We start from the raw sequence: 57671 nt of genomic DNA, 5'->3' as shown, positions 1-57671 counted from the left end.
GCTATGCAACATAAAGCGCCTAAACAAAAAACTCGCGTCATTCTAATACATGGGCTACACCAAACCCCATGGATCATGCGACCATTAGCCAAGCGCCTGCAATCAGCAGGATTTGATACCCATCAGTATGGCTACCGTAGTATGCGTGATGGTATCAAAACCAATAGCGCCCGCCTAAATAGCTGGCTAGAAACAAACCATCACCCAGATCATCCTATAGATTTGGTCGGGCATAGTTTAGGTGGCTTAATCATTCGTGATTTTGTTGCTCAGTACCCAAAATGGAAAATTGGACGTTGCGTGACTCTAGGAACACCGCATATAGGCAGTGTGTGTGCAGATTATATCTGGCGACTGACTCCTGTTGTCGTAGGTCGCTCGTATGTCGACGCACTGGACGGCACAGTCGCGCCATTGCCCAAACATGTGACGCTAGGCGTCATCGCTGGCAACCGTCCTTATGGTCTAGGTCAGCTATTTTTGCAATATCATAATCGCAAACTGCGCAAATCTGACAAGCCACTTCTTAACGAGCAGCTTGCACATGACGGGACAGTCTATATAGAGGAGACGAGGATAGAGGCTGCAGCTGATCATATTGTCATGTCAGTCTCACATACTGGCATGCTAGTGAACCCAGAGGTCGCCGAGCAGACTCAATACTTTTTAGAGCATGGACGATTTAAACGCTAAGAGCTGTATGAATAAGAGCTGTATGAATAAGAGCTGTATGAATACTTGAGTGTCAGTTTTCAGTCTTATCGAACGATTTCTTGTTAAACGGTGCCTTATCGAACGCTGCTTTATCGAACGATTCCTTATTGAACACGAATACCCATGCCCTGCTGCAGTTCGGTTTTATGCTTTTTGATGACTGGAATTAAGGTTTTAACAACCCAATCGCTACGCCAACCTTTTAGCCCTTGCGGCAGTTCGCTCACGTCCTTATCAAGAGCAACCACTTCATAAAGTTGTCCTAGCCATTTTTTACGCATCAATACGCTAGCAGGTATACCGATTTCGCGCGCATGCTCATCAATCGCTTGCTGCACTGCTTTCGATAATACTTTATTTTTTGAGCGATATGGTGGCACTAGACAGTCTGGATGCTCTGTAGGCGGTAGACTCTTGGCATCTCTGATTACTTTCAGCAGCTCTTCACCATATAGTCGCAGCATACTACGGTGCATGGTTGTTTTGTGTGCCAGCTCGCGCATGCTGTTTGGCTTTTCAGTGACAATTTCACGTACTGCTTGTTTCTTTATCACAAAGGTACGCGGTTGATTGGTCGCACGTGCCAGCTCTTCTCTCCACGTAGCCACTCCTTTGAGTATCGCCATTTGCTGCGAGTTATAGCGGTAATCTGCCATCGTGAGATACATCGCTTCATCTTCGACGTGCTGCGTGTCATACAAATCACTGGCATAAAGCTGACAGTCAGCCCAAACATAATCGTATAAGCCTTGAGCCTTAAGCGCATACTCGATACTGAGATACAGCGCTGGCAAATAACGTACATCATCGATGGCATATTGCTCTTGCTCATCTGTCAACGGACGCTGGAGCCAATCAGACTGACTATGTTCTTTATCGATATGCATATCTAGCTGATCAGCCAGTGCTTGCTGATAGCCCATTTGCAATTGGCCCGTTAGATAAGACAACGCAATTTGCGTATCGAAGATATTGGTCAACGGTGGGCAGCCAGACAACAGATAAAAAATGCCCAAATCTTCGCCGCAAGCATGCCAGATAGCCACATCTACTTTGCGTAGCGCTTTCCACAGTTCAGCCAGTTGTAGCTGCGGTGCATCCAGTAGATAAACATGATTACCAGTATTTAATTGCACCAGTGCCAAGCGCGGATAATAAGTGTCACGCTTGATAAACTCAGTATCTAAGGCTACGCGTCCGCAAGTTGCCAAGGCATTGATCGCCTCAGCCAATTGGTGCTGCTCACGCACCCAAGTGACATCGACGGCATCAGCGATATCCAACAGTGCATCGATATCAATTGCATCAACATCCAGTGCAACGTCATTTGATTCCGAAGGTGTCACCACTGATTTCATCTCAGTATTAGCTGCTTTTTGTGATGAGTTATCAGTAATCTCAGAAGGGTTTGATTTGACTGAAGCGTTTGAAACGTTGTTGGACACGGGCAGATACCTGCATAAATAGGAGAAAATAAAACGCGATACTGCGTCTTAATAAAATGAAAAAGGAGAACAATAATAAAGCAATTATAACAATTTCACGAAATGAAATGGGTAAGACTTTGATGTAAGCAAAACCTTATAAAAAAGAGCGGTTTTGCATGGCTTGACCCAGCGTCATACTATCTAGATACTCAAGCTCGCCGCCCATCGGTACCCCTTGTGCCAAACGTGTGACTTTATTGACATGACGACTGACCGCCTCGCTAATAAAATGTGCGGTGGTCTGGCCTTCAACCGTCGTACCTGTTGCAAGTATAATCTCTTCAACAGGCTCTTGTTTGACTCGCCATACCAGCTGATCAATATTTAAGTCATCTGCACTGATTCCATCAATCGGGGATAAATGTCCGCCAAGCACAAAATAGCGACCACGATATCCTGCCGTTTGCTCGATAGCCATCACATCTGCCGCTGTCTCGACCACACACAGCAGCCCATCATCACGTCTAGGGTCTTGGCATAGTGGACACACCGCTTCATCACTAAAGCTATGACAGCGCTGACATTCAACAATATCGCGCATGGCTTCATCTAGTGCTTGGGCAAGCGCCATGCCCTGCGGACGTTTTTTACTAAGCAAATGTAATGCCATTCGTTGGGCACTTTTTTGACCCACGCCTGGCAAAATACGCAGCTGTTTTACCAGCTGATCAAATTTGGCTGTAAGCAAAGTGGCTTTCCTTTAGTTGACTTTATTTAACTGAATTTAACTTAATTTAAAAAACCGTAGCTATAAAAATGGGGTCGTATCGTGCCGATAACAACCCCATTTTTGTGTTCAGTCTAAAGTATTTAATGCTTAGAACATGCCTTGCATGCCTGGTGGCAGACCCATGCCTGAAGTCGCGCCAGCCATCGTTTCTTCATACAGTGCATCTGCTTGACGAACCGCATCATTGATAGCAGCAGCGATAAGATCTTCAATCATATCTGGCTCATCTTCTAACAGACTTGGATCAATAGTCAAACGCTTAACCACATGACGACCAGTCATCGTTACTTTAACTAGGCCACTGCCCGCTTCTGCTTGCACTTCTTTATTAGCAAGTTCTTTCTTAGCGTTTTCAACGTTCGCTTCTACTTTCTTTTGCATCGTTTGTGCTTGTTGCATCAATGCTTGAATGTTCATAGTTGCCTCTTTGTCTTATAATAATAGATGGGATAATTTAAAGTTTAAAATAAAATACTGACCGCATTATACCGCTATCTTTACAAACTGTCTAAACCACGCGCCAAATCTTTAATAATATCTTCGACATCTTCCAAACCGACTGATAGACGAATCAGACCGTCTTTAACGCCTGCTTCGGCACGAGCCTCAGGGGTGAGACGGAAATGCGTGGTGGTTGCAGGATGAGTAACCGTGGTTTTGGCATCGCCCAAATTATTGGTGATAGAGACCATTTGTGTTGAATCAATCACATGCCACGCCGCTTCTTTGGTATCACGGCTATCAGATGCCTTGACTTCGAAGCCCATGATAGCACCGTAACCATCCTTCATATGATGCTGACGTGTAGCAAGCTCGTGCGCAGAATGGTCACTCAAGCCTGAGAAATGTACGGTACTGACATTAGGATGATTGACCAAAAATTCTGCCACTTTATTGGCATTTTGGCAATGAGCTTGCATACGCAATTTGAGCGTCTCAAGCCCCTTGGTAAATACCCAAGCATTAAATGGACTCATGCTGATACCGCCTGAGCGCACCACGGTAAACGCTTCTTGCATCAGCTCATCACTACCGACCAACGCACCGCCTAATACACGACCCTGACCATCCAAATATTTGGTCGCAGAGTGAATCACCACATCCGCACCCAAATCTAATGGGCGCTGCAATGCTGGTGTCGCAAAGCAGTTGTCAACGACGAGTAATATGTCATTGGCCTTACATAGCTGACTCAGATAACCGATATCGCAAATCTGTGCCAATGGATTACTTGGGCTTTCGCAATAAATCACCTTGGTATTTGGTTGAACCGCATTGGCCCATGCCTCATTGTCGAAGCAATCCACGTAGCTGACTTCAACACCAAACTTGGCCATATAGTTGTTGAATAGACCGATAGATGAGCCAAATAACTGGTTGGCCGCTAGCAGATGGTCACCCGCTTTTAGGTATGCCAAGCACATCGTCAAAATAGCGCCCATACCAGAGGCCGTCGCAACCGCGCGTTCACCGTTTTCTAAGGCGGCTAAACGACGCTCAAAAGTACGTACGCTTGGATTGGTATGGCGAGAGTAGACATTGCCTGTTTTTGTACCGTCAAAATGAGCAGCAGCATCAGCGGCTGAACGATAAACGTAAGAGCTGGTGGTAAAAATAGGCTCTGAATGCTCGCCTTCGTCAGTACGGTGTTGACCTGCCCGCACTGCGATGGTCTGCATGCCATAATCAAGCCCTAAATCTAAGGCATCGTTGCGCCAGTTTGGATCTAACTTGTTCAAACTGCTCTCATCATGGTTTTGCGACTGACTCATAAACGTTCCGTTACTTTGGTTGGTGTTTTATTGATTGGTCTTTTAATTGAAATAAAATGACTGCTTATTCTTCTGATTATCGACCGAATTTATCAGCGTTATCATATCATGTCGACTTATTCCGCACAGCTGGTTTCAAATGGCCACTAAATATTATTTTCGAATACCAAAAATGCATCAATTCTACTGCTTAAAATCTGCCACATATATAATTAAACACTACTTAAAAAACAATGATTTCGTGCGCTAAATCTAACAAAAATAACGTATTTATAATAGGCAGATATCATAACAGCTGCTAAGCTTAGCGACGATTTAGATTTTGCCACGCGTAATACAACAACAGTCTGGTAATACATCTAAAAAGAGTATTTTAAACACTCAGAATCATTATTTATCAGTACATTTAGGCTCATTAAGGTAAATTCGTTATGTCGATGTTCAGTATAGAACCAAGCAGCTTATCGTTGAGTCTAACACTAGGACTGACTTTAGGTCTTAGCGCTTGCCAGAGTTTGCCCAAGCAGCCACATTTACCGGAAAGCCAAGCACTATCAGCACGCGTAGAGGCGCTATATTCAGACGAGCAAACGACGCAAGGTGAGACGATTAAGACCAGCAGCACTGACTTGGTCTCTGCCATTAGTGCGCAGAATGAAATTCATCCTGATTTGTCAGGCTATCATCCGATCGTCACTGGGGCAAATGCGTTTGCCGCCCGTAGTATGTTAACAGGTATGGCCACGCGCAATATCGATGCGCAGTATTATATTTGGCATAATGATCAGGCTGGCCAACTGCTATTAAAAGACTTGTGGGAAGCGGCTGAGCGCGGTGTGATCGTGCGTTTGTTGTTGGATGATTTTAATAACAGTGCAAAGTTTGATCAGCACCTATTACGTTTTGCGAGCCACCCTAATATCGCGGTGCGTATCATCAACCCATTAATGCACCGTAAGTTTTCAACATTGAACTACGTCACAGGTTTGCCGCGTATCAATCGCCGTATGCACAATAAAAGCATGACGTTTGATAAACAGATTACCATTATCGGCGGACGTAATATCGGTAATGAGTACCTGAGTAACGATCAAAGCAGCCAATTTGCAGATTTGGATGTCTTACTGATCGGTAAAGTCGTTGCAGATATTGATAACAGCTTTTATGACTATTGGTCATCGCCTTTATCATTTGATATCGAGACCTTAGCGAAATTTGATAATGACGTTACGCCTGATTTTTTAAAGGCTTTAGATAAGCTCGGTCTAGATGAAGAAAACAACGAAGGCAGCAGCTTGACGGTTTATAAGGCTGCGATCAAAGACTCGACGATTGATAGTGACTTGATTAATAAGCGTGTGCCTTTCCGTTGGACCGACATGCAATTCTTGAGTGATAATGTGGGCAAACTAAGCAAAACAGTTCCTGCCGATACCAAATTGGTTCATCAGCTGCGTAACTTGCTTGGTAGTCCAACCAAGAAATTGACGATTATTTCTTCTTATTTTGTACCGACCAAAGATGGCGTCGATACGTTGGTTAAGTTGGCTGAAGCTGGTGTCGATATTAAGATATTAACCAACTCATTTGATGCGACCGATGTGACTGCCGTGCATTCTGGTTATAGCCAGTGGCGACCTCGCCTGCTTCGTTCAGGCGTCAAAATATATGAGCTTAAATCGACCGCTGCTGAAGAAAAACGTGACAACAAACTGTGGCGGGCCCGTAGTCAATCTTCAACCAGTTTGCACGCAAAAACGTTTGCAGTAGATGATTATCAAGTCTTTATCGGTTCATACAACGTTGACCCACGCTCTGCCAATATCAATACCGAAATGGGCGTAATCATTAATGATGATGAACTAGCAAGGCAGCTGCATGGCGCTTTGAGCGACGATCTATTAAATCAAGCGTATGAAGTCAAGCTACTAGAAAATGGCAACCTGCAATGGCACACCATGGAGAAAGGCGAAAAGGTAGTCTATGACTCAGAGCCACGAGTGGACATGGCTGACCATGTTTGGTTAACCATTATGTCTTGGTTGCCCATTGACTGGCTATTATAAGAAATATCAGTTAGTTAGGCTTTGGCGTCTTGTAAATCTGTTTGAGCTAACTTGTAAACCATCCATTACTCAAAAACCAACTTATTATTTCGGCAAATCGTCATTTATATATCGATTTGCCAGTTTTTATCATGGTCGATCATTAAAATAATGATTGTCTTAATGACCATTTTACTCCGTGGATATGTGATTTATTATGCCATCTCGTTCCCAACATGCCTTGATGTCTACTAAAGACAAAAATGTAGTGCTGTTCATTAGCTTCATCAGCGCTGTGATATTTTTTGATTTTTTGATTTACTTGTATATCTCAGATATTGTTTCAGCGGCGATTTTTCCTGCTAATGCTGACCCTAGAGTTGCTAAACTGCAAGGTATGGGGCTTTTTGTTATCGGTTATTTAGCACGTCCAATCGGAGGTGTTCTCATCGGTCGTTATGGTGATATAAAAGGTAGAAAGCCCGTTTTATTGCTAAGTATCATAGTCACCGCATGCAGTCTCTTAGCAATGGCATTTTTGCCAACTTATGCACAATGGGGGGCTGCTGCGCCTGCCTTATTTATATTGTTAAGAATCATACAGGGTATGGCGTTTGGTCTTTATGTACCGCTATCTTGGGTATTTGTAGCAGAGCATGTGCCCAGACAGTATCTGTCAGTTGCCTGTAGCTACGCGACTGCTAGCTTCTTTGTAGGTGTGCTGTTTTCAAATGCCTTTTTTATGTGGTTATCTAGCTTTATGACGACGACTGAGCTAACTGATTATGGTTGGCGTTTACCATTTTTAGTAGCGGCGGCTCTTAGTTTCTTACCGCTCTTATTTTGGCGATTCATCGGAGAAACACCCTTTTTTCTGGCACTTACAAAATTAAATACCGGCAAAAACTCAGGCAAGCCGCTTACCATACTCTTTAAACACTGCAAACACTCTGTGTTTGTCGGCATGGTGCTGACGTTAGTGATTTCTAGCATTACTTCTGTGGTTGTTCTACTATTGCCAGACTTGATAGAGATAAACTTTACGTTAGACAGCGATTTGTTTGGATTCTCCCATAGCTTGGGCATCGTATTTATGATTTTTGGCTGTATATTCTATGGGATAATTTCTAATCATGAGAATTTTGGTAAGGTTCTAGTAATTGGTTCGATACTCCTCATTGCTCAAATACTAGCCTTCTTTTATCATCTACAAGCAGGTGGCGATTACATTTTAATTATGTACGCGCTTTTGGGATTCTGTGCTGGTATTGTCGGTATGGTTCCTGCTATCTTGGTGCAATTGTTTCCAACCAACGTGCGTCTCACAGGTATCTCTTTTTGTTATAATGTGACCTACGGTATCGTTGGTGTACTGATACCTTTTGGTCTTGGTTATGCCACAACTTTAGTAAGCTTTTCACCAGCACTATACATTGCCTTTATTGGCTTTATCGGTATTATCATGGGGCTGTATTTTTATAATTTGCCTGAATTTAAAAAAATTGACCATGTTATTTTATAAGTAATTGGTCAATCACTGTTTCGCATGACGCTTGAAGCTCTGGAAACGCTTGAAACTAAGGTGCAATGGGTTGTCTCATCCATTGCACCTTATCCATTTATTTAAGACACAAATATTAAGGCTTGATGACCATGGTTGATATGACCAACAAACGCCTCTCAGTTGCGCCAATGATCGACTGGACTACGACAGATTATCGTTATTTTGCACGACTATTTAATCCACATACCTATCTATATACCGAGATGATCAGTACTGGCGCATTGATACATGGCAATCGAGCACGCCACTTGCGCTTCGATACGCTTGAGCACCCTCTTGTATTGCAACTCGGCGGTGCAGACATCGATGAGATGACGCAATGCGCAGAGTTTGCTCAGCAATATGGCTATGACGAGGTCAATATCAATGTTGGCTGCCCCTCAGATCGCGTACAGCACAATAAGATAGGTGCCTGTCTGATGGCAGAACCTCAGACCGTCGCTGATTTGGTCAAGCATATGCAAGCTGCAGTCGATATACCTGTGACGGTCAAACATCGTATTGGCATCGATGACTTTGATAGCTATGAGTTTATGGTGGACTTTGTGCAGACAGTGGCAGCGGCAGGTTGTACCCGCTTTATCGTACATGCACGTACGGCATGGTTGCAGGGGCTCAGCCCTAAGCAAAACCGCGAGATACCACCACTGCGTTACGATGATGTGTACCGTCTAAAGCAGGACTTTCCTGAGCTAGATATCGAAATCAATGGCGGCATCGATACAATTGAGGACATCCGAACGCACCTACAGCATATCGATGGCGTGATGATTGGTCGGGCGTTTTATCACAACCCGTATCTATTAGCAGAGGCCAATAGCTTATGGAATGAGGAAACTCCTGAGACAATACCTAAGCGCTCAGAGATTTTAGCGCAGCTTTATCCCTATCTCGAAGAACAACTCGCAAAAGGCGAAGCGTTGCCAACGATGACACGGCATTATTTAGGACTCTTCCAAGGTCTGATGGGCGCGCGTAAGTGGCGTCAAGCATTGAGCGGCAAACCTCAGCTAACGCTCGATGACATTAAACGAGCAGCCGATGAAGTATTATTGTTAAATCCTGACGCATAGCTAAATGCTGATATAACTGGCTTGATAGAATTCACATGCCAGCCATCGTTGTGGTCAGCTTTTTATCTATGCCGCTTGCACAATATACTGCCACATCGCTGCACCATTATTGACAATGTGCAGTACGATTGGCAGTAGTAGCGAGCCTGACTTAATCCGTGCATAGCAAAATATCAATGCCAACACTACGATGGTACTGATTTCATAGATACCATACTGCACATGGATCACAGCGAATATCAAACTTGTCACAATACTGGCGACAATCGCCCCATGATTCGCTGAATAGGATGGTGCCGTGAACTGTTCTGCGATGGCTGACCACAATATACCGCGAAAGATAACTTCTTCATAAATTGGTGCGACGACCACCATGGCAAACACCAACAGCCAAACCGAACTTACAGACTGATAGAGTGGATCAACAAAAACCAGCGGCGCCATATCGAGTACATACGTCAGTGCCTGACTGGCAATCATAAATATCAGTAGCAGCCCAAGCATGCCTATACCCATCGACAGTGAGAACGGCTTTAAGGCTAGATATTGACGCAGGCTGCCACCTTTTAAACGAATGATAAGCATGCTAATTGCCACTAGCAATACACAGCCGATAAGTATAGACAGGCTCACAACCGTTCCGTCATTACTACCAAAAAAGAATATACGCCCTATCGATGTCCTTTCATCGGCAGGTAATACCATCTTGCCAGCGACATAAACACCTACCAACTGACTGATAAAAAATGCAAGCACCATTCCTACTGTTAGCACGAATGTATCCACGCGCGAAAATAGCGGCAGAGACTTAGGTGAGACAGTCGTACTAGATGGCGCAATTAGGTTCTTCGGCATAAAGGTATCACTTAAAAATACTCTGGCAGCTCATATCCATTACAAGCATGACTGATAATATGTTGCGTTTATTTTGACAGTTGCTGCTTGATCAATCCTAACACTAGCTTTGAGACAGACTCTGGATGCTCAAGTGGGAACATATGCCCTCCTTCGTGAGTCTCATAAGGAATACCCAAGCGCGATTTTATCTGCTGCGGAAAGCGACGTTTCAAAAAGATACTTTCTTGACCAATGATTAAAGTTACAGGCACTTTGGGGCCACGGTTTGGTGCAAGCCAATACCAAGAGGGATTGGTACGGAACACAGCAACTTCGCTGGCTTTAGGGATAGCCAATGTCACTTTGCCATCCGCGCGCTCATGTAAGCCGTGATCGATATATCCTTGAAAGCTACGCTCATCAAAATTTTTAAAAAACCCTTTATGTCGCATTTTCTCATATGCTTCATCTCGGCTATCCCACACATCACGGCGATGTTTGGACACTCCAGCTGGTGATAGTTTGTCCATCAGACGATTATTCATAAGCGGTAATCTGTCTGCTGTCTTTGCCAAATGCCACAACAAGCTGACTTTGCCATAAATCCAAGGCGGGTCCATAAGCACCGCTTGTGCAAACAAATCAGGCTGACGATACGTGGCCTGCAACGTACACATAGCCCCAAGCGAATGCCCTACTCCTACTACCTGTGCAACGCCATGCTTTTCGCAGGCACTGTTTACGCTATCAATGATTTGCTGCGTCAGACTACGCCAATGATCATCCACTGGATAATCAGGCGTATCGCCCAACATCGCAATATATTCAATCGTAAAAAACTCTGATAAACCTTCAAAAAATGGCTCATATACAGCGCTTGGCATTCCATTAGCATGAGCAAAATGCAGCACAGGTTTATTGGTTATTTTAGAGACAGACAGTTTAGCAAAGGACTGCAAATTTATTTCATCACTCATGACAGACTCTCGTGGGAACGTTTATGTTATATATTATTTTTAATGATTGAACCTTGTACTATTGTCAAAACCAACAGCATCAAAACTAATCCCTTCAAAATCAACCATGTTTATATGACAAGTTTGACGACTGTGTTTGATGGTTACAGTTGTATAGCTAATTTAATCAGGCTATCACTTGGGCCAAGGTTTTTATTTGGTATTGCATACAATTAAGGCTGAGCACAATTATATGCTCAGCCTTAACAATCATACACATTATATCTAGAACATAAAACGCTTAACGCATCTGCCCAGTGTTGCTTTCTTGTGGCAATACATCAAGACTAACGCTAGAGCCAATACCTGCACCTAACTTCACTGCAAAACGGTCCATAAACATTTGGAACGGATCGGTTGGGCTATAGCTAATGATCGTATCAAGGTCGAGTTGCTTACTTAGACTTGTGATACTACCTGTTTTGTCTGCTAAGCCTAGCTCAATAGACTGCTCACCTGTCCAGAATAACCCTGAGAACAGTTTGTTTTGTTCAGGATTTTTCAGACGGTCGCCGCGACCTTCTTTGACAGCGTTGATGAAATGCTTATGCGTGTTTGCTAGTACTTTTTCGACATGATTTTCTTCATAATCAGTCAACGGACGAGATAAACTTAAGATATCTTTATACTCACCAGCCGTAATCGTACGATCTTCTACGCCAACTTTATCCATCAAGCCTTTAACGTTATAGCTTGGCATAATGACACCAATAGAGCCGACCAAACTTGATGGATTGACATAAATTTCATCTGCGGCAGACGCAATATAATAAGCACCTGAAGCACCGATATCACCAATCACTGCATATAGCTTTTTGTCTGGGTACTCTTGGCGTAAGTCCATCATGGTCTGCCAAATCTCGTCAGACTGTACCGGTGAACCGCCAGGTGAGTTAATGTCCAATGCCACTGCTTTTGAGTTGCTATTTGCAAAAGCGTCTCTCAATGCTTCATTGACATCATACGCATTAGCCACATCGTCATTACTGATGACGCCTTGCAGCTCAACCACTGCTAAATGTGGATCGCTAGTATCGACTGCGTCCATACCTGTTGGCGTACTGCTGCAACCACGACCAAGGGTCAAAAATATCAATAAGATATAACCAAAGGTCAGTAGTTTAAAAAAGATACTCCAGCGACGAGCGCGGCGCTGCTCAACCACACTCGCTAATAACGTGTTTTCCAGCACCTTCCATTCTTGTCCACTTGGCGGGCTTGGTTGCTGCGGTTGCGTTGGCTGATTTGCCGAGTTATCAGGACGTTTGTTAGGGTCTGGTGGCCAGTTGGGCATATAACTTCCTAAGTTAGAAACAATCTAAAACAATAAAATGAGGTTGTCGAGAAATACAGCTAGAACGGTGATATATACCTGATACTTTCTCACCATATCTGTGACCTATGTTTATATTAATAGGCTACTAAGTATGGTGGTATTTCGATAATGGTTCAATAGTATAACTGTGAAATATCACTATATTGTAACGCTGATAATATAAGCCTTATTTTTCAGAGTTAGTAGTCTCGGCGTTGGGAATGCTATCAATGTTATTTAGCGATAATGCCGCGTCTAACGGTTTGTTATCATAGGTTATAACTTCATCAACTCTCTGACGACTTATGATATCGCCTGTAATCTGCGAGGCACTGTGACCAAGCCAACGTGTATTTTTGAATAGCATGTTCTCATTATTCGATTCAGCTGAACATAGTAATGACCACAGTTGCCAAACGCGTTGATGAGTGTCAGCATTTAAAATCAAACGCGACTGGAAAGACTCTGACTGTTTGCCAGTTAACTGGTTAGATGCTACTTGTGCTTGAGGGCTGACAGGTGAATTGACAGGTAACGAATTGAGTGGGTCTGCCGCATTGTATCTCAGAACGCGTATAGACAAGTTAGTATCAAGAGCAATCGTACAACCCCAAATGCTAGTGTCACCTATCTTGGTCCAACCAGTGATGGCCTGTACTGACAACTCATCGTTGGCCGACTGCCATGTTTTGCCTTGCTCACAACGTTGGGCACTGATAGTAGGCGTATTTTCAGATTGCCTAATTATTTTATAGGCTTGCTGAAATGCAGACCAACGATCAGAGCGCCCTGCTTGCCAATATTGGCTAATGGTTAAGCGGTCATTTAATTGCGCAACGGTCATCGGTAGTAGTTCAGAATTTTTAGTATTAGCAATATTCTTATTGTCAGGAATTAACGTATCAGTCAGGCTAACACTGCTACTCTGTATGACAATGCTCTCTAACTTATCGACAGATAAACTGCCCAATTGCTGCTTTAAATTTTCAGATAATTTGTCTGCTGTCAGGCTGCTTGGCATCGTTCGTGTAGAAGCTGGTCTATGATCAGCTAAGAACAACCAATTGGTACTGTCTTCATTGACAGTAGGATATTGCAGCAATGCCGCCGTTATATATGAATCACCCGTTGGCAATATATATAGTGTCGGTACCGTGACGAATGACTGCTGATTGGCATACACCGTCATCATCAGTAACGTTAATGGTGGCAACGTCAACCAACGGCTGAGTAAACCTCGTGGCAGCAGCCAAGGCAATGCACTTAGCAAAGCCATCGATAGTATCGCGATATTAACTGGTGTATAGAGCCACGCATCCGATAGCGCTGGCAATGACGTCAGCCAAATCATTAAATCATGTAGATGACCGACAATCGTACTAATAACCATCCAAAGAATATCAGCAATACTCGGCATTAGAAGATAACACAGCCCGGCTAATAGATTGAGCGGTACAATCACCCAACCAAATAGCCCGATAGCAAATAAATTGATAAAAAGTCCCCATAACGACGCCTTACCAAATAAAAGCAACGTAACGGGTAATAAAGTAAGAAACAGCCAAAACTGTAGCTTAAACACTCGCTTGAACGTTTGCCAAACACGGTTAGATAGCGCGTTATTGATATGAGTACGTGGCTTACTATCGTGTACAGTCGTTGCAGCAGTAGTCTGATGCTGATACGACTTATCGTCATACTTGAGTAATAATGCCACTGCAATAAAAGATAGCCAGTAACCTGCCTGCCACAATACGTAAGGGTCACGCCAAACCATCAACACAGCTAGCGCCAATAGCACGCGCATTGTACTAATAGGGAGCAATGTTAATCTGACAAATCCAATCGCTAATAACATCCAAGCCGTACGAGCAGCAGGCACGTCAAAACCAGTAAATAGCGCATAAATAAAAGCGGCACCAATCATTACCCACCAACGCACTTGCCAACGCGGAATACGACGGTAAATCGCCGAATAATTACGATCAAACAGCAGTACAACTATGCCTGCCAATACAATAGCTAAAAACAGTACGTGCGTGCCTGAAATAGCGAGCAAATGTGAGATGCCCGCCAGTTGATATAAGTCCTTAGTATCACGATTAATCAAGCTACGATCACCCGTGAGCAGACTTAATGTCACGGCTTTTGCTTGTTGCTCTGCTGTCGTTTGCGCTGACCAGTCTTGATAGAAATGCTGTCGTAATCGCCAACGCCCTTGATCAATATGAGTACGAAAGCGCTGAAGATATGAATCAGAGTCTAGCGACTGCTTCGAATATTTTTCATTGCTGATTTCGTTGCTAATTTCGTTACTGTTTACCAATGTAGGGCTAACAGTCAAAATACTTGCAACGCCATCAATATGCCGTCCTCGCAACCAGCGATAACTGTCAAAACCAGTAGGGTTATTGACTGCTTGTTCAGAAGTAGCCAATGGCGCCAGTGCTAGGCTCATGAATATCTCATCACCGGGTTGCAAATCGTTTAAGAATGCAAACTGGCTATCATTTACAGACTTTCTTGGATAGGCGTTAAGTAAGATTCGGTGTTCGCTGACTTCGATACTAACTTCATTGGGATTAACATTGTGATTAGTGCTTAGGCTATTTTTATTTGCATCTAAGTAGTCGGATGTTTTAGTTGCTAACTCTTGGGGCGTCAGCTCAACGGTCAATGGAGCGATGTTCGTTATCACCGCTGCTTGGCGATAACCGCTGTCTGTAGTGGCATCATAAACACTGTCGCTCAACCCTTCGATACGCACGAGTGCTTGTACTCGTATCGGTGCAGTTATTTCAGTGGTTTCTGCTCGTTGGTGAGTAACCAAAGCTTGCAGTGCGCTACCTATCACTAACGCAGTCGCTAACAAAGCCAAGAACAAGTATCTAATAATTCGGAAAGGAAATTTAGTATGGCGAGATGTGTTGTTAGAGGTCTTTTTATCAACACTGTAGCTGTCTATCGAGGGTATGTTGAATTGAGCAGACGCCAACAGAAAAGTGGCAAATACAATAAGCGCCAAAGACAGATTGGACGGATCAATCATATCTAGCAAAGATAAGTCGGTTGGCATTACCACATTATCTGCGACTGCCAATACGCCCATCATAACTATAATTATGAGGCTACCAATCAACCAGTACACCAGCACTCCTTGCTTGATGACTTAAATATTATTCGGCCAAATATGGTTACTTACTATAGCAAATGACACGCGATGCAATAGCATTTATATTTATATTACCCTATACTGAGGCAACGTATTAGGTGGTAACTATCTGACACCACCATTCTGTGTGTTCTAACCTTTATCCTACTCACCATATATTACTTTATACCAGCTTCTCAATACCATTGAGTAGACTGTAGTTAATGATTAAAGGCGATCCTGTGCCCCAAAAACGTCTAAAAGACCTACTTCCTACACCAGAGAAAATCTTAGAAAGTCGCACTTTAAAGCTGTTTGCACCGCACTTGGCTGATCCAAGGTTATGGCATTTCAATCGACACAGCCTAAATAAGGCCGTCTATATCGGTGTACTAAGTGCATTTTTTCCGCTGCCAGGACAGATGTTACTGGCACTTATTGGCTCGCTTATTTTTCGTGCCAATGTTCCTATGGCGCTTGGTTTGACATGGATTACCAACCCAGTCACTAGCTTGCCCATCTTTTATGCTGGATACTATATCGGCGCAAAAATCATTGATGCACCTGTGATTAGCTTGCGATTCATCGGTAGAATGATTGCGGACTTTAGCTTATGGGCATTATCAAATGGTGCCAATCCGTTCATTACTTATCGCGGTACAGTATCACTTGCTGCATTTTGTATCGGATTAACGATTTTGGCCGTAGTCACCAGTCTTATTTGCGGTTTGGCATTTAAGGCCATTTGGCGTTATAAGACCGTAGCGAGCTGGCAGAAACGTCAGCAAAAACCTTCTGACGAATCTGACAAGTTATAATGCAATTTATCTTTGTTATATAGCTATAACGCTTACGCCCTAGCTAAGCTTAGCTAGCAAAGCTTATTCTTCTTTACTGTTCTCTATAGCATTTAAGACTTTGTCAGTGAAATTGCTATCCATCGGTATGATCTCAATGACTTCATCATTTTTACAGAGCGTATAACGCTTACCTGTCGCGCTTTCTTGAACTTTTAGGTCGTAATCAACCCCAGCTAAAGTAATGGCATCAAATACAGGTGTTAGTAGCTCAGTTTGCGCCTGTCTATCGAGCGTTTCGAACAAAGTTGGATCGATGTAAGGCTTTAACGGCTCATCACCCTCTTCTGCACTGCCAAAAGCCGCAATTGGATTATCATCTTCACGCATTTTACGCATCCTTATAAAATAGATAAGGCGGCTGGCTCACAACCGCTTAATCGCTAGTTTCTATGATATGTTTTCTTAGTAATATAACAATAACTCTTTAATATGACAGCCACTATATCCATGACAGATGCCAATAAATGGCGTTTCGGTCAGTTTTTCGACCTAATACAAAAAATTATTAATACTGTTCCCAATGTCCATTGCGAAGCAACAACTGACGGTCAGCAAGCGCCGCTAAATTGCGGTCGTGCGTCACCATAAGTAGCGCCGTTTGCATGGTGCTTTGTAGCTCTGACAACAGACCAAAAACGCTTTGTGCATTGTCATAGTCCAAGTTACCTGTTGGCTCATCCGCCAAAATAAGCGATGGCTTAGTCACTAGCGCGCGTGCAATCGCTACACGTTGACGCTCGCCACCTGATAGCTCACCTGGTCTATGCATCAAACGATGCTCAAGACCGACATTTTCCAAAATCTCAACCGCCTGCTTACGAGCATCAGTCGTTGATACTTCTGGACGCATCAGCAATGGCATGGCTACGTTTTCGATTGCTGTAAACTCTGCCAATAGATGGTGAAACTGATAAATAAAGCCCAAATGCTTATTTCGCATAGCTCCACGCTCAGTTTCATTCATGCTATTTAATAGCTGACCATGCAACCAAACCTCACCACTGGTTGGCGTATCTAGACCACCAAGCAAATGCAGCAACGTACTTTTACCTGAACCACTGGTTCCAACGATAGCGATGCGCTCACCCGCATGAACAGTCAGATCAAGACCAGTCAATACTTGTGTACTGACCGCGCCTTCATCATATATCTTATTGATATTGGTCGCCTCTAAAATGGCAGACATAGCGCTTCCTTTATTTTATTTATTTATTTCAACAGTTAGGCGTTTGCGATTACTCATAGCGTAGCGTTTGAGCAGGCTGAATCTTAGCCGCTCGACGTGCTGGATAAATCGTTGCCAAAAAGCTCAATACAAACGATGCACCTGTGATTAATACCACATCTAACAAACGCAACTGTGATGGCAAGTAATTGACAAAATACGCATCAAACAGGTTCAGGCCGAAGGCTTGGTTAATAAAGCCTAAAATATCGCTGACCGTAAGTGCAAATATCACACCCAGTATCGTACCAGCGATAGTACCGATGACCCCGATAACTACACCTTGTACCATAAAGACTTGCGTAATCAAGCGAGGAGACGCACCAAAGGTTTTTAAGATTGCGATATCTGCTTTTTTATCGGTCACTAGCATGACCAGACTTGAGACAATGTTAAAAGCGGCAACTAAGATAATCAAAAATAGCAATAGGCCGACCATGGCTTTTTCCATTTGAATTGCCCCAAACAGATTGCCATGAGTCTGTGTCCAATCATTTGGATACAGCTTTTCAGGTGCGATAGCAGCCGCTTTTTCCGCAGCTATCGGCGCAGTAAAGATATCGTTAAGCTTCATACGTACGCCCTGCGCGCCTTCTGGCAGACGCAGTAATTTTGCCGCATCACCCATCGGGATAAACGCCATAAGACTGTCTACTTCTGGGCTAATCGTAAAGATGCCTGTCAGAGTAAATCGCTTAAACCGCGGTATCACGCCTGCTGGTGATGGTGACGCTTCTGGCAATACTAGCGTCACTTTATCCCCTATTTGCAGACCCAAGGACTGCACCATCTCCTCACCCAACACGATACTGAAGTCACCACTTTTCAGGGTGTCAATACTACCTTCAATCATATGCTCATTGATGATGGAGACGTTTTTTTCGTATTCAGGCTCGACGCCCGTCACCATGATCCCTGCGACCTGACCATTTGATGTCAGCATCCCTTGCAGTTGAATGAATGGTGCCACAGCTGCCACTTCTGGGTCTTCTTTGATCTGATCAGCGAGCTGTTCCCAGTCACCAATAATTTCTGATGAGACCACCGTAGCCTGCGGTACCATTCCCAAAATACGGGTTTTCAGTTCACGGTCAAAGCCGTTCATCACTGATAGCACCGTAATCAATACGGCAACCCCAAGCGTCAGACCAATCATCGAGATGAGTGATATAAAGGAGATAAAGCCATTACTACGTTCTGCTCGGGTATATCGTAAGCCGATAAATAACGCTAAAGGACGAAACATATTCAAACTCTTTATCTTATCTACGTGCGACTTTATGTAGGTTGCATAACGAGCAGTAGTAAATGCATCATACAGTTGCTACTACTCACATATAAATCAAACACAAAAACAGGGGGTCAGACGAGCCAATAACAGCTGTCAAAAGGGAGCTAGTTTGACACAAACTAGCTGATATGTGCCAGTCATTAGCAACAACTGAGAGTATTTTTTACCAAAAAACTGGGTTTTGTTATTATTTTTTATAGGGGGCTTGCTATTAGCTGTACCAATACCTATATATTATATGCTAAAGACAATTGTCATTAACCCCTCATTGAGGTTTCTGATCTTTTACTGGCTAGGCTGCTGACCATCATAAACCAATCATTTAAAATGTTGGATGGTACACAAGCAAACACAGTATTAGATATAAACCTCACGCTGACTTAATTTTGAGTATTTTCATGACCATAAATTATCAATACAAAAACATTCAATCTCCCACCAAGATCACGTTGACCGATGAGCAGTCTGCAGGTCACGCCGATCACTGGCGTATTCTGACCGATGATATGAGTCATGATGTGCCTGAATGGCTACAAAAAATGATCGAAGTCGCAGCGATGCCTAAAGGCCTGAACAACAACGTCAGTGCAAAAGACAGCTGCCTGCTTTTATCAGAAGATCAGCCATGCCATATTAATCAAGTGCTCGCGATGAAAGATGGTAAGCCAGAATGCTTTATCAATGCCTATCCTTGTGTCGATAGTCCTTACGGATTGAACTGCAAAATTGAGCGTGTCATCGCCAATGACAACTCGCACGATGCCGTGTTGCGCTTACGTACTGCTGATGGCAGCATTATTTATGCGTTTGATCAGCTCTATACGACCAATCGCCATCTCTATCAACGCGACACCTCTTACTATGTGAACTTTAGTGCTTGGGCGCACGAAATTAAGCTAAGCGAGCAAAACGAAGTCATTATGGTCGAAGACCAAGAGTCTATCCGTTATCACCGTGCCTTTAACGACATCGTGGCAGCAAATGACGGAAAAATCCCTGATGACCTACAAGAGCAAATCAGTGAATGGAAACCTGAAACCAAAGAGCAAATGGCACCTGTCGAGATCAACTTAGGCCATATGTGCGCTTACTTGTTTGGCGATACGCTAGGACAAGAAGATGAAGCTTGGTGTCAGGGGCAAGTGCTTGGCAAGCAAGAAACCGTGTTTAACGGTAAATCTATCATATTGTTTGATGTGGTAACGCTACGTGAGCAAGATGCAGATCCTTTTGTAGTGCGTATCGGTGCGCTTAATACTGCTGAAACTAATAGTATTAAAGTACATGACTACGTTCAAGCGAACGTATGGCTACAAGCAGCGATATACAAAGAAAACCAATCAAATGTGATGCAGCAATCAAAAGCTAGCTAGCCTGTTTGAAAGACTCTCTACAGCTTTCATGCTGCTACTTATGTAATTACCCAATGAAAAAGCCCCTAATATGAATTAGGGGCTTTTTTGTGTCTTATGGATTCTTACAACGCAAAAACGTAACGTAAAAATCGTACAAATATACGATTAAGCCATCGTCGTCATTGATTTGATGCGAGTGTATAGCTCTTTTTGCTCTGCGCTTGGACGTGCAGTCTGTACGGCCATCAACTGTGACATATCACCTTCGACACGGATTTTGCCACTCATAAACGCACCCATGATTTGATTGGTATCAAAATCAGTGATGATAGACTGTAGAATATCGCGATCTAGTAGCAGTGTCGTTGTTGCATTATCGTTTAAGCCGCGATGCAGCAAACCATTTGCAAAATTGGCTTCGATAGTTTTATCAGCTTCAGCCACTTTTAGGTTGACGACCATATTGGCAAGTACTGGCGGTAAATTTAACTCACCTGCTTCGTTGCCCATTTTTTCTACTTGCTCAAACCATTCATCTGTCAAAAAAACTGCCATATTATATTATCCTTAATTGATATTCTGTCAGACCAATACCATTTGAGGCACTATTGGCCTAACTATTAGAATTATTAAAATGATTGCTATCAATAGACCTATGCGATACATAGCCATTAATGACGTTCAGCCTCATTATAAAGGGCGACTTGATAAGAAGTAAAACCTATTTATCGGCTCAGCAATGTTATTGTTACAAAACTTCTTTGCAAGCCTACGCTTATGTTTAGCGAGCGCTTCCCCTATTCAATCAAAATGAGCATCTAGAATAGTGACAAAATTGTGTATAAAATAGAGGAGTAGCACAGCAATAATAAGTTGCTCGCTAACATTTATACCAAAGAGTTTGTATTTTGGCGCATAGTTCTGATGATATTTAATTAGGATTGCGTTACAATACCCTTAAACAGAGTCGGGAGTTTTAACCAAACATTACATAATCGTGTTTTTTGTCAGCCGTCGCTAGCATACATCTATGGTCAATGCGTTTTAATAGCCCTATAGATATGGGTATCTATCTTCATTAGTACAGATTTTTTCGTAATAATTAAGATACATATTTAGCCTTATGAGATGTTTGATGCTCAAAACGGCGCGTCTTCTTATTTACCTTGATGATCTATTAACAATCCTACTATCGATTGACCTTAAGTAAGGTGTACGAAATGCCTATTTCTATTTATTAGTATTAACTAATAGACAGTAAGGGCCTAAATCGATAGTTAATGACGTCATTGCGCTAAATAAGCCAAAAAACAACATGTGTTGGCGCTAGTATAAATATAAATTTGAGAGTATTTATAGTGCAGACAACATAGATTGTTGGTTAATTCTGTTGATAATTCGGGCTGTAAAGGAATCATCCAATGAGTTTACAAAACACAGCAGTCGCCCCAGTTGACCGTGAGTATGAAATTACTATCGTAAGATTTTTTACGATCATGGCTGTCGTTTGGGGCATCGTCGGCATGAGTCTTGGTGTGTTCATTGCTTCACAGTTAGCATGGCCAGCACTCAACTTTGACATTCCATGGCTGACCTTTAGTCGTTTAAGACCACTGCATACCAATGCGGTGATTTTTGCGTTCGGTGGCTCTGCCCTGTTCGCAACGTCTTACTACATCGTTCAGCGTACCTGTAAGACGCGTTTATTTGCGCCATATTTGGCTTGGTTTACCTTTTGGGGTTGGCAAGCGGTTATCGTATCCGCTGTTATTACCCTTCCTCTAGGTTTGACCTCAACTAAAGAATACGCTGAGCTTGAGTGGCCGATCGATATCCTAATTGCCTTGGTATGGATCTCTTATGCCATTGTATTTTTTGGTACGCTCATCAAACGTAAAACCTCACATATCTATGTGGCTAACTGGTTCTTTGCCGCTTTCATCATTACGATTGCATTACTACACATCGTAAACAGCATGGCGATTCCAGTTAGCGCGTTCAAATCTTATTCGCTATTTGGCGGTGCAACTGATGCGATGGTGCAGTGGTGGTACGGGCATAATGCGGTAGGTTTTTACTTAACGGCAGCCTTCCTTGGAATGATGTATTATTTTGTTCCTGTACAGATTGGCCGTCCTATCTATTCTTATCGTTTGTCTATCGTTCACTTTTGGGCATTGATTGCTTCATATATGTGGGCTGGTGGTCACCATTTGCATTATTCAGCGCTTCCTGATTGGACGCAGTCTCTTGCTATGGTCTTCTCAATCATCCTATTTGCACCATCTTGGGGTGGTATGATTAACGGTGTACTAACGTTATCAGGTAGTTGGGATAAGCTGCGTACCGATCCGATCATTCGCTTTATGATTGTTGCATTGTCGTTCTACGCGATGTCGACGTTCGAAGGCCCAATGATGTCTATCAAAACAGTGAATGCGCTATCGCATAACACTGACTGGACAGTTGGTCACGTACACTCAGGCGCACTTGGCTGGGTTGGTATGATTACTATTGGTTCGCTATACGTACTGCTACCACGTATTTATAACAAACCGAAGATGTACTCTATCAGCTTAATCACCACGCATTTTTGGCTTGCGACTGCAGGAACGATCTTCTATATCGTGTCTATGTGGATCTCAGGTATTGGCCAAGGCATGATGTGGCTTGCTACTAACCCAGACGGTACTTTGGTATATAGCTTCGTTGATACTGTTGAATTCTCGCATTTCCCATATATTGGCCGTGCATTTGGTGGCTTCTTGTATGTATCGGGTATGTTTGTAATGGCTTATAACTGCTATAAAACACTCAAAATGCCAGAAGGTAAGCCTGTAGATGTCGCTGATCCAACGGATCATGAACCTAGTGTCGAAAAACCTTCGACAGCTAACGTATAAGGAGCGATCATGGCTGGTACACCGCATGAAATTATTGAAAAAAATACAGGCTTGTTAGTCATTGGTATCGTGATTGCTATTAGTTTTGCAACGCTCGTTGAAATCGTGCCATTGATCTATGACAACAAGGGTCCTGAAGAAGGTGGGGTGAACGCTCCCCTTCCTGCCATGGAGCCTTGGACAGCGCTTGAATTTGAAGGTCGTGATATTTATATTCGTGAAGGATGTCACGTTTGTCATACTCAAATGGTTCGCCCATTACGTGCAGAAGTTGAACGTTATGGACCATATTCACGTGCCGCCGAGTCGACGTGGGATCATCCATTCTTATGGGGATCGAAACGTACTGGACCAGATTTAGCACGTGTTGGTGGCCGTTATTCTGAAGATTGGCAAAAGCAACATTTGATCAATCCACGTTCGCTAGTGCCTGAATCAGTTATGCCAGGTTTCCCTTGGTTGGCGACTAACGAAGTAGATGGCGAAAACATTCAAGCTAAAATGCGTCTATTCCGCGATCGCTTCGGTGTTCCTTATACTGAAGAAGATATTGAAGGCGCTCCAGATGCAGTGCTTGGCGCTACTGAGCTTGACGCTTTGGTCGCCTATCTACAGCAGTTAGGTACCGCAATGGAAGGACAGCGCTAATGGGTATTGGTGAATTACAAACAATTGCGACCGTTTCTGCCTTTATTGCCTTCGTAGGCGTTGCATGGTGGGCGTATTCGCCAAAAAACAAAAAACGCTTCGAAGAAGATGCACAACTTGCGCTTGATGACGAGGATATAAAATCTCTGTCTGAAGAGCAGCGCAATAAGGATAAATGATGACATTTTTTTGGAGTTCTTGGATCACGCTAATCAGTTTCGGTTGCTGGCTTTTTATTCTTGGCGTTCTGCTGTTTGTACTAAAATACAAACCAGACGTTGAGGAAGACGGTACTACTGGTCATGAATACGATGGTATCCGAGAATACGACAAACCACTTCCTAAATGGTGGTTGGTGATATTTTTTGGTTCAATCGTTTGGGGTGTGGCGTACTGGGTATTCTTTCCAGCTATGTTCCCGAAACACTGGGAAGGTATCGCCACCGTAGAAGTTGACGGTGAGACTGTACCGTGGACCTCTAAAAACGAGTTGTTCAGTGAGCTTGAAAGTAACAACAAAGTATTTACCGACAACTTTGAAAAAAGCATTCTGGTAAAAGCAGATGCTGCAGGTGCGACTGCAACATTGGGTACGCTAAATGAGCTACAAGCGACCATGCGTCGTAGCGAAAACCCACCAGCAGATCTACAGACTAAAATTGACGAAAAAGTTGCAGAACTTGCTCCTTACGTCGAAAAACTGTCTGAAAATCCAAATGCTTTAAAAGTTGGTAGCCGTTTGTTCTTACAGAACTGTTCTGTATGTCATGGCTCTAACGCGAAAGGTGCAACAGGCTACCCTAACCTAACAGATAACGATTGGTTATATGGTGGCGAAGCTAGCAACATCCTGACCACGCTACACAATGGTCGTATCGGCGGTATGCCTGCTTGGCGCGATCAGATCGGTGAAGACGGTGTACGTGCAGCTTCTGAGTATGTATTGTCACTATCTTCAAATAACGGTAGTAAGAGTAACGGTGAACTTGATCAAACTTTGGTTAATCAAGGCGAAGCAATCTTTAAGCAACAGTGTGCACTATGTCACTCTGAAAGCGGTAAAGGTATGATTTCAGCTGGTGCACCGAACTTGACTGACAATATCTGGTTGTATGGCGGTGAGCGTGAGACTGTACGTAATACACTACGTTATGGCCGTGCTGGCGTTATGCCTCAGTGGGAAACTAAGCTAGGTAATGAGCGTATCATGCTACTTGCTGCTTATATCTACTCACTATCAGATAAAACAGGCAAATCACCTGAAGCAGCACCGGTTACTGCTGCAGCTACTCAGCCTGTAGCAGCTGAAGAAGCAACTGCTAACTAAGACGTTGTTACTGTACTGAATGTGGACGAGATTTAATGAAGGGAGAACTGTTATTGCAGTTCTCCCTTTTGCGTATGGCGGTATTGATTTTCATTTAGAAATGACAATGATGAGCAGCTATAAACACTAGAAAACGTTCTCATATATTCGTTGATTTTTATGATTATCACCCCATTATTAGTAGGGAGAATGTTAAAATAGCTATTTTTTAAAATAGTCTATTGGTCATGGCTTTATATCGCTCTGACTCAATCACATAACACGATAGTCAACTTCACATAAATTAGATGCAGGTTTGTTTAGTCTACTATTTGTAGTACCTTCACTCCTCTTTGCTTGTATCAAGATTATGTTGAACCAACTATATTTACAATCGATCATTTGGTAAGCAGATTAGAAGGTTTTTCATCGAATTTCCTATCCGCTATTTACTGACATTGATAACATCATACACTCATATACCTCGACGCTAGAGGTGTTTGTTCATCATGCCAGCAGACTGATTCTTTTTTAAAGAGGCACGTTTATGTCAGCACAACAATCCAATAAAATTCCTGTACAACAAGTCGATCTTGATGCAACCAAGCATCGTGTGCATCCGAGGTTTGTCACAGGTCTTTATCAAAATATTCGTGTCATCACGATGTATGCCCTTTTGGCGGCTTTTTTACTTTTGCCATGGCTGCGCTATAATGATAGACAAGCAATATGGTTTGATGTGCCATCTCAGCATTATTATATTTTTGGCATGACGTTTTTGACGCAAGATTTTTATTTTATTGCTGCATTTGCCATTATTGCCGCGTTTACGCTGTTTATGGTGACGGTATATGCAGGGCGCGTTTGGTGTGGTTACGCCTGTCCTCAAACGATATGGACCCATCTATACCAATATGTTGAAAAATGGGTGATTGGCGATCGTAATAAACGCATCAAGTTTGATAAAGCGCCATTAAGTGCGAGCAAAGTATTCAAACGCACGGTTGTGTATTCAATCTGGTTTTTGCTTTCTGTGATTACAGCAGCGACCTTTGTTAGTTATGTGGCGGGAACAGACTCTCTATATCATAGCTGGCAGTCAATAGGAGTGATTCCATTCCCTGACTGGCCAACGTGGGTATGGGTTTCAATGTTTATCTTCACCTTCGCCACTTATGCCAATGCAGGCTACATGCGTGAGCAGATGTGTGTACAGATTTGTCCTTATGGCCGCTTTCAAAGTGTGATGTTTGATAAAGACACATTGATCGTATCTTATGATTATGAACGCGGTGAGCCACGCGGTGCCCGTAAAAAAGGCACAAATCCAGAGCACCTGGGCGACTGCATTGAATGTACCATGTGTGTGCAGGTCTGCCCTACTGGTATCGATATTCGTGATGGTTTGCAAGTTGGCTGTATCCAGTGTGCAGCTTGTATTGATGCCTGTAACGAAGTGATGGACAAGGTCGGCTATCCGCGTGGACTGATTCGTTATACGACCGAACGTCAGTTAGCAGAAAAAGAGCCAAGCCGCGTACTACGCCCACGATTATTTGCTTATTTGACGTTATTAGCTGTGCTATGTGGCGGTGTTATATATGCGCTGACCGATCGCGTGCCCTTAGAGATTGATATTCGCCGTGACCGTAATCAGTTGTCATCTATCAATACCCAAGGCATGATTGAGAACAGCTATATCGTCAAGCTGACCAACAAAACCCAAGAGCCTCACAATTATAAAATAACGCTCGCACCGCAAGAGGGTTTGAGTTTAGAGCTACGCTTCAACGATGTACCTTTAGAAGCAGGCGAAAGCTTCGATATGCCAGTTAGTATTTATGGTGATCCTGATGTGATAGAGTTTGGCCAAACGCCTGTCACGCTAAATGTGAGCAGCGAAAATGGCAAGTATAAGGTAAGTAAGCAAAATATCTTTACGACCCAAGGTCAGTAAATTACTGACTTATCCATTATTTAGTTTTATGTATCTCATTCGGTAGTCTAGCTAGTTCAAGTAGTTAAATAACTATTCTAGCTAAAGACTATCGAATAAATTTTTTACCATTAAACTGGTAGCGCTTAGCCGCCAAATTATCCGTTGATACCATTTATAGATGTCTAATGAACGGCTATCTATTGAATGCGTATCTGATGCATAGGTATTTTATGTCTACTCCAGCACCGAACTTTAAACATCAAGATAAGCAGCCATGGTATAAAAATTACATGGTCGTTATCTTTGTGATTGGCATGCCTGCTGCGGTCGTGATCGCTTGTATCTGGTTTGTTTACTACTCTTACCAGATCCGCGACAGCGTGGTACGTGACGACTGGTATATGGATGGCAAAACGCTCTATCACGACGTATCACGTGACAAGCTTGCTTATGATTTGGACTTGCATGGCAAGATGCAATTTTCGGATAATGGCGATGTTGTGTTTTATCTCAATTATCCTGAGCAAAGTGTGCAGTCAGGTAAGCTATTGAACGGCCAGCCACTTACTTATCCTGATACGCTTGATCTTTCAATCTCGCATGCAACCGACATCAAAAAAGACCGTGACGTCGTGCTAAAGCATGTTGAGGGCAATAAATACAGCGCCCAAGTGGATCTTGATTCGGTAAAAGCCAAATATTACCTGCAAGTGAATAACGATGGCAAGGACGATTGGCGTATGCAAGATGTCGCCAAGCTTCCGCGCTCAGAGGTTAGCTTTAAACCTTTACCTGTCTTTGCTAAAAGTTAATGCTGTTAGTAGCATCCAGACATAAAAAAACCAGCCACTCGTCAGAGATCGGCTGGTTTTTTTTGAGCTATTTAATATTCTACTAATGAATAGGTACTATTTAATATGACCCTGATTCATAACTACTAAATCACAGGGTTAATCGTTGGGATTTTCTGTGCTTTACGCTCGTTTTGCGCGGCTTTGTCCGTCTCTGTGGAATAAGGCTTGTCACTAGCGAACTTAGGATTGAACGTTTGCGTCCTTGGTGATACAGGTAAACCAATCTCAGCCAAACTCTCTGTCTGCCCGGCTTGAATATTGTCGCCTTCAAATAAACGCTCATCATTATCACGATCAAGACTGAGTGTTTCAAAATCAAAAAGCTCACGATCAGCTAATTGCGATGGCGCAACGTTTTGCATTGCCTTAAAGATAGAAGCCAAACGCTGCGGATGAGCGTCATCCCATTCACGCAGCATATCGTTGATGATGGCACGCTGTAGATTATTCTGGCTGCCACAAAGATTACAAGGAATGATTGGGAATTCCTTTAATTTGGCGTACTCAATGATGTCTTTCTCTTCGACATAGGCCAATGGGCGAATCAGCATATTTTGCTTGTCATCACTCAGTAGCTTGGGCGGCATGGATTTGAGCGCACCACCATGGAATAAGTTCAAAAAGAAGGTCGCCAGCATATCATCACGATGATGGCCAAGGGCAATTTTAGTCGCACCAATTTGTTTGGCAAAGCCATATAGTGAGCCGCGGCGTAGACGTGAGCATGCAGAGCAATAAGTCTTGCCTTCTGGCACCACGCTTTTGACGATGCTATATGTGTCTTTTTCTAAAATATAGTGAGCGATGCCCTGCTCGTTTAGATACGCAGGTAAAATGTCTTCTGGATAGCCTGGCTGCTTCTGGTCTAGATTGACCGCAACGATATCAAAATGAATCGGTGCAATGCGTTTTAGCAGTAATAAAATATCAAGTAAGGTATAGCTGTCTTTACCACCCGAAACACAGACCATCACCACATCGCCATCTTCAATCATATTAAAATCGCGGATTGCCCAAGAGACTTGGCGACGCAGCTTCTTTTGTAGTTTACGAAAGTACGCTGATTCGGTAGGTGCTTTCGCATCGGCAAACTGCTCGTCAATCATGTCCTCATCACTGCCCTCTTCAAAGACGTCATCGTACTCTCTACTATCAGTATCGGTGTTTAAAGCCTGACTATCAAAGCTCGTTGCATCAGATACATCATCAGCTTGAGAAGGAATATTTGGCGTAAATAAGGTTGCTGCGGTCATAAGTTACTCAATATCTTTATAAGGGTGATTTTACTATAAAGCGATTTTCGATAAGGCTTTTAAAGCATTATCACCGATGTCAGGTGACTACTACTTTAAAAGCTGCAATTATAACAAATATTGCTAACAGATTGAAAAGATGACAGTAATACCGACTTTATTTTATTGCAGTGCTATGTAAACTAGCTTAGTGACGGGTGATTGGTCGCTTCGTGGTTCTGTAATAGACGTATTTTTGCTAAAATAGCCGTTTTCGTAAACCAATAATAGATATCACTATGACTAACGTTACTTTGCAAAATACCCCTAATCAAGTATCAGATGCTGATTTAGCTGCTCTTACCAAAAGCCAAAATGCGGTTGTCCTTTTATCAGGCGGTCTCGATTCGGTGACTTGCTTACATTGGGCAAAAGCGCGCTATGCATCAGTGACAGCAGTCAGCTTTAACTATGGTCAACGTCATAATAGTGAACTTGTCGCCGCAAAGACGATCGCTGAGACAGCAGGTGTCAATCATAGAATCATCGATATTGATATCGCACAACTGGGTGGCTCATCGCTAACAGACCACAGCATGATCGTGCCAGATGGTGATTCGGACAAATTCCCTAGCAAAAAACGCGACGAAATCGATAACGACGCTATCCCAAATACCTATGTGCCTGCGCGCAACACTATCTTCTTATCGTACGCGTTAGCAGTCGCCGAAGTCGCTGATGCCAATCATATCGTCATCGGTGTCAGCTCAGTTGACTATTCTGGCTATCCTGATTGTCGCCCAGAGTATATAGCTGCCTTTGAACATATGGCCAACCTTGCGACAAAAGCAGGCGTTACTGGTCATCGCTTATCGATTCAAACGCCATTGCAGCAACTGTCAAAAGCCCAAACTATTGAGCTTGGTCTGTCATTAGGTGTCGATTACGGACAGACGATTTCTTGTTATCGTGCAGATGCCAATGGTCTTGCTTGCGGTGTTTGTGATAGTTGCGCATTGCGTCGTCAGGGCTTTGCCCAAGCTGGCGTAACTGACCCTACTCATTATCAGTCTTAATTAATTTTAGTCGGTTATATATAAATTGTATAAGGTATCAAGCGCGCTTATTCCGCTATCCTTCCTTATGTTTAAATCATATCAAATCGACTATGTATTAACGCTAAATATTGCGTGAAATGGTGATATCCATCAACATTCGCGCAACATTCGCTTGCATTAACACAGCACGTCGTTCTTGTATTCTAATCGACATACTTGCTATCGTATGAACGATTATATTTATCGAAAGATGTACATGACGATATCGGTCACTCATATATTGATGAGTTGACTTTGCATTGAGCAAAAGATAAAAAATTGACGCTACCCGTAAGAGGAAATTTATGAAGTTTTTGCCAGTACTACCCCTAGCCTTAGCGGCCCTGTTTGCCTTGCCACAAGCTAACGCTGCTGACATTAAGCAAGATAATATCAATTCATGTGTCAATGGCGCAGTCAAATACAAAGTCGCTGACAAAAGCAACGCAACCAAACTATGTAACTGTACTATTAATGTGCGCAGCAACATGACTATCGGTCAAATGTGGGAAATCGAAAGCTACGCGCAAGATAAGAAAGACCCTTCTAATCTGCCATATGTGAAAGCGATGCAAAAAGATTTGCAGCAGTGCACCGTTGGCTTGGATTTGAAGAAGCCACAAAAACCTGCTTAACCTCTAATCGTTTGATATACAAAAGACTGGCTATTGCCAGTCTTTTTTGTTGCCAATGAATGGGCAAAGTGTAAAACTGATTATTTATTTCTACTAATCTGCCTATAATAAGAACACTATAAATAGAACCATCATTAAGCCAATACACACAACTAAAACTAATAAGGATTTTACAATGGCCAAGCCAACAACAGAAACCATTCACCTACCTGATTTCCCAGTAACCATAGTACGCAAGCTTGCTGGTAATTTTATTCATGATGAAATCAATTTAAAAGAAATGGTTGCCAATACCGATAAAGGCCTTATTGTCTATTTTTATCCCAAAGATAACACGCCAGGCTGCACCACACAGGCAACAGAGTTTACCTCGCACTTTCATGACTTCGATGAATTGGGCTACGACATTATTGGCGTCTCTCGTGATAGCGTTGAATCTCATGAAAAATTTATCGATAAGTATGACTTACAGATTCCACTTATCAGTGACGCTGATGAAAAGCTATGCCAGTATTTTGATGTTATCAAAGAAAAAAATATGTACGGCAAAATTACGCTAGGCCTTGTACGTTCGGCATTTGTATTCGATAAAAACAGTGAGCTGACTCATGCACAGCGTAACCTACGTGCCAAAGACTATACCAGTCGTTTACTTACTATATTGGCGCCGTAATTATTGGTTCTGTAATTAAGTCAGTATTATTGACGTTATAGTTAAATCAATATTCATCATAAAAACGATAAAAACCGAATAAAAAATATAAGCCAAGCATTCAGTCTATTACTGAATACAACCTTGCCCCTATTAGAAAATAATATGAATAAACAATCTGGCACGACCACTGACGATACGCCGAAAGAAGTCACGCGCAAAGTATCTGTCGCTATTATTGGTGCTGGTACCGCAGGTCAAAATGCTTTTCGCCAAGCGAGTAAAATCAAAGATGACGTAATCATTATTAATGAAGGATTTTGGACCACGACCTGTATTGCGGTCGGCTGTATGCCTAGTAAGCTGCTAATTGCAGCTGCTGATCGCGCACATGATGCCAACCATTCTGCTGAGTTTGGTATTCATGCGACCGCGCAAATTGATGGCAAACGAGTTATGGAGCGTGTGCGTGACGAACGCAGTCATTTTGCCAGCTATATTAAAAAGCAAGTAGACAGCTGGCCTGACCATAAGAAAATCGACGGTCGTGCTCATATCAATGAGCAAGGGCTAATCGAGGTCAATGATGAGCTCATTGCTGCTGAGCAAATCATTGTCGCCACCGGTAGCTCGCCGTTTATTCCTGATGGGTGGGCGGACAAGCTTGGCGATACCATGCTCACTTCTGATAGTGTCTTTGAGCTTGAAGACTTACCAAAAACGATGGCTGTCGTCGGTGCTGGCGCTATTGGCCTAGAACTTGCACAAGCATTCACACGTTTAGGTGTGGAAGTTACGCTGCTAAACCGTGCCAAACAAGTGGCTGGTCTAAAAGATGATGATATTAATAATAAAGCCATGGATTGCTTAAGTCATGAATTCACCATGCATCTAGGTAGCGAAATTACCGATGTAGGCACAAAAGCAGGTGAAGGTAACAAAAGTGCGTTTATCAAATATGAAGATAGTGCTGGTGAGTCTCAGCAATGGCAAGGCGAGTACGTCTTAGTTGCTACTGGTCGTCGCAACAATATTAAGCAGCTAGGTGTCGAAAACTTAGGTGTCGAGCTAGACGATAAAAACCGTCCAAAAAACTTGAGTAAAAAAACAGGCCAGATTGGTGACTTAAACGTTTATATCGTTGGGGATGCCAATGCTAATATTCCGTTACTGCATGTGGCTAGCGATGAAGGCTATAGTGCGGGCAGTATGGTCTGCGAAAACACAGAAGCGGCCTATATTCGCCCACCTGCGACTCCGTTTTCTATCGTATTTTGCTCACCGCAAATCGTTAATGTTGGTATGTCGCTACCAGCAATTCAAAAAGATTCAGAACTCGAATTTGTTATCGGTAGCGTAAGCTTTGATAATCAAGGACGTAGCCGTGTAATGGGTGTCAACTGCGGCTTACTACATATCTATGGCTGCAAAAAGACAGACAGAATTTTAGGCGCCAGTATGGTCGGTCCTGATGCTGAATATATCGGTCACATACTTGCTACAGCGATTACCAATGATTTGAGTATTAAAGATATGCTCGACACCCCTTTTTATCATCCAACGATATTAGAGGGGCTACGTACAGCGTTACGTGATGTGCAGTACAAAATGGAGATACCTTTCCAATCTTTAGACACCCAAAAGGATAATTCTTAATCGACCCTTTAGCTAACTCCTCAAGTCAGCAATGCCTTTAAATTAATAGTAGCTAGTCTTACCATTACTTTATTTGATTGCTTCGACGACTTGAGGTAATTTATAAATAGATATTCGTTTAAACTTTTTGTACAAATACACCCTGCATGGACGAAAAAATGCCAATCGCTAGTGTTACCGAGTTTTTTGAAGAGATCGTTCGCGACTTACATACTAGCCTATATCTTGCTCTTGGCGGCTCTATAGATGAAGAGTCACTTAATTGGTCCTCTCAAGCAGTAGAATTGGCGAGCACTGGCATCAAAATCCTAATACTGCTTGCGGTATTGGGATTTTTTTATTGGTTGGCCAATTATATCCTTAGACAAAGCCGTGCCAAAATTCGATTAAATGAGCGCCGCACTAAGATTGTCCGTTCAGTTTTGCGCTATGTCTGGATTGTCGCCAGTCTGATAGCGATTATGAGTCAGATAAATTTTGAGCCAGAGACCATCAAAGCCACCGCAAAGGCAAGCACTTGGGCAGGTATCTATTACGTACTTTGGGCATCATCAGGACAAATCATTCACAGAGTCCTACAGCACTATGGTCTCAATGCTTCCATAGAACAGCTCCTCAAAAATATTTTATCTGTATTACTATTGGTACTCGGGCTTGCCAGCGTCATGGCGCAATTTGGTTTTGACATTGTATCGCTAGTGGCAGGTTTGGGTATTGTTGGTTTGGCAGTAGGTTTCGCCGCTCAATCGACACTTGCCAATTTTATCGCTGGTATCACCATTCTGCTTGAGCAATCTTTTCAAGTTGGTGATTGGATTCATATCAATGACAATGAAGGGCGCGTGGTACTTATCGCCTTGCGCACCACTCATATTCTCACTCGAGACAATATCACTGTCATTATCCCGAACTCCAATGTTGCCTCATCAGAAGTCATCAACCTGACTTCCAAAAACTTTATCCGTTTTGATATTCGTGTACGTATCGCGTTCGAAGATGATATTGAGACAGCTCGCAAGGAAATCTTGCAAGTACTCAGCGATACCGATGCGGTGCTTAATCGTCCTGAGACCTCAGCTACTGTGGCAGAAATTGGCGAATATGGCGTATTTTTTATCGTACGCTTTTGGGTTAAACCAGCAGCCGTTGCCCGCATCCCCAAAATCAAAGAAGTGCTACAAGAAGAGATTAAAATTGCATTTGATGCGGCTAATATCTCTACGCCCTATCCGCATATGCGATTGCTGATGCCAAAGGATGTTGACTACCCTATCGCAACCAAGCCCTTTGCAACCACCACTCAAATCGTCCCAGAGGAATTATCCTTAACGAAAGGTGAGTAGAGAATTTATTTTCACGTATTTAGCTATCACATCTTAAAATCTTAAACACGGCTACTTTGAACCATCCTACTGTGAATTATGGTAAAATTGCCGGTTACACCGATTATCTTATTATTTGCTTTTTTGTCAATTTAGCCCACAGGTACCCGTATGACCGAACAAACCGCGCCCGCATCTCTAACAGCAGCTTCACCAGAGTTGTCGCTTGATCTTATTATTACCTGTGCCGATGGGCTTGAGGCACCACTGCAGACTGAGCTAACCAGTTTTGGCATTGACAGCGAAATCAAAAGTACCGGCCGTCTAGCTGTAACTGGTGGCTTACGTGAGCTATATACTATCTGTCTATGGTCACGCGTGGCCTCGCGGGTATTGATGCTGATTAAACGTAAAAACATCAATGCAGAATACGACGTTGCGGAGCAGCTATACGGCTTGGCAAAATCGGTCAATTGGACTGAGCAGTTTAGCCTAGAGCAAACCTTTGCTATCCGTCTGTCTGTTGATAAGCGTGTCGCTGTCAGTCAGCAGTTTGCCATGCTACGTATTAAAGATGCGATTGCTGATACGTTTAACGAAGTTTACGACAGCCGTCCTAACGTCGACAGCAAAAACCCAGACTTCTCTGTTTTTGCAACCATTAATGACAAGCAAGCTGAGTTGTATTTAGATTTATCAGGTATCAGTTTGCATCGCCGTGGTTACCGTGTGGCTATGACAGAAGCACCATTAAAAGAAAACTTAGCAGCTGCCCTACTTTATAGTGCTGGTTGGCACAAGAAAAACGAAGCTGGCGATGCACCTTTCTATAATGCGTTAATTGACCCAATGTGTGGCTCTGGAACGTTCCTTATCGAAGCGTTATTGATGCATTGCGACTATGCCGTGGGTATCGACAAAGCTGCCAATCAATTTGGCTTTTACCAGTGGCAGCATCATGACGAGACGTTATGGCAAGAAATGATCGATGATGCTCAAACGCGTTTCCGTGAAGCATTAGAGATTGCCAACGAGCAGCCTGATACGTTGCCGCTTATGCTGGGCTTTGATGCTGATAGTGGTGCGATTCTTGCCACAGAGAAAAACCTTATTGCCGCAGGTTTACAAGACCTTTTACCGCTACTCGATATCGAGCATCGTGCGCTTGATCAACTTAGTAATGTCCTTAAGCCATTGGTTAATGATGGTCGATTGAGCAATCCTTTGGTCATTACCAACCCACCGTATGGTGAGCGTTTGGGTGATGAAGAAATGATTAAGCCGTTGTACCAAGCGATTGGGCTGATATTGCAAGACAGCTTTGCCGGTAGTGGCATTGACCCGATGCTTGGCATATTGGCCTCTCATGTTGAACAAGTAGATATTCTACCGATTAAAGAACCAAAAACCTTACGCTGTCATAATGGTGCTATCACCGTCTATTTCCGCTACGGAACGCTTATCGCTGGGCAAACGGGCAATCTTGTTAGTCGTTTTGAGAAACGCGAGATTGAAGTAGAAGATGGTCAAGACTTCATTAACCGTCTGCAAAAAAACCTTGCTAAACTCAAGAAACTGGCCAAAAAAGACAACGTAAGCAATATTCGTGTTTACGATGCTGATTTACCTGATTTCAAAGTCGCGATCGACTTATACGGTGATTATGCGCATGTGCAAGAATATGCACCACCAAAGACCATCCCACCTGAGACTGCGAAAAAGCGCTTTAACTTGGCATTGATGGGTATCCGTGAAGTCTTTGATATTAACCGTGAACAGATCTTTATCAAAACGCGTGCTCGTCAGTCTGGTAACGATCAGTACAGCAAGCAGAACACCACAGAAAAACGTGGCAAGTTTCATGTTGCGCGCGAAGATGGTGCTTACCTTTACGTCAATTTTACAGATTACTTAGATACTGGTCTGTTTATCGATCACCGTAATATGCGCGCTCGTATCAAAGATAACAGTCGCGGTAAAGCCGTACTTAACCTGTTCGCTTATACTTGTACCGCAAGTGTGCATGCAGCGCTTGCTGGTGCGAAAAAAGTCACTAGCGTTGATTTGTCACAGAACTATCTAGATTGGGGTAAACAAAACTTTGTCTTGAACGGTTTGGATGTTAGCCGCAATAAGTACCAGTTCGTTGCTGCCGATATCTTTGAGTGGATTAAAGACAATACCGAACAGTTCGATGTTATCTTTATTGATCCACCAACCTTCTCAAACTCTAAGAAATTCCAAGGTACTTTTGATGTGCAACGTGACCATGCGGCATTGATTAATCGTGCCATGAACCGCCTCACCTCTGATGGTGTCTTGTACTTTTCTAACAACTTTACGCGTTTTGAGTTAGATGAGCAGTTGACTCAGCGTTATGAGATCATTGATATCACACAAAAAACCATTGGCTTTGATTTCAACATCAAAAAGCCGATTCATCAAAGCTTTGAGATTCGTCATCGTCAAAGTCTATAATTCGAAGTTTTAGATTTACAGTTTAGAATCTAAAGTCCGTAAACAGGATTTTGATAAGTAAGACTATAGATATATAGTGGCAATATAAGTACCTGAAACTTCTGTTTTTTGCCGAATGTATATGAAATATAACAATGGTCCAATCAGCTTTGATTGGGCCATTTTTTGTTGCTATGATAGAGCGTTACTAGGCGATGGATTTGCGCAGTTATTGCGTAAGCATCGCCTTTTTTCGATGACCTTATAAAACCACTAACGTCTAATAAAAAGGATAACACCATGGCTTTATCACTTAATAAAGGCGGTAATTTATCGCTAACGAAAACTGACCCAAATTTAACCAAGCTACTTATCGGTCTTGGTTGGGATGAGCGTGCCACTTCTGGTGCTGAGTTCGACCTTGATGCTAGCGTGTTTTTGCTAAATGGCGCGGGTAAAGTACGCGGCGATCATGACTTTATCTTTTACAATCAGCTGAAGTCTGACAATGGTGCTGTCGAGCACACTGGCGACAACCGTACTGGCGAAGGCGACGGTGATGATGAGGTTATCAAAGTAAATCTCACTCAAGTACCTGCTGATGTAGATAAAGTAGTCGTGACAGTGACTATTCATGACGCTGCAGCGCGTAGCCAGAACTTTGGACAGGTCGCAAACGCCTTTATCCGTGTCGTCAATGAAGAAACAGGCACTGAAGTCGTACGTTTTGATCTAGCAGAAGATTACTCTGTAGAGACAGCGATGGTGTTTGGCGAAGTATATCGTCACAACGGCGAATGGAAATTCCGTGCTGTTGGTCAAGGCTACTCGGGCGGCTTGCAAGCGATGTGTCAGCAATACGGTGTTGATATCTAAAACCATTATTTACTGGTATTTAGTCTGTTATTAGTCACTGTCATCACGTCCAAAATAGCAAACCGCCATCGTTGCAAATAGTCACAATTTTTAATGGCCAAATGACTAGTAATGCTTTACGTTTCGTTTAAAATTATGCATAAAAAGTGGTTAGTAATAACCGCTTTTTTGCGGTTCATGCCTATACTAGGTAGACCTTAGCTTTACGCAACCATACAGGATGTGTCATGAGACATTTTTATTTAGACTTTATCTTTACCGCAATTGCTTTAGCAATAGCAGCATGGTGGGGATATTCACATGGCGGTATGGGTGGCATGATAGCCACTCTTTCTATTACCGCTATTTTGGCCGTCATGGAGATTTCATTATCTTTTGATAATGCGGTGGTCAATGCTTCAGTCCTTAAGGGCTGGGACGAATTTTGGAAAAAGATATTTTTAACCGTTGGTATCCTAATCGCCGTATTCGGTATGCGATTGGTCTTCCCTATTGTCATCGTCGCGGTTACTGCCGACCTTGGTATGATGGAAGTCATCAACTTGGCTTTATATAGCCCTGAAGAGTACTCAGCAAGACTAATGGCACACCATGCGGAAATCTCAGCATTTGGTGGTATTTTCTTACTATTGGTATTCTTGAACTTTATTTTCGATGACAAAGAAGTACATTGGTTTGACTGGCTTGAGAGCCGTTTAGCCAAGCTAGGTAAAGTCGATGCCATGAGCGTATTTGTAGCGCTTATCGTCTTGATGATTGCGGTATCGTGGGCTAATGCAGAGCAGTCAAGCGCTGTCCTAATCGCAGGTGTTTGGGGTATCTTGGTTTATCTGGGTGTACAGGTTGTATCAGGTATGCTTGAGGGGGACCTTGAAGAAGACCTAGAGAACGAAGAAAACGGTTCGGGCGCTGCGGCGACCAGTGCCATTATGAAAGGCGGTATCATTGGTTTCTTATACTTAGAAGTCCTAGATGCTTCATTCAGTTTCGATGGTGTGATTGGCGCATTTGCAATCACCAATGACGTAATTGTTATCATGTTAGGTCTTGCGATTGGTGCGATGTTCGTGCGTTCTATGACTATCTTCTTGGTAGACAAAGGCACGCTTGACGAGTTCATCTATCTTGAGCATGGCGCACATTATGCCATCGGCGCATTGGCACTGATTATGCTATTGTCAGTGAAGTTCCATGTGCCAGAGATTATCACTGGTCTGATTGGTATTGCCTTTATTGGTTGGGCGCTGCTAGCGTCACTTCAGTATCGTAAAGCTGAGAAAGCAAGCCTGAACTAAGCCATGTTCTCAATGTAATCTGTATCTAGTTATACATCTAAGCAGGTCATATCATCAGGTATGGCCTGTTTTTTTGTCATATTGTCAGGTCTTGTGGAAGCCCCAAAATATCGAAATGACCCATAATTGAGACAATCAATGGTTAAAGTTACGTTTGCCCTGTTACTATTACCCTATCTTCAGTTAAAATCCTCATCCTTAAATAACTTGTCGAAATAAGACCCTATAAACGATATGCAAAAAATTCTTGATGATATTGCCGCAGAGATGGCAAGTGAAACTGACCGCGGCAAAGTGGCAGATTATATTCCGCAACTGGCTCATATTGATCCTAATCAGTTCGGTATAGCCGTAGCGACTCCTGATGGGCATATGTATACAGCAGGTGATGCAAGCACTCTGTTTTCCATCCAAAGTATCTCTAAGGTATTTACCTTAACCATTGGTCTTGGCAAGCTAGGCGATACACTTTGGACACACGTCGGGCGTGAACCATCTGGCGATCCTTTTAATTCAATTGTGATGCTCGAGCATGAGTCTGGTCGACCGCGCAACCCATTTATCAATGCTGGTGCCATTGCCGTGGTGGATGCTATTATGATGGGGCATAAACCCAAAGAAACATTGGGTGAAATCCTGCAGTTTGTCCACCTCATTGCAGATGATGAGTCAATTCGCTTTGATCATAAAGTAGCGGCTTCTGAGATGGCGCACAAGGACCGAAATGCCTCTCTGGCGCACTTTATGAAATCCTTTGGTCGTTTAAGACACGATGTGGATAATGTATTAGGTACGTATTTTCATCAGTGCTCAATTGCAATGAACTGCCAACAGTTGGCCAGTGCCGGTCTTTATTTAGTGTCTAACGGAGTTGATAAGCACTCAGGAGTACGTGTAATCAATGAAAAACGAGCACGCCGTATTAACTCATTGATGATGATGTGTGGTCATTATGATGGTTCTGGCGAATTTGCTTACCGTGTGGGCTTACCAGGCAAAAGTGGTGTTGGTGGCGGTATTTTGACGATAGCACCGGGTAAAGGATCCATCGCTGTTTGGTCACCAGGGCTTGATCATGTAGGTAACTCTAAGCTTGGACTAAAAGCACTAGAGCGCTTCGTACAAAAAACTGGCTGGTCGGTTTTTGCAGAATAAGAGATACATGTATATTTATCTAAATAGGTTTTTTATATAATGCCATGCTCTCATACTAGCTGCGAAGCATACCTAAGCCATGAGTTAGTTTGTTCTAAGCCTATATAGTCAGTCGATGCTTTTTAAAGCGATTGTTTTATCTAAGCTACCTTTGTGCTAAATCCCTTTTTGTATGAAACATTACTTTTCATAACAATATCTTAACGACTATTGCTAAGTTGATTAGAAATTATCAAAGATACAGAAGTATTATGTCCCTTAGTAAGCATATAGTAAGCGCACAAAATACGCCTTGCTTAGTGAGCAAACGCTTAGTATAGTAAAACCTAATGATATGCAGGGCATAGCGTACAGGTAAGTTTTTATTATTTGCTCTGAGGTATCAGTCACTGCACAACTTTTAGTTTATTTTTTATCACTCAATCCACTTAACTATTAATCCAAAGGATATTTGTATGGCTATTAGCTTAACAAAAGGCGGCAACGTAAACTTATCAAAAGAAGCGCCAGGTTTAACTAACATTACAGTCGGTCTAGGCTGGGATCCACGTGCCACTGACGGCCAAGAGTTTGATTTAGATGCAATCGGTTTCTTGATTAACGAAGCAGGCAAAGTCCGTAACGACCAAGATTTTATCTTTTTCAACAACCTAAAATCAGACAACGGCGCTGTTGAGCATACTGGTGATAACCGTACTGGCGAAGGCGATGGCGATGATGAGAAAATCAAAATCAATCTTGCTAGCATCCCAGCTGACGTCAACAAAGTAGCTATCTGTGCAATCATCTATGAAGGCCAAGCACGTAACCAAAACTTCGGTCAAGTTGGTGATGCTTATATCCGCGTTGTAAACGACAATGGCGAATCTGAAATCGCTCGTTATGACCTATCAGAAGATGGCAGCACTGAAACAGCGATGATTTTCGGTGAATTATATCGTCACAGCGGTGATTGGAAATTCCGTGCGGTCGGTCAAGGCTTCAGCGGTGGTCTTGGACCATTAGCAGCCTCTTATGGCGTAAATGTTTAACGTTAAAACCAACGTAAACGTTTAGCAAGCCAATTATCATAATCAGACGTCTGGTTATGATCCAATGAGCCATCAAGTGTGCCCCTTTAACGCATTTGATGGCTTTAAATTTAATTGGCTTATCATAAAAGCTATAGAGTACCTAAAAGCACACGCACACATTAAGAGCATTTAACAAAGATATTAGAATAAGGATTTGCAAGCCATGGCCGCAACATTCAGTTTAATCGGTACTATTGAACCTTTTTTGCATTGTAATCTTAAAAAAGGTGATTCAATTTATTGTGAAGCCAATGCAATGGTGATGATGGAGTCAAATCTTGAGCTGAAAGGTAAGCTACAAGGCGGCCTGATGCAGTCACTGATGCGCCGCTTCGCAAACGATGAATCGTTGTTCCAACAGCAGATTGAAGCGGTTAATGGTGAGGGCGACTGTTTGCTTGCGCCCACGCTTGATGGTGATATGCAAATCATAGAAGTTGGCAAGCAGCAGTATACATTGAGTGATGGTGCGTTTGTCGCGGCCCAAACTGGCGTCGATATCAGAGCCAATATTCAGCGTAATTTAGGCGGTGCAGTATTCGGTGATACAGGCGGCTTTATGGTGATGCAGACCCAAGGTCAAGGCCAAGTCGTGGTATCTGGTTTTGGCTCGTTGTTTGAGATTGATGTCACACCAGACAAAGACGTCATTATTGATAACGGTCATGTGGTCTGCTGGGACTCAAATCTTGAATACAAATTGTCAGTTTCGACCAGTAAGAAAAAAGGCATCATGAGCAATATCATCAACTCTGTCACTAGTGGCGAAGGTATGGTTCTGAACTTCTCAGGAAGTGGCAAAGTCATTATTTGCTCGCGCAATCGTGACAGTTATCAAGGTTGGATACAAAGCGTCCTAGGTACTAGCTCAGGCGGACGTGGCGGCGGTGGTGGCTTTTTAGACAATATCTTATAGTGCCTTTCGCAATTTATAACATTCTTTAGCGTTATTTTTAAACGGTTTTACTCACAATTATTATAAGGATACTCACATGGCAGTTAGTCTTCAAAAAGGTCAAAAAATCTCCCTAAGCAAAGAAGCTGGTGGCGAGCTTACTCAAGTTAAATTGGGTCTAGGTTGGGATGTCGCTCAAGGGCCACAAGATAAAAAAGGTGGCTTCTTAGGAAAATTATTCGGCGGCGGTTCTGGCGGCGACTCTATCGATTTAGATGCTTCATGCATCATGTTCGATGCTAACAAGCAAGCGGTCGATGCCATTTGGTTCAGTCAGCTAAAATCGAAAGATGGCAGTATCGTGCATACTGGTGACAACCGTACTGGCGACGGTGATGGCGATGATGAAGTCATCAACGTCGATCTCTCAAGAGTACCTGCCAATGTGGTCTCATTGGTATTTACGGTCAATAGCTTTACCGGTCAAACGTTTGAAACGGTAGAAAATGCGTTTTGCCGTATCGTTAATGCCAATAATAATAGCGAAGTAGCACGTTATAATTTGTCGGCGCAAGGTGGACACACAGCAATGGTAATGGCAAAAGTTTATCGTCATAACAATGAATGGAAAATGCATGCGATTGGCGAGACTGCTTCTGGCCGCACCTTCCACGACTTAATGCCTGCTATCACACCGCATGCGTAATTGACTTTAGACTTTAACTGGATTATTACCAATCTAGTTAAATAGTTTATTTCAAAAGAGAGCGGCCCATCTATCAATAGCTGGGCCGCTCCTTTATGTTTATTATTTAGATCTTAAAAAACACTATTTACGTCCACGCTTCCAGCTAAAGCCCCAGTTAAAGGCCTTATCCATTTCTTGATGACCTTTGAAATATTGGTTGATACGCTCAACATTGATACTGCCTTGTTGATTGACCAAACGGGCAATGGCACACATTGGTAGATTACCAGCGCCTTCGGTCAAACGTGTCTCAATCGGTGATTGCTCTGGCACATGGATAGTCACAACCCCATCGGTTTTTTCCCAGTTAGGTGCGCCTTCGTAAATAAACGCAAAGATAAATACCTCTTCAATCTGCGACCATTGTTGACCATTAATATCTAGCCATTCACCGCCACTTACCTGCCCTGTTCTATCATCCGCACGTAGGCAGACGTAAGGCGCTGATTGCAAGCTACCAAAGCGATTTCCCAACGCTTGAATAAGGGTTTTTTCACCACTTTTTAGATGAATCATAGCGCCGACATCTAAATCGATACCGCTTGATTGATGCTGCTTAAACAGATCTCCCAGTATGCCTTTTTTAGGCGCTGATTTATCACTTTGGGGGCATTGGTTCCAATCTAAATTGACTGAAATTTTACCAAAGTCATCACGTTTTTTAAGATTAATGCTAGATTGGTTTTTAGTTAACGTTATCTTACTTAAGTTAATCGAAGGACTTACAGGGATTGGTGGCGGGTTGTTGGCTTGAGACGTGCTGCTTGCTTTTTGCGTATTGATTGGTCGCTGAGTGTTGATAGATTGAGGTTGGCTTTGTGCAGGGTTATGATTTTGGGCAGGCGCTTCATCAGCGATTTCCACACCAAAATGCTCAGATAAAGGTTTTAACCCTCCCTCAAAACCTTGGGCGATAAAACGAAATTTCCAGTTTCCTTGTCTGCGATAGCATTCAGCCAATATAATAGCTTTTTCGTTACGTCCAGCGCTACTCAGTTGACAGGTCATCAGCACCTGACTGCCCTGTAAGACTTGAATATCCACATCGCCAACTTGCGACAATGTTTGCGAACTAGAGAACGCTAGGGCAATTTTCTCGATACTTGCAGGCTGTGCAGACAAATTGACATCAAAAAACCCATCACTGTCATGACCACGGAAGCTAACGCTACCATCATCGCTACGTGTCTGACCATAAAATATCATGTCACCATCACCGCGTACTTTTCCGTCATTAGTCAGGCGATAAGCGGCACAATCGATGGCATTTTGGCTTAAAATACGAATGCTAATATTGTCAGTTGGTAGTGGTGCATTGGCACCTGCAATTAGTTTTTGAGGTTGATTTTGACTCATCATACGTCCTTTAGATTATTTATTATGCTGTTGTCATTGTCATGCTGACTGTCGTCATATAGTAGCATGGATATTATGAATTTTTTGAACCAGACAATCGCGATATAAGCGCTAAAGTCATCCTTACAAATCCCTGTGACTATTTTATTAGAGGCGTTTATAACGCATATCATTTGTATATAATACGTCCTATTAAACCGTATACCTTTGCTAATATTACTACTAGATTTGCAGTAGCAATATTGACTTGCCCATTCCCCTACACCTAACGATAACGCTGAGAGAATTATGAATAATCTTGCTGACAATAGTAACCCTTCAATACCAGTAGCAGCGTGGTTAGCTGAAGGCCAATCTAGCCAGCGTGATATGTTAGAGAGCTTACAAAGTCTAAAGAGCAAATCAAATAAGCCCTTTCAAGTTTTTGCCTCACACCGTCATGATAGACCTGAGATTTTCGAATTTGCCGATATGGTTTATCGCGAGCCATCTGACTCGATTATAGATACTGATATCCAAATGACTGATGAAACTGCCATACCACGCTGGCAGTTCGTATTGGAGCAAGCTCAAAAGCATAACGTAAAAGTACTGCTGACTGGGCGCAATGGTATTGATTATGAAGCGCATCGTGAAAAATTTGACGCTGCGGGTATTCGTTTGTTAACAGGCGCAACTAGCGTAGCGGCACTAGAATCAATCGATGATAAATTTGCTTTTATGCAACATTGTCACACTCATAACATTCCAGCGGCAGACGCATGGCGTTTTAATAATACGGCGGAGCTTGAGGATTTATTAGCCAAATATGGTGACCAACCTCTATGCGTGAAACCTGTTGTCGGTATTTTTGCACAAGGGTTTTGGCGACTAGACACTGGTAAAGAATATGACGAGCAGTACGATAGCTTTGAGCACTTATATTTCACTGAAGAGAAAAAAATAAATACAGCCCAATTTGTAAATGCCTATACCAACAGCCAAATGGTACACGATCGCCTTATTCCAATGTTGCTTATGCCGTATCTGTCAGGGCAAGAATACTCTATCGATGTAGTCTGTGAATATGGTGAAGTCCTAGCTGCTGTCACTCGTCATAAAACAGGGAAAATACAACACGTTGGTTATGAGCAGTCTGTCATGGATGTCGTAATCCCACTAATTAAGGCTTTTGGCTGTGATGGCATCGTCAGCGTACAAACCAAAGCTGATGATAGCGGTCAGCACCGAGTTCTTGAGATTAATAGCCGTCCATCAGGTGGTATTGATTATACTTCTCATAGTGGGATCGACTTGACGCAAGTCGGATTTTCTTATTGGTTGGGGTTATCAGAGAGACCTAACTTAGAGACCAATATTCAGCATATTGAGCCATGCCAAGTACGCTCTATTATGATGAGTGTCAAAATTGAAAACTTTGCTGAATAAATAGCCCGCTAAGCATGCACGTGGTTAGTAAATGATTTGAACAGACACAAAAAAGGTTTTTAGATTAATATCTAAAAACCTTTTTTATTATCTTCATTCTTGAAAAGTATTAAAAATTAACGTTTAAAATTACTCGCCAAATGCTAGTGTCGCTTGCTTAGGTGCATTTTTAGAAGCTATGACCCATAGTAAGCTAAGTACGATTGCTGAACCGATGAAGATCATAATTGATGAAGAGATGGCACCTGCATGCGTATAATCCATAGACATCGAGTGATTAGTCATCGTCATTTCCATCGCGGCTATACCAGTGTAATGCATACCACAAACTGCAAGACCCATGATGAAGGCACTACCAAAACGCTGTAATGTACCACGTAGATTGAATGCCAACCATAGTGCAGCGATAGCGGCTGCAATAGCAATTACAATCGATAAGATAAGCAGCGGTATATTATATGACATGGTAGCGTCCATCTGCATAGAGGCCATACCGGTATAATGCATGGCTGCAACACCTAGCCCAGTAAGCACACCGCCACCGATTAACTTAGCAACGCTTGGTTCACCACGACCTACGATAACAATACCAACTGCAACGAAACAAATCGCGAGTAGCATTGAGACAACTGTTAGCCCTAAGTCATAAGTCACAGGCATCTTCATATCTACAGCCATCATACCGATATAATGCATAGACCAAATCGCACCACCGATAGCAATCGATGATAGCGCTACCCAAAAATACAAATCCGTTCCTGGCTTAGCAGAAGGTACTCGAATGGCAAGGTTTAAGCCAACATAAGAACCAAATACTGCAATGGCGTATGAGACCAACACCAAAAGTAAGTTATATTCAACTTCCATCATTTTTTTGCCTTTTATCTATCATAAGAATTGAGTCAAATAACGTTACTTTTATTGCAACATGGTGCGTCATTCGCTCGTTGATTTTTTTGCATAGACATGAAATTATCTACACGCAGTTTTTCTTACCCAATGGTAAATTCACAAATATTGGTACTGCCTGCGCCGCAGTTAGTCTCTTCAACTTGAACCACATCTATAGCAGGGTTGCTTGCCAAAAAGCCTTCTATATAGCCCACAATAAAATGGCATCCTGAGTGAGTATGATCTGACGACTTACAGAATGGACATTTGATTAAATAGATCACATTATTCTTTGCTTTAACTTTAGACAGACCTTTTAGTGCTGGTACAAGCTCACGAGTGATCGTAGTAGGCATCTTTAGTGGACTACCAAGTGAATAATCACGCTGGTAAATACCGCCGCCAACCTTGCGGCCCAACTCCTGCAATGCAGTCACACGTCGCTCAATAGGTAAACTATCCTCATACTGGCTGACAATATCTACTATTTTAGGGTAATAAGCACCGATGGCTGATAAGACGCTTTTTTCATCCAATGTCTTTTTTGCAGGGGCAGCTGACGAGCCGCCCTCTTCATCTATTTCTAGATTAAAAAGCGTACAGCCTTCAATTGAAGATAAATCATCGATTAGATCTGCTTGCGTTTTAGAGCCTAGGCTTCTTGCGATTACATGAATGATATTACCACCATTCTCTGAAGCCTCTTGTCTTTGGGAAACCAGCTGATAACCTGCTTTGATAAGCGGCGAAATAACATTGACCAGACGAATACGTTCAGAAGACGTTTCTAATGCACAAGAGAATTTCACAGAGCACTCCTTTTCTTAAAATACTGCTACGCTTTCTTATAACAAGCTATCTAGATAAACTAATGTGAATAACGTCTCAAAGGTCCGAACAACTGGCTTTCTCACAATATAAAAGATATGCAGACATCAACCATATGATAGTTTTTATATATCTTTTATATTATAAGAAATGAAATATATTCAGTAGATGAGACTTCGATTTTTATAGTTATTAAGCATACAAGCACTCTAACTACTAGAAATTCATTAATTGAGAAGCAGCAATAAGCTTGAAAATAAGATTAAAATTAATAGGTTTAAATCAAATACTATTTTTAAAATTTACAGATAACACTTGGTCACAGTAGAGTTACTAAATAGCAATAGATTTTGATTGTATTATCACCGGAATCTTATTTTGTAGCAATACACTATATGGCTTTGTCCGATAAGTGGCTACATTAACCGACAAATGGCTAGACTATAAAACCTCATTATTATTTTCTAAAAGTAATTAGTTATTAAAAGGAGTTCCGAAACTATTTAAACCTATATATCTTGATACATCTATTATGCAAATAATCTTAATTGTTTATTAAAACATCCATTAGCGTTTTTTCTTTTTGGAATGGTAGGTTTAAAACAAAATCAAAACCCTTTATATAGTCAGACTTTAGTCTCAAAGATAAAATCATTAAACAATAAAAATAATTATAATTGCGCAAATAAACTAAGGAAATGTGATGTCGAAGCAAGTCGAATTAGTGCTAGGAGCCAATACGGTTATCGAAAATACAAAGTGTGCGATCGCATTTTCTACTACTAAACCATTGGGATTTGGACAGCAGCTTGGACTATTGTGGTTGCCATTAGATGCCTATCGTAAAGCAGTTTGTAGTCCTGCTTATTTACATGAGTCTAAAGACTGGGCTCAGCTCGATAGCAAGGATAATCCAAGCGCATGGCAGTTAGATTTACCCCAGTTATTTGATAAAAATAATGTTAGTTTCTTACAACTGATTGCTTATGTTTATCATGAGCCAAGCCTAAACTTGCCAGCGGTAGAGTTGAACGACGTAAGCCTCACGCTCAATAATGGAGATATTCGCTATAACTTCACAACAAACGAGCGGCATGTCAAAGCGGCGATTATATTAGAAATATATCAACGTAATGGACAGTTCAAATGTCGGGCGCTTGGTGAGGCATCAACGCAAGGCTTGGCGAGCCTTGAACATCATGTGCAGGTTAGTCTGGATGTTCGTCCACCTAGCACACATACGCTTATTCAAGAAGCTCAGCATCAGCGGCGTACTCAACCAAACAACGAAGCTCGCCCTCCTCGTCAAGTACAAGCAGGCGAGACTTGGACAGGAACAGCGTTTGCTATTAATCCCTATCATCTGCTGACCTGCTATCATGTGATTGAGTCAGCAGCGATGGTTGGCGTACGTCAGCAAGGTCAGCCTGATCGCGAGGCACAAGTCGTACTCAGCGATATCGGAAGCGATTCAGCTATTATTAGAGTTAGTGATCCTTTGCCTAGCTACCTTCCATTGGCGCAGCAGTGTGTTGATATATTGGGTGAGACCATTACCACACTGGGGTTTCCGTTGTCAGGACTGAGTAGCCAACTGCAAGTCACCCAAGGCTGTATATCAGGATTGACAGGTTTAAATAACGATATCCGTCATATACAGTTCACCGCACCCATTCAGCCTGGATCTAGTGGTAGTCCTTTATTATTGCTGACTGGAGAGGTAGTCGGTATGGTCACATCAAGTCTGGTTCATGAACATGCACAAAATATGAACTATGCAGTGAAATTTCAGTTATTATCTGCCCTACTGGCGAGCGCTGGTATCAGTTTGGAGAACACGACTGATTTGAACAGTGCTACGCCTCTTACCACACCTCAGCTAAGCAAGCAAAGTCGCAGTGCCTTATGGCTAGTTGGCTGTCAGGGTTAAAAATCTACGACGACATACAAATAAAAGCGCCAAGGAATATGAATGTTAAATGAGCAACACAGTACGACCATCACCCTACCCCGTGGTACGCTAGATCTAACTTACCAAACCAACTCAGCCACTAACAAATCAGCCATCAATCAAAATAGCGCTGAACAACACGAGCATTATCAATTAGAAGATTTGCTAGGATTTGCCCAGCGTATCAACCCAAAACGGGCGTTTTTGTTTGTTTCAAAAGTGCTAGGTCGTCATATTCCCGTTGCGCCAAGCACCATGCGAGAGGCATTTACTGATTTGGCTAACTTAGTACCTAGTGAGTTACCTCAACCTATTCTAGTCATTGGTATGGCAGAGACCGCTGTTGGTCTATCTGCTGGTGTACATCAAGCGCTACAAACGCGCTATCCTCAAGCCCTGCTATTAAACTCTACGCGTCATGCACAGCACGATGAAAGTAGTGATCCGAATGGTACCGACTCCTTGCTGACGACATTTTGTGAAGACCACAGTCATGCCAGCCAGCATTTGATTTATCAGAGCAAAGATAGCGTTACTCAAGCGCAGCTACTGGCCAGTAAAACACTGATTATGGTCGATGATGAAGCTTCAACGGGTAATACCTGCGTTAATGTCGTCACAGCCCTACGTGAAGCAGGACTGACACAATTAGAACAAGTGCACTTAACAACATTGGTCGACTGGTCATTAGATCAAGAAAAACCTCACCCACAGTCAGATGCTAAGCCTGCACGTATGGCGGATCGTCTGGCTGGCATTGAGTTTCATCGTCATCACTTACTGTCTGGCGCATGGCAATGGACAGATGCACTTAATCCTGAACCTATTACGATGCCATCGGTTGATACTACTGCCGCTGGTAGTCAGGCGCTCGGTGATACGGGCAACTGGGGGCGTTTTCCAACGCTAGACAGTACAGAGGGTTTTGCTAACTACCTTTCGAGTTTTCAGGCTACATTTACCAGCTTCAATGATCAAGAAAAATTTGATGTTGCTCAACTACCAAAAAGAATCTTAGTCTTGGGTAGCAATGAGTTTGTTTGGTTGCCATTTTTATTGGCTGAATGGCTTGAATTAGAGTCTAAAAAACTGAGCGAAGATACAGCGTCCATGGTTAATTTTAGCGCGTTAACCCGCTCACCGATTGCGCTTGGTGGGGCGATTACCACGATGCTGAGCTTTAGCGATAATTACGGGCTTGGTATGACCAATTTTGCTTATAACGTTGAGCCTAGTGATTGGGATTTGATAGTGTTGTGTATAGAAACATCAGCTGATAGCGTGGATGCTATGTGGCGAGGTTTGGATAACGTACTAGTGGTGAGCCCTAGTCATTAAACTGTTCTCTAACTTTCAAACCTATTATTTACGGACGACGCCATGACTACCTCCTTTTTTAAAGCCAACCCAGACATTATTAAGCCTTATGCTTTGATGGATTTGGATGACACGTTGTTCCAAACCCAGCGTAAAATTAACGCTTGGGATTTACCCACTACTGAGCCTGAAACTTTGGTTTGTGCAACGGTCAATAAGCAAGACGAACCACTAAGCTTTATGAGCCAGCGCCAAGCAACCTTTCTCAACTGGTTGCTTGCTAGCACTGAATTAATTGTAGTAACGGCACGGGATCGTAGTGAAATAAAACGTGTGAAGCTGCCCTTTGATAGCTGGCAAGTATTGACCCATGGAGCGATTATTTTAACGTCTGATGGAGCGCTGCTAAGCAGGTGGCAGCAGCATATGTATAGTAAACTCGCGCCATTGCAAGATAAGCTTAATCAGTTAAGTCAATTGTTTGCCAGTCATAGTCAAAGCGAGCAAAGTCACCTAGTATTTACACCGCATATCGATAACTTTAACAATGGCTCTACGGATGAAGAGCTCACCATTTATCTGGCTATCAAACATGCGCAGAAAGACCACCAATCGCTCGTAGATTTAGCTGAGAAACTGCCCACTCTGATACGTGATTTTGATCAAGATTTCTATGTACATGTGAATGCCAATAACCTAGCGATATTGCCCCATGCGGTTCATAAGCGTCATGCGGTACAGTTTTTATTAGAGCATCATTTAGACCATCAGCGTCCCAGTTTTGGCTTTGGTGATAGCTTAGCTGATCTGCCTTTCTTACAGTTATTGGACTGGTACGGTATGCCCAATCATGGCCAATTGCATGAGCAATACCAGTCTAAATTGTCAGGCTAAACCACGAGTTTAAACTGCAGCCACGCAAATCCACTGTTATCATCAAGAGTGCTACTATTCATACTATGACTTTACCTAATATACAGATAAAAAGAGCTGCTCTGCAAAACTATGGCTCAGGCAGCTATCTTGCAAGCGATGTCACTGTCCTACTCGATATGGTAGATAAGGACGCGGTTGCCGATGTGCCCGTCAGTCAAAAAGAAGCGCTTATCCAAAGCGGACAACGCCATTACTCTGACATGCTGACTTTAGAGCAAGCACCTACTACAATGCATGAGCAGCTATACATACAGGCGTTAGAGCAAGGGTCAACAAGAACCGCGACTGATATCGCTCATTTATCCTATACGCTACATCAAGTTCTTCAGCAGGACGTGAGTGATGAGTATCCACTGATTTTGGTCAGTTTGGTACGAGCGGGTCTACCGATCGGCGTGTTATTGCAGCGTGCGCTATCGGATACAGACAGTAGCTATTACTTGCCAACTGTACATTATGGCATCAGTATCATTCGCGATCGTGGTCTTGATCCAGTGGCCCTGCAAATGCTACTAGAGGCTTATCCAAATAGTCCGATTGTATTCGTCGATGGTTGGACAGGTAAAGGAGCCATCTATCAAGAGTTGGCTCGCAGTCTAGAGACGTTTAGTGATTCTACTCATGTTAATTTTGCCAACATTTTCCATCAAGGCGCTGACGTCATTCCGCTACTGACTCTTGCCGATCCGGCTGGCGTTGCTTGGCTCGCGGCTAGTGAAGAAGACTGGTTAATCCCATCAGGGTTGTTAAATAGCACCGTATCAGGATTAATTTCACGCAGCTTGTATACAGAGCCGTCATCAGGCCTGCATCGCAGTGTTTTTTATGATGATTTAATTGAGGTAGATCACAGTTTGGCATTTATTGAGCGTATCGATGCCGTGAGACGATCATTGGCTACAACTCCAGCGCGTTTACCGACTTACCAGCAGCCACGCTACCAGACTGCGGCGTTGATAGAGACGCTGGCAGCAGATTATCATATCATCAATCGCAACCGTATTAAGCCGACTATTGCTGAGGCAACACGTGCCATATTACGCCGTGATCCCGAGCGTATATTGCTCGCCACTGCTGAGCACCCTGATACCGTACTGCTACGCCATTTATGTGCACAACGAAATATCACTATCAGTGTATTAGGTGATAAAATACTGCCTTATCAAGCCATCACGCTTATCAAGCAGCGCTCCCAAGACACTTAATACATTTACCAGTATTAAATACTTTCTTTTTCGCTCTCTTATACCCTCTACCTATGATGCCAATTATGTCAGATATGCTAAAAACCGAGTCAGACCTTTACAATAATACCCAATCTTATGCGCATCTGATCACTGAGCGTCATGCGATGGTCAAACCGCACACGCACCATCCATATCAGCTCGGTGCTAGCTTATACATGCCTGCGACTCGCCAAGATATTTGGCAAGTCATCAAGCGGGACAAACTACCGACGATTAATAGTATTATTATCTGTCTAGAGGATGCGGTCAGTCAGCAGGATGTAGAGTTGGCGCTTGAGCGTTTGCGCACCCTGCTGGATACTTGGGCAGAACATGTGAATAGCATTAATGCGCCATCTAAATCGGCGAAAATTCATGCTCAGCACCCGACACGGCCACTGGTCTTTATACGTCCACGTAGTCCGATGATGCTACAGCAACTGGCTGATTATACCTATATTGACCTCATCGATGGTTTCGTCATGCCAAAAGTTGATATGTATAGCTTATCTAACTGGCGCATGGCTTGTCAGAACCTAAAAGTAGATCAACTACTTATGCCAACGCTCGAAACCGCCGCACTGTTTAATCCGCATCACAATCAGGAGCTTGCCATCGCTTTTAAAGAAGCATTTAGCCAGCCAGTTTTTGCATTACGTATCGGCGGTAATGACTTGTTCGCAGCATTGCGCTTACGCCGCCCAAAAAACAGTATTGTCTATGACTCGCCTATCGGTACGTTGGCTTATCAAATGCTGGGCTGTTTTGTGCCGCATGGTTTTTATCTTACCGCGCCAGTATTTGAGTATTTAGACCAGCCGACATTATTTATGCAAGAGCTAAACCGAGATGTCAGCTTAGGGATGGTGGGCAAAACTGTCATTCATCCAAGCCAAATCGCCCTAGTACAGCAAGCTTACTGTGTGCCATTGAGTACATTGGATGAAGCACAAGCGATCCTTCACTCTGAGGCCAAAGCGGTATTTAAGTACAATAATACGATGCTAGAGCCTGCGACGCACCGTGCTTGGGCGACTGAAATCGTCAATCGTGCAGAAGCCTTTGGAACCATTGACGATGGACATAGCCAGTACAGCTCACGAATGTAGCTATCATCGCTGATACAGATGGTTGTCTGCTATTTAACAACTCACACTATGAAAAAAGCCGCTATCAAATACAGGTAGCGGCTTTTTTATATAGAGATTTGCTTAGGACTTCTATAGATATAAGGCTTCAAAGCTCTCGAACAGTATCTACATTAAGCACAACTTTCCAAAAACTGACGAAGTACTTGATTCACTTGATCAGGCTCTTCTACTGTCGATGTATGACCCGCACCTTTGATAATGGCAAGCTTGGATCCAGCGATAGCAAAATGCATGCGTTCAGATTTGGCATAAGGCGTGGCGGCATCTTCATCACCAACCACAATCAGTGTTGGCGTTGTAATCTCACCCAACTGCTCATAAGTACCTGTACGCTCAATCACGCCCATTGTTGCTTTGACCACGCCGCCCTTGCGATTGCTTTGTAGCATCGTTAGCCACTGCTTACGGTCAGATTTACGCAGTTTGTCTGCCAAGAACGTACTGCCAAACATGATTGGCATCACCTTATTACTCACACGCTTCATACCTAGCCAGCGAATCGCTTTGACCAGCTTGCGATACTGAGGGATGTTTTTTGGATCTTCAGGGTCAGCAGAGGTTTCTAACAGCGTCAATGACAACAGCAACTCAGGGCGTTTGAGCGCAATACGTTGAGCCACGAACCCGCCCATAGATAGCCCAACAAAGTGACACTTATCAATACCAAGCGCTGCAAGTAAGCCAAGCGTATCGTCAGTCAGCGTCTCCATATCATAGCCAGATTTAGTAACCTGCGACTGACCTTGCCCGCGAAAATCAAAAGCAATACAACGGTAGTCTGTTTGAAAGTGCTCCACTTGCTTATCATACATCTGTGAGCTCCACAGTAGACCATGAGCAAATACGATAACGGGCTTTTGTGTATCGTTCGGTGCGCTGTCTTCGTAATAAATATCAGCGTTACTTACAGTGATAGTTGGCATAACCACATCCTTGTTTGATCAATGAAAAGTTCGAGCGTACCCTTGTGTCTTTTACGACTCTTTTACGCTCAACCTGGCATATTAGCATAATCCATTAGCCTCTTAGGTTATAGCCTTTTTACGAGTCAGTCGTTTTGTCTCATTAGCTAGCATCAGCTTTTACGATAGAATAGTAAAGTTTACCAGCATATAGATGTGTCTTAAGCGCCCACAAAACACGCTTTTATAATCGTAGCAAGCTGCTATAGTAATCAGCATTGAACCATTTTTACGTTTATCTCAAAGTATTGTCATTGATACAGAATATTAAAACCGTCATTTAAAATAAGGAAATCTCAAATGTCACAGTCTCTCGTCGATTATCAAGTTGCAGAGCACATTGCTACCATTACTTTTAACGATCCAAAAAGCTTAAACGCTTTTGGCACACCCTTAAAAAACCAAGTCTTGATAGCGCTAGATAAAGCGGCTGCAGATGATCAAGTACGGGTGATTATTTTACAAGGGGCTGGTGGTAACTTCTCAAGCGGCGGCGATATTAAAGAGATGTTGTCTGAAGGATTAGACAAGGATATTGTTTCAAACAAATTAAGAGGCATGGTAGAAGGCGCAGGCGAAGTCAGCTTAAAATTACGTCATATTCATAAGCCGATTATTGCCAAATTAGAAGGTGCTGTGGCAGGTGCTGGCATGAACTTGGCGCTTACTTGTGACTTCCGAATTGCCGCAGACAATGCAAAATTTGTACAAGCGTTCGTTAATATTGGCCTAGTTCCAGATGCAGGTGGTATTTACTTATTAAACCAATTGGTTGGTGCAGCGAAAGCCACTGAGCTTGTAATGCTAGGTGATAAACTGAAAGCCGAAGACATGGCGCGTTTAAATCTAGTGAACAACGTGGTAAGTATTGACGAGCTAGAAGCCACCGTACAAGCATTGGCGCTACGATTGAGCCAGCTGCCAGGCAAAGCATTGGCCGCTATGAAAGAGAGCTTCAACGTACACGCCTTCGCTGGTTTGAGCGCAGCGTTAGATACGGAAGTAGAGCAACAGACCGTAATGGCAAAAACTGATGACTTTATCGAAGGGGTTAGCGCCTTTATAGCGAAGCGTAAACCTGTTTATCAAGGTAAGTAAATAATGCTGTAGCATAATAAATTTGAATAACTGCAACGATTCTATTGAATAGTATCATCGAAAAGCTGCCCATATATAGGCAGCTTTTTTTGTTCAATGCCTTTAGTTAAGAGGCATTCGCGGATTTATAGTGATAAGGTAAGGTAAATATCTTGTCAAAAATCAGAGTAAACGTAAACGTATAAACTAAGAAAAATAGCAGTAGCGCCACTTCCATCATAAAGGCTTTTACTAGACCAACATCGTACCAAATCATATATAGTGGCAAGCAGATTAATACCAGCCCACCTTCAAAACCAAAAGCATGAACACTGCGTATCCATAACGTGCGACGTACAATGCACCTGCGACGTTCCCACGCTTCAAAAGCGGTATTATATATAAAGTTCCAAACAACGGCTGCTACCGATATCATTACGGCGATTGGTAAGGATTCTGATGCATCACTGTGACTGAGTTTCATCAATATGATGGTAGATAAGATAATCGCGATAATTTCGAAAGCGGTCACATAAATTAAGCGACGTTTAACTGGGGATAAGGTAATCAACCAAGACTCCAAAGCACCTGTATTTAAACAGTAAGGTGCATATCAAAGTATCGGTCCGTCCCGAGTTAGAAAAGATAAATAAAGTGCAGAGCCACGGTTTCCGCCTGCCCCTATATTATACAGAAACCAAACTCAAAAATCAGTGAGGACATTTGTAAACAGGCGTAAGCCGTTTTATTAACGATTACCGCCTGTTTTAACCGGACTATTTCGCCGGTAGACCCCATTTATTGGTTTCAAGCTTGGTATCACTCACTAGAAATACCAGCAATATAATAGAGCCTACAAGTGGCACTATCCCTATCAAAAACCACCATCCTGAGCGGCTAGTATCATGTAAGCGACGGATAGTCACGGCAAGACCAGGCAGAAATAAACCAAGTGCCGCTACTATGTAAAATAAACCTGTCTCTGAGCTGAATATTATTGCGTCCAGCAGCATTGCAACGATCATCACCCCCATTGCACTAGAAAAAAATACCAATATTCTTTACGGCGCGCACGACCAGAAAAATTCGTGTAATTTCTCATGCCCTTTTTAAACCAGTCAATGATGCCATAATTTGCTTCAGCACTATGATTATTAGCCACCGTAGATCTAGGCAATGGCGGCGGGGTCGCTTTATCGAGCTTAATATTATTTTCCATAAGGCTTTTTATCTCAGTCGTGAAAATCATCAACCATTGGCTTTGATTATAGATACTCAATAAAAGTTTGTAAATAGACCTCTTGCAAAAGTCATAATTTAAGCTCGGAATTAATGATACCAGCAAACAGCTTCATTCTAAGATCATAGCG

Annotated in this window: 51 protein-coding genes; 31 read left to right on the top strand and 20 right to left on the bottom strand. The window is 42.8% G+C overall.

Going from position 1 to position 57671, the window contains the following annotated elements; genetic code table 11:
- The first annotated feature begins 3 nt into the window (after window positions 1–3).
- Window positions 4–693 (top strand): alpha/beta fold hydrolase, encoded by a 690-nt coding sequence (locus I3249_RS08315; protein ID WP_238069489.1) that lies wholly within the window; start codon window positions 4–6, stop codon window positions 691–693.
- A gap of 125 nt (window positions 694–818) precedes the next feature.
- Here I3249_RS08315 and I3249_RS08310 read toward each other — a convergent pair whose 3' ends face one another.
- The 4 genes from I3249_RS08310 to I3249_RS08295 all read right to left on the bottom strand — a co-directional run bounded on the left by I3249_RS08310 (window position 819) and on the right by I3249_RS08295 (window position 4703).
- On the bottom strand, window positions 819–2159 hold the full coding sequence (locus tag I3249_RS08310; RefSeq protein WP_238069488.1) for an HRDC domain-containing protein: 1341 nt from the start codon (window positions 2157–2159) through the stop codon (window positions 819–821).
- A 136-nt stretch (window positions 2160–2295) separates the two neighbouring features.
- Window positions 2296–2889 carry a recombination mediator RecR gene (recR, locus tag I3249_RS08305; RefSeq protein ID WP_186474225.1) on the bottom strand — a complete coding sequence of 198 codons (594 nt, stop codon included), beginning with the start codon at window positions 2887–2889 and terminating at the stop codon, window positions 2296–2298.
- Window positions 2890–3018: 129 nt separating this feature from the next.
- The gene (locus I3249_RS08300) at window positions 3019–3348 is read right to left on the bottom strand and encodes a YbaB/EbfC family nucleoid-associated protein (RefSeq protein WP_045445429.1); all 330 of its coding nucleotides are present in this window, start codon (window positions 3346–3348) and stop codon (window positions 3019–3021) included.
- Window positions 3349–3428: 80 nt separating this feature from the next.
- The gene (locus tag I3249_RS08295; protein WP_238069487.1) at window positions 3429–4703 is read right to left on the bottom strand and encodes an O-succinylhomoserine sulfhydrylase; all 1275 of its coding nucleotides are present in this window, start codon (window positions 4701–4703) and stop codon (window positions 3429–3431) included.
- 431 nt (window positions 4704–5134) lie between these two features.
- On the opposite strand from I3249_RS08295, the gene I3249_RS08290 reads away from it, so the two are divergent.
- From I3249_RS08290 to dusA, 3 genes are all read left to right on the top strand, one after another.
- The gene (locus I3249_RS08290; protein WP_238069486.1) at window positions 5135–6769 is read left to right on the top strand and encodes a phospholipase D family protein; all 1635 of its coding nucleotides are present in this window, start codon (window positions 5135–5137) and stop codon (window positions 6767–6769) included.
- A gap of 196 nt (window positions 6770–6965) precedes the next feature.
- A complete protein-coding gene (locus tag I3249_RS08285; protein WP_238069485.1) occupies window positions 6966–8270 on the top strand; it encodes an MFS transporter in 1305 nt (434 codons plus the stop codon).
- Window positions 8271–8401: 131 nt separating this feature from the next.
- Window positions 8402–9385 carry a tRNA dihydrouridine(20/20a) synthase DusA gene (gene dusA, locus I3249_RS08280; protein ID WP_238069484.1) on the top strand — a complete coding sequence of 328 codons (984 nt, stop codon included), beginning with the start codon at window positions 8402–8404 and terminating at the stop codon, window positions 9383–9385.
- A gap of 66 nt (window positions 9386–9451) precedes the next feature.
- Here the strand turns inward: dusA and I3249_RS08275 are convergent, their stop codons facing one another.
- The 4 genes from I3249_RS08275 to I3249_RS08260 all read right to left on the bottom strand — a co-directional run bounded on the left by I3249_RS08275 (window position 9452) and on the right by I3249_RS08260 (window position 15701).
- Entirely contained in the window at window positions 9452–10240 is a 789-nt protein-coding gene (locus I3249_RS08275) for a CPBP family intramembrane glutamic endopeptidase (RefSeq protein ID WP_238069483.1), read from the bottom strand.
- Between the two features lie 68 nt (window positions 10241–10308).
- A complete protein-coding gene (locus I3249_RS08270; protein WP_238069482.1) occupies window positions 10309–11199 on the bottom strand; it encodes an alpha/beta hydrolase in 891 nt (296 codons plus the stop codon).
- 280 nt (window positions 11200–11479) lie between these two features.
- Entirely contained in the window at window positions 11480–12532 is a 1053-nt protein-coding gene (gene sppA / locus I3249_RS08265) for a signal peptide peptidase SppA (protein WP_238069481.1), read from the bottom strand.
- A gap of 208 nt (window positions 12533–12740) precedes the next feature.
- Window positions 12741–15701, bottom strand: coding sequence for a ComEC/Rec2 family competence protein (locus I3249_RS08260; protein WP_238069479.1), 2961 nt, complete (start codon window positions 15699–15701; stop codon window positions 12741–12743).
- A gap of 245 nt (window positions 15702–15946) precedes the next feature.
- Here I3249_RS08260 and I3249_RS08255 point away from each other — a divergent pair, with 245 nt between their 5' ends.
- On the top strand, window positions 15947–16522 hold the full coding sequence (locus tag I3249_RS08255; RefSeq protein WP_227522947.1) for a DUF2062 domain-containing protein: 576 nt from the start codon (window positions 15947–15949) through the stop codon (window positions 16520–16522).
- A gap of 63 nt (window positions 16523–16585) precedes the next feature.
- Here the strand turns inward: I3249_RS08255 and I3249_RS08250 are convergent, their stop codons facing one another.
- The 3 genes from I3249_RS08250 to I3249_RS08240 form a co-directional block, all read right to left on the bottom strand.
- Complete coding sequence (locus tag I3249_RS08250; RefSeq protein ID WP_238069477.1) at window positions 16586–16891, bottom strand: hypothetical protein; 306 nt, start codon at window positions 16889–16891, stop codon at window positions 16586–16588.
- Window positions 16892–17069: 178 nt separating this feature from the next.
- On the bottom strand, window positions 17070–17750 hold the full coding sequence (lolD, locus tag I3249_RS08245; protein WP_057760792.1) for a lipoprotein-releasing ABC transporter ATP-binding protein LolD: 681 nt from the start codon (window positions 17748–17750) through the stop codon (window positions 17070–17072).
- A gap of 49 nt (window positions 17751–17799) precedes the next feature.
- Complete coding sequence (locus tag I3249_RS08240) at window positions 17800–19035, bottom strand: lipoprotein-releasing ABC transporter permease subunit (RefSeq protein ID WP_102092330.1); 1236 nt, start codon at window positions 19033–19035, stop codon at window positions 17800–17802.
- Between the two features lie 443 nt (window positions 19036–19478).
- Here I3249_RS08240 and I3249_RS08235 point away from each other — a divergent pair, with 443 nt between their 5' ends.
- A complete protein-coding gene (locus I3249_RS08235) occupies window positions 19479–20453 on the top strand; it encodes a hypothetical protein (protein ID WP_238069475.1) in 975 nt (324 codons plus the stop codon).
- Window positions 20454–20600: 147 nt separating this feature from the next.
- Here I3249_RS08235 and I3249_RS08230 read toward each other — a convergent pair whose 3' ends face one another.
- The gene (locus I3249_RS08230; protein WP_057760797.1) at window positions 20601–20990 is read right to left on the bottom strand and encodes an SCP2 sterol-binding domain-containing protein; all 390 of its coding nucleotides are present in this window, start codon (window positions 20988–20990) and stop codon (window positions 20601–20603) included.
- An 866-nt stretch (window positions 20991–21856) separates the two neighbouring features.
- Here I3249_RS08230 and ccoN point away from each other — a divergent pair.
- The 6 genes from ccoN (at window position 21857) to I3249_RS08200 (ending at window position 28043) form a co-directional block, all read left to right on the top strand.
- Window positions 21857–23338, top strand: coding sequence for a cytochrome-c oxidase, cbb3-type subunit I (ccoN, locus tag I3249_RS08225; RefSeq protein ID WP_057760799.1), 1482 nt, complete (start codon window positions 21857–21859; stop codon window positions 23336–23338).
- Window positions 23339–23347: 9 nt separating this feature from the next.
- Window positions 23348–23986, top strand: a complete 639-nt coding sequence (gene ccoO / locus I3249_RS08220) for a cytochrome-c oxidase, cbb3-type subunit II (protein ID WP_057760802.1) — start codon at window positions 23348–23350, stop codon at window positions 23984–23986.
- Window positions 23986–24165: a CcoQ/FixQ family Cbb3-type cytochrome c oxidase assembly chaperone gene (locus I3249_RS08215; RefSeq protein WP_057760804.1), complete on the top strand. Its 180-nt coding sequence runs from the start codon at window positions 23986–23988 to the stop codon at window positions 24163–24165. Before ccoO ends, I3249_RS08215 begins: the two co-directional genes overlap by 1 nt.
- Entirely contained in the window at window positions 24165–25313 is a 1149-nt protein-coding gene (gene ccoP / locus I3249_RS08210; protein ID WP_238069473.1) for a cytochrome-c oxidase, cbb3-type subunit III, read from the top strand. The genes I3249_RS08215 and ccoP overlap by 1 nt, the downstream gene beginning before the upstream one ends.
- Window positions 25314–25839: 526 nt before the next feature.
- Complete coding sequence (ccoG, locus tag I3249_RS08205; RefSeq protein WP_238069471.1) at window positions 25840–27249, top strand: cytochrome c oxidase accessory protein CcoG; 1410 nt, start codon at window positions 25840–25842, stop codon at window positions 27247–27249.
- A gap of 212 nt (window positions 27250–27461) precedes the next feature.
- A complete protein-coding gene (locus I3249_RS08200) occupies window positions 27462–28043 on the top strand; it encodes a FixH family protein (protein WP_238069469.1) in 582 nt (193 codons plus the stop codon).
- Window positions 28044–28168: 125 nt separating this feature from the next.
- On the opposite strand, the gene ttcA is transcribed toward I3249_RS08200, so the two are convergent.
- Window positions 28169–29191, bottom strand: a complete 1023-nt coding sequence (gene ttcA / locus I3249_RS08195) for a tRNA 2-thiocytidine(32) synthetase TtcA (RefSeq protein WP_238069528.1) — start codon at window positions 29189–29191, stop codon at window positions 28169–28171.
- A 425-nt stretch (window positions 29192–29616) separates the two neighbouring features.
- On the opposite strand from ttcA, the gene queC reads away from it, so the two are divergent.
- The 12 genes from queC (at window position 29617) to I3249_RS08135 (ending at window position 43136) form a co-directional block, all read left to right on the top strand.
- Window positions 29617–30393, top strand: coding sequence for a 7-cyano-7-deazaguanine synthase QueC (queC, locus tag I3249_RS08190; protein WP_238069467.1), 777 nt, complete (start codon window positions 29617–29619; stop codon window positions 30391–30393).
- A gap of 326 nt (window positions 30394–30719) precedes the next feature.
- Window positions 30720–31049, top strand: a complete 330-nt coding sequence (locus I3249_RS08185; protein WP_238069465.1) for a hypothetical protein — start codon at window positions 30720–30722, stop codon at window positions 31047–31049.
- A 175-nt stretch (window positions 31050–31224) separates the two neighbouring features.
- Window positions 31225–31722: a peroxiredoxin gene (locus tag I3249_RS08180; RefSeq protein WP_238069463.1), complete on the top strand. Its 498-nt coding sequence runs from the start codon at window positions 31225–31227 to the stop codon at window positions 31720–31722.
- Between the two features lie 144 nt (window positions 31723–31866).
- A complete protein-coding gene (locus I3249_RS08175; protein ID WP_238069462.1) occupies window positions 31867–33357 on the top strand; it encodes a dihydrolipoyl dehydrogenase in 1491 nt (496 codons plus the stop codon).
- Window positions 33358–33515: 158 nt separating this feature from the next.
- A complete protein-coding gene (locus I3249_RS08170; RefSeq protein ID WP_238069460.1) occupies window positions 33516–34700 on the top strand; it encodes a mechanosensitive ion channel family protein in 1185 nt (394 codons plus the stop codon).
- Window positions 34701–34850: 150 nt separating this feature from the next.
- On the top strand, window positions 34851–37157 hold the full coding sequence (rlmKL, locus tag I3249_RS08165) for a bifunctional 23S rRNA (guanine(2069)-N(7))-methyltransferase RlmK/23S rRNA (guanine(2445)-N(2))-methyltransferase RlmL (protein ID WP_238069459.1): 2307 nt from the start codon (window positions 34851–34853) through the stop codon (window positions 37155–37157).
- Window positions 37158–37436: 279 nt separating this feature from the next.
- Window positions 37437–38012: a TerD family protein gene (locus I3249_RS08160; protein WP_057760825.1), complete on the top strand. Its 576-nt coding sequence runs from the start codon at window positions 37437–37439 to the stop codon at window positions 38010–38012.
- A 227-nt stretch (window positions 38013–38239) separates the two neighbouring features.
- Window positions 38240–39307, top strand: coding sequence for a DUF475 domain-containing protein (locus tag I3249_RS08155; protein ID WP_238069458.1), 1068 nt, complete (start codon window positions 38240–38242; stop codon window positions 39305–39307).
- A gap of 234 nt (window positions 39308–39541) precedes the next feature.
- Window positions 39542–40462: a glutaminase gene (locus tag I3249_RS08150; RefSeq protein ID WP_238069457.1), complete on the top strand. Its 921-nt coding sequence runs from the start codon at window positions 39542–39544 to the stop codon at window positions 40460–40462.
- A 455-nt stretch (window positions 40463–40917) separates the two neighbouring features.
- Window positions 40918–41493, top strand: coding sequence for a TerD family protein (locus I3249_RS08145; protein ID WP_057760832.1), 576 nt, complete (start codon window positions 40918–40920; stop codon window positions 41491–41493).
- 205 nt (window positions 41494–41698) lie between these two features.
- A complete protein-coding gene (locus I3249_RS08140; RefSeq protein WP_102092340.1) occupies window positions 41699–42451 on the top strand; it encodes a TIGR00266 family protein in 753 nt (250 codons plus the stop codon).
- Window positions 42452–42527: 76 nt separating this feature from the next.
- On the top strand, window positions 42528–43136 hold the full coding sequence (locus I3249_RS08135) for a TerD family protein (RefSeq protein ID WP_057760836.1): 609 nt from the start codon (window positions 42528–42530) through the stop codon (window positions 43134–43136).
- A gap of 123 nt (window positions 43137–43259) precedes the next feature.
- On the opposite strand, the gene I3249_RS08130 is transcribed toward I3249_RS08135, so the two are convergent.
- Window positions 43260–44534, bottom strand: coding sequence for a TerD family protein (locus tag I3249_RS08130; protein ID WP_238069456.1), 1275 nt, complete (start codon window positions 44532–44534; stop codon window positions 43260–43262).
- Window positions 44535–44822: 288 nt separating this feature from the next.
- Here I3249_RS08130 and I3249_RS08125 point away from each other — a divergent pair, with 288 nt between their 5' ends.
- The gene (locus tag I3249_RS08125) at window positions 44823–45962 is read left to right on the top strand and encodes an ATP-grasp domain-containing protein (RefSeq protein WP_238069455.1); all 1140 of its coding nucleotides are present in this window, start codon (window positions 44823–44825) and stop codon (window positions 45960–45962) included.
- A 129-nt stretch (window positions 45963–46091) separates the two neighbouring features.
- On the opposite strand, the gene I3249_RS08120 is transcribed toward I3249_RS08125, so the two are convergent.
- The gene (locus I3249_RS08120) at window positions 46092–46832 is read right to left on the bottom strand and encodes an MHYT domain-containing protein (RefSeq protein ID WP_238069454.1); all 741 of its coding nucleotides are present in this window, start codon (window positions 46830–46832) and stop codon (window positions 46092–46094) included.
- 122 nt (window positions 46833–46954) lie between these two features.
- Entirely contained in the window at window positions 46955–47662 is a 708-nt protein-coding gene (locus I3249_RS08115; protein WP_238069453.1) for a hypothetical protein, read from the bottom strand.
- A gap of 722 nt (window positions 47663–48384) precedes the next feature.
- Between I3249_RS08115 and I3249_RS08110 the strand changes: the two genes are divergently transcribed.
- The 5 genes from I3249_RS08110 (at window position 48385) to I3249_RS08090 (ending at window position 54220) form a co-directional block, all read left to right on the top strand.
- Window positions 48385–49611 (top strand): trypsin-like peptidase domain-containing protein, encoded by a 1227-nt coding sequence (locus I3249_RS08110; protein ID WP_238069451.1) that lies wholly within the window; start codon window positions 48385–48387, stop codon window positions 49609–49611.
- 42 nt (window positions 49612–49653) lie between these two features.
- On the top strand, window positions 49654–50970 hold the full coding sequence (locus I3249_RS08105) for a phosphoribosyltransferase domain-containing protein (RefSeq protein WP_238069450.1): 1317 nt from the start codon (window positions 49654–49656) through the stop codon (window positions 50968–50970).
- A 42-nt stretch (window positions 50971–51012) separates the two neighbouring features.
- Entirely contained in the window at window positions 51013–51843 is an 831-nt protein-coding gene (locus tag I3249_RS08100; protein ID WP_238069449.1) for an HAD hydrolase family protein, read from the top strand.
- 65 nt (window positions 51844–51908) lie between these two features.
- Window positions 51909–53090 carry a cysteine protease StiP domain-containing protein gene (locus I3249_RS08095; RefSeq protein ID WP_238069448.1) on the top strand — a complete coding sequence of 394 codons (1182 nt, stop codon included), beginning with the start codon at window positions 51909–51911 and terminating at the stop codon, window positions 53088–53090.
- A 65-nt stretch (window positions 53091–53155) separates the two neighbouring features.
- Entirely contained in the window at window positions 53156–54220 is a 1065-nt protein-coding gene (locus I3249_RS08090) for an HpcH/HpaI aldolase/citrate lyase family protein (protein ID WP_238069447.1), read from the top strand.
- A 152-nt stretch (window positions 54221–54372) separates the two neighbouring features.
- On the opposite strand, the gene I3249_RS08085 is transcribed toward I3249_RS08090, so the two are convergent.
- A complete protein-coding gene (locus I3249_RS08085) occupies window positions 54373–55185 on the bottom strand; it encodes an alpha/beta fold hydrolase (RefSeq protein ID WP_238069446.1) in 813 nt (270 codons plus the stop codon).
- 339 nt (window positions 55186–55524) lie between these two features.
- Between I3249_RS08085 and I3249_RS08080 the strand changes: the two genes are divergently transcribed.
- Entirely contained in the window at window positions 55525–56322 is a 798-nt protein-coding gene (locus I3249_RS08080; RefSeq protein WP_201567434.1) for an enoyl-CoA hydratase-related protein, read from the top strand.
- Window positions 56323–56428: 106 nt separating this feature from the next.
- Here I3249_RS08080 and I3249_RS08075 read toward each other — a convergent pair whose 3' ends face one another.
- The 3 genes from I3249_RS08075 to I3249_RS08065 form a co-directional block, all read right to left on the bottom strand.
- Window positions 56429–56872 carry a PACE efflux transporter gene (locus I3249_RS08075; protein WP_238069445.1) on the bottom strand — a complete coding sequence of 148 codons (444 nt, stop codon included), beginning with the start codon at window positions 56870–56872 and terminating at the stop codon, window positions 56429–56431.
- 205 nt (window positions 56873–57077) lie between these two features.
- Window positions 57078–57314, bottom strand: a complete 237-nt coding sequence (locus I3249_RS08070; protein ID WP_238069444.1) for a DUF805 domain-containing protein — start codon at window positions 57312–57314, stop codon at window positions 57078–57080.
- Between the two features lie 11 nt (window positions 57315–57325).
- The gene (locus I3249_RS08065) at window positions 57326–57520 is read right to left on the bottom strand and encodes a hypothetical protein (RefSeq protein ID WP_238069443.1); all 195 of its coding nucleotides are present in this window, start codon (window positions 57518–57520) and stop codon (window positions 57326–57328) included.
- Between the last annotated feature and the right edge of the window lie 151 nt (window positions 57521–57671).

This window comes from Psychrobacter sp. Ps1 (assembly GCF_022129425.1).
Taxonomy (GTDB): domain Bacteria; phylum Pseudomonadota; class Gammaproteobacteria; order Pseudomonadales; family Moraxellaceae; genus Psychrobacter.
This window is presented reverse-complemented; position numbering and strand designations above follow the sequence as displayed.

Excerpts from the sequence above, each read along its gene's own strand:
- ccoO (WP_057760802.1), top strand. The coding sequence starts at position 23,348 with ATGGCTGGTACACCGCATGAAATTATTGAAAAAAATACAGGCTTGTTA.
- I3249_RS08065 (WP_238069443.1), bottom strand. The coding sequence starts at position 57,520 with ATGGAAAATAATATTAAGCTCGATAAAGCGACCCCGCCGCCATTGCCT.
- I3249_RS08140 (WP_102092340.1), top strand. The coding sequence starts at position 41,699 with ATGGCCGCAACATTCAGTTTAATCGGTACTATTGAACCTTTTTTGCAT.
- I3249_RS08170 (WP_238069460.1), top strand. The coding sequence starts at position 33,516 with ATGCCAATCGCTAGTGTTACCGAGTTTTTTGAAGAGATCGTTCGCGAC.
- I3249_RS08070 (WP_238069444.1), bottom strand. The coding sequence starts at position 57,314 with ATGCTGCTGGACGCAATAATATTCAGCTCAGAGACAGGTTTATTTTAC.
- I3249_RS08235 (WP_238069475.1), top strand. The coding sequence starts at position 19,479 with ATGACCATAAATTATCAATACAAAAACATTCAATCTCCCACCAAGATC.
- I3249_RS08155 (WP_238069458.1), top strand. The coding sequence starts at position 38,240 with ATGAGACATTTTTATTTAGACTTTATCTTTACCGCAATTGCTTTAGCA.
- lolD (WP_057760792.1), bottom strand. The coding sequence starts at position 17,750 with ATGTCTGCCATTTTAGAGGCGACCAATATCAATAAGATATATGATGAA.
- I3249_RS08135 (WP_057760836.1), top strand. The coding sequence starts at position 42,528 with ATGGCAGTTAGTCTTCAAAAAGGTCAAAAAATCTCCCTAAGCAAAGAA.
- I3249_RS08150 (WP_238069457.1), top strand. The coding sequence starts at position 39,542 with ATGCAAAAAATTCTTGATGATATTGCCGCAGAGATGGCAAGTGAAACT.
- I3249_RS08230 (WP_057760797.1), bottom strand. The coding sequence starts at position 20,990 with ATGGCAGTTTTTTTGACAGATGAATGGTTTGAGCAAGTAGAAAAAATG.
- I3249_RS08175 (WP_238069462.1), top strand. The coding sequence starts at position 31,867 with ATGAATAAACAATCTGGCACGACCACTGACGATACGCCGAAAGAAGTC.
- I3249_RS08285 (WP_238069485.1), top strand. The coding sequence starts at position 6,966 with ATGCCATCTCGTTCCCAACATGCCTTGATGTCTACTAAAGACAAAAAT.
- I3249_RS08110 (WP_238069451.1), top strand. The coding sequence starts at position 48,385 with ATGTCGAAGCAAGTCGAATTAGTGCTAGGAGCCAATACGGTTATCGAA.
- sppA (WP_238069481.1), bottom strand. The coding sequence starts at position 12,532 with ATGCCCAACTGGCCACCAGACCCTAACAAACGTCCTGATAACTCGGCA.
- I3249_RS08185 (WP_238069465.1), top strand. The coding sequence starts at position 30,720 with ATGAAGTTTTTGCCAGTACTACCCCTAGCCTTAGCGGCCCTGTTTGCC.
- I3249_RS08180 (WP_238069463.1), top strand. The coding sequence starts at position 31,225 with ATGGCCAAGCCAACAACAGAAACCATTCACCTACCTGATTTCCCAGTA.
- I3249_RS08290 (WP_238069486.1), top strand. The coding sequence starts at position 5,135 with ATGTCGATGTTCAGTATAGAACCAAGCAGCTTATCGTTGAGTCTAACA.
- I3249_RS08130 (WP_238069456.1), bottom strand. The coding sequence starts at position 44,534 with ATGAGTCAAAATCAACCTCAAAAACTAATTGCAGGTGCCAATGCACCA.
- I3249_RS08090 (WP_238069447.1), top strand. The coding sequence starts at position 53,156 with ATGTCAGATATGCTAAAAACCGAGTCAGACCTTTACAATAATACCCAA.
- ccoN (WP_057760799.1), top strand. The coding sequence starts at position 21,857 with ATGAGTTTACAAAACACAGCAGTCGCCCCAGTTGACCGTGAGTATGAA.
- I3249_RS08100 (WP_238069449.1), top strand. The coding sequence starts at position 51,013 with ATGACTACCTCCTTTTTTAAAGCCAACCCAGACATTATTAAGCCTTAT.
- dusA (WP_238069484.1), top strand. The coding sequence starts at position 8,402 with ATGGTTGATATGACCAACAAACGCCTCTCAGTTGCGCCAATGATCGAC.
- queC (WP_238069467.1), top strand. The coding sequence starts at position 29,617 with ATGACTAACGTTACTTTGCAAAATACCCCTAATCAAGTATCAGATGCT.
- I3249_RS08300 (WP_045445429.1), bottom strand. The coding sequence starts at position 3,348 with ATGAACATTCAAGCATTGATGCAACAAGCACAAACGATGCAAAAGAAA.
- ccoP (WP_238069473.1), top strand. The coding sequence starts at position 24,165 with ATGACATTTTTTTGGAGTTCTTGGATCACGCTAATCAGTTTCGGTTGC.
- I3249_RS08085 (WP_238069446.1), bottom strand. The coding sequence starts at position 55,185 with ATGCCAACTATCACTGTAAGTAACGCTGATATTTATTACGAAGACAGC.
- I3249_RS08095 (WP_238069448.1), top strand. The coding sequence starts at position 51,909 with ATGACTTTACCTAATATACAGATAAAAAGAGCTGCTCTGCAAAACTAT.
- I3249_RS08200 (WP_238069469.1), top strand. The coding sequence starts at position 27,462 with ATGTCTACTCCAGCACCGAACTTTAAACATCAAGATAAGCAGCCATGG.
- I3249_RS08120 (WP_238069454.1), bottom strand. The coding sequence starts at position 46,832 with ATGATGGAAGTTGAATATAACTTACTTTTGGTGTTGGTCTCATACGCC.
- I3249_RS08125 (WP_238069455.1), top strand. The coding sequence starts at position 44,823 with ATGAATAATCTTGCTGACAATAGTAACCCTTCAATACCAGTAGCAGCG.
- I3249_RS08275 (WP_238069483.1), bottom strand. The coding sequence starts at position 10,240 with ATGCCGAAGAACCTAATTGCGCCATCTAGTACGACTGTCTCACCTAAG.
- I3249_RS08295 (WP_238069487.1), bottom strand. The coding sequence starts at position 4,703 with ATGAGTCAGTCGCAAAACCATGATGAGAGCAGTTTGAACAAGTTAGAT.
- I3249_RS08315 (WP_238069489.1), top strand. The coding sequence starts at position 4 with ATGCAACATAAAGCGCCTAAACAAAAAACTCGCGTCATTCTAATACAT.
- I3249_RS08080 (WP_201567434.1), top strand. The coding sequence starts at position 55,525 with ATGTCACAGTCTCTCGTCGATTATCAAGTTGCAGAGCACATTGCTACC.
- rlmKL (WP_238069459.1), top strand. The coding sequence starts at position 34,851 with ATGACCGAACAAACCGCGCCCGCATCTCTAACAGCAGCTTCACCAGAG.
- ttcA (WP_238069528.1), bottom strand. The coding sequence starts at position 29,191 with ATGATTGACGAGCAGTTTGCCGATGCGAAAGCACCTACCGAATCAGCG.
- I3249_RS08105 (WP_238069450.1), top strand. The coding sequence starts at position 49,654 with ATGTTAAATGAGCAACACAGTACGACCATCACCCTACCCCGTGGTACG.
- I3249_RS08270 (WP_238069482.1), bottom strand. The coding sequence starts at position 11,199 with ATGAGTGATGAAATAAATTTGCAGTCCTTTGCTAAACTGTCTGTCTCT.
- I3249_RS08240 (WP_102092330.1), bottom strand. The coding sequence starts at position 19,035 with ATGTTTCGTCCTTTAGCGTTATTTATCGGCTTACGATATACCCGAGCA.
- ccoG (WP_238069471.1), top strand. The coding sequence starts at position 25,840 with ATGTCAGCACAACAATCCAATAAAATTCCTGTACAACAAGTCGATCTT.
- I3249_RS08145 (WP_057760832.1), top strand. The coding sequence starts at position 40,918 with ATGGCTATTAGCTTAACAAAAGGCGGCAACGTAAACTTATCAAAAGAA.
- I3249_RS08215 (WP_057760804.1), top strand. The coding sequence starts at position 23,986 with ATGGGTATTGGTGAATTACAAACAATTGCGACCGTTTCTGCCTTTATT.
- I3249_RS08160 (WP_057760825.1), top strand. The coding sequence starts at position 37,437 with ATGGCTTTATCACTTAATAAAGGCGGTAATTTATCGCTAACGAAAACT.
- I3249_RS08250 (WP_238069477.1), bottom strand. The coding sequence starts at position 16,891 with ATGCGTGAAGATGATAATCCAATTGCGGCTTTTGGCAGTGCAGAAGAG.